Source organism: Streptomyces sp. SN-593 (assembly GCF_016756395.1).
GTDB classification, from domain to species: domain Bacteria; phylum Actinomycetota; class Actinomycetes; order Streptomycetales; family Streptomycetaceae; genus Actinacidiphila; species Actinacidiphila reveromycinica.
In genome coordinates, this window is the sequence record NZ_AP018365.1 from 5,363,635 (window position 1) to 5,420,310 (window position 56,676).

General features: G+C 74.7%; 49 protein-coding genes and 1 pseudogene (2 of these 50 cut by a window edge). 28 read left to right on the forward strand and 22 right to left on the reverse strand.

Going from position 1 to position 56,676, the window contains the following annotated elements; genetic code table 11:
* Positions 1 to 621, reverse strand: the 5' portion of a protein-coding gene (locus RVR_RS22820; RefSeq protein ID WP_272933098.1) for a 2-oxo-4-hydroxy-4-carboxy-5-ureidoimidazoline decarboxylase. 6 nt of this gene lie to the left of the window's left edge; only the first 621 of its 627 coding nucleotides appear in the window; its start codon is at positions 619 to 621; its stop codon lies beyond the left edge, outside the window.
* A 466-nt stretch (positions 622 to 1,087) separates the two neighbouring features.
* Here RVR_RS22820 and RVR_RS22825 point away from each other — a divergent pair, with 466 nt between their 5' ends.
* Together RVR_RS22825 and RVR_RS22830 are read left to right on the forward strand one after the other, a co-directional pair.
* Complete coding sequence (locus RVR_RS22825; protein WP_237404900.1) at positions 1,088 to 1,846, forward strand: RNA polymerase sigma factor; 759 nt, start codon at positions 1,088 to 1,090, stop codon at positions 1,844 to 1,846.
* 222 nt (positions 1,847 to 2,068) lie between these two features.
* Positions 2,069 to 3,040, forward strand: coding sequence for a hypothetical protein (locus tag RVR_RS22830; protein ID WP_202235657.1), 972 nt, complete (start codon positions 2,069 to 2,071; stop codon positions 3,038 to 3,040).
* A gap of 451 nt (positions 3,041 to 3,491) precedes the next feature.
* Here the strand turns inward: RVR_RS22830 and RVR_RS22835 are convergent, their stop codons facing one another.
* From RVR_RS22835 to RVR_RS22850, 4 genes are all read right to left on the reverse strand, one after another.
* Positions 3,492 to 4,181, reverse strand: coding sequence for a TetR/AcrR family transcriptional regulator (locus tag RVR_RS22835; RefSeq protein WP_237404901.1), 690 nt, complete (start codon positions 4,179 to 4,181; stop codon positions 3,492 to 3,494).
* 95 nt (positions 4,182 to 4,276) lie between these two features.
* Positions 4,277 to 5,362, reverse strand: coding sequence for an IS110 family RNA-guided transposase (locus RVR_RS22840; RefSeq protein ID WP_202235658.1), 1,086 nt, complete (start codon positions 5,360 to 5,362; stop codon positions 4,277 to 4,279).
* 229 nt (positions 5,363 to 5,591) lie between these two features.
* Complete coding sequence (locus RVR_RS22845; RefSeq protein WP_202235659.1) at positions 5,592 to 6,962, reverse strand: polysialyltransferase family glycosyltransferase; 1,371 nt, start codon at positions 6,960 to 6,962, stop codon at positions 5,592 to 5,594.
* Positions 6,962 to 7,996: a glycosyltransferase family 2 protein gene (locus tag RVR_RS22850; protein ID WP_202235660.1), complete on the reverse strand. Its 1,035-nt coding sequence runs from the start codon at positions 7,994 to 7,996 to the stop codon at positions 6,962 to 6,964. Before RVR_RS22850 ends, RVR_RS22845 begins: the two co-directional genes overlap by 1 nt.
* 185 nt (positions 7,997 to 8,181) lie before the next feature.
* Between RVR_RS22850 and RVR_RS22855 the strand changes: the two genes are divergently transcribed.
* The 5 genes from RVR_RS22855 to RVR_RS22875 all read left to right on the forward strand — a co-directional run bounded on the left by RVR_RS22855 (position 8,182) and on the right by RVR_RS22875 (position 15,183).
* Positions 8,182 to 9,483 (forward strand): DUF6716 putative glycosyltransferase, encoded by a 1,302-nt coding sequence (locus RVR_RS22855; RefSeq protein WP_202235661.1) that lies wholly within the window; start codon positions 8,182 to 8,184, stop codon positions 9,481 to 9,483.
* A gap of 139 nt (positions 9,484 to 9,622) precedes the next feature.
* On the forward strand, positions 9,623 to 10,945 hold the full coding sequence (locus tag RVR_RS22860; RefSeq protein ID WP_202235662.1) for an acylneuraminate cytidylyltransferase: 1,323 nt from the start codon (positions 9,623 to 9,625) through the stop codon (positions 10,943 to 10,945).
* A 142-nt stretch (positions 10,946 to 11,087) separates the two neighbouring features.
* On the forward strand, positions 11,088 to 12,026 hold the full coding sequence (locus tag RVR_RS22865; protein WP_202235663.1) for an N-acetylneuraminate synthase family protein: 939 nt from the start codon (positions 11,088 to 11,090) through the stop codon (positions 12,024 to 12,026).
* Between the two features lie 238 nt (positions 12,027 to 12,264).
* Positions 12,265 to 13,323, forward strand: a complete 1,059-nt coding sequence (locus tag RVR_RS22870; RefSeq protein ID WP_202235664.1) for a hypothetical protein — start codon at positions 12,265 to 12,267, stop codon at positions 13,321 to 13,323.
* A gap of 354 nt (positions 13,324 to 13,677) precedes the next feature.
* Positions 13,678 to 15,183: a glycosyltransferase gene (locus RVR_RS22875; RefSeq protein WP_202235665.1), complete on the forward strand. Its 1,506-nt coding sequence runs from the start codon at positions 13,678 to 13,680 to the stop codon at positions 15,181 to 15,183.
* Positions 15,184 to 15,213: 30 nt separating this feature from the next.
* On the opposite strand, the gene RVR_RS22880 is transcribed toward RVR_RS22875, so the two are convergent.
* Positions 15,214 to 16,077 (reverse strand): DUF3152 domain-containing protein, encoded by an 864-nt coding sequence (locus tag RVR_RS22880; protein ID WP_202235667.1) that lies wholly within the window; start codon positions 16,075 to 16,077, stop codon positions 15,214 to 15,216.
* 276 nt (positions 16,078 to 16,353) lie between these two features.
* Here RVR_RS22880 and RVR_RS22885 point away from each other — a divergent pair.
* From RVR_RS22885 to RVR_RS22940, 12 genes and pseudogenes are all read left to right on the forward strand, one after another.
* Positions 16,354 to 16,992, forward strand: a pseudogene (locus RVR_RS22885) (response regulator transcription factor); the annotation flags it as partial.
* A 231-nt stretch (positions 16,993 to 17,223) separates the two neighbouring features.
* Entirely contained in the window at positions 17,224 to 18,687 is a 1,464-nt protein-coding gene (locus RVR_RS22890; protein ID WP_202235669.1) for a sensor histidine kinase, read from the forward strand.
* 23 nt (positions 18,688 to 18,710) lie between these two features.
* The gene (locus RVR_RS22895) at positions 18,711 to 19,334 is read left to right on the forward strand and encodes a GerMN domain-containing protein (RefSeq protein ID WP_202235671.1); all 624 of its coding nucleotides are present in this window, start codon (positions 18,711 to 18,713) and stop codon (positions 19,332 to 19,334) included.
* A gap of 273 nt (positions 19,335 to 19,607) precedes the next feature.
* Positions 19,608 to 20,129: a MarR family winged helix-turn-helix transcriptional regulator gene (locus tag RVR_RS22900; protein WP_346731470.1), complete on the forward strand. Its 522-nt coding sequence runs from the start codon at positions 19,608 to 19,610 to the stop codon at positions 20,127 to 20,129.
* Between the two features lie 59 nt (positions 20,130 to 20,188).
* Positions 20,189 to 21,571, forward strand: a complete 1,383-nt coding sequence (locus RVR_RS22905; protein ID WP_202238953.1) for an MFS transporter — start codon at positions 20,189 to 20,191, stop codon at positions 21,569 to 21,571.
* Positions 21,572 to 21,872: 301 nt separating this feature from the next.
* Positions 21,873 to 23,075 (forward strand): M20 family metallopeptidase, encoded by a 1,203-nt coding sequence (locus tag RVR_RS22910; RefSeq protein ID WP_237404902.1) that lies wholly within the window; start codon positions 21,873 to 21,875, stop codon positions 23,073 to 23,075.
* Positions 23,076 to 23,229: 154 nt separating this feature from the next.
* On the forward strand, positions 23,230 to 24,258 hold the full coding sequence (locus RVR_RS22915) for a BMP family lipoprotein (RefSeq protein ID WP_202235675.1): 1,029 nt from the start codon (positions 23,230 to 23,232) through the stop codon (positions 24,256 to 24,258).
* 266 nt (positions 24,259 to 24,524) lie between these two features.
* A complete protein-coding gene (locus RVR_RS22920) occupies positions 24,525 to 26,141 on the forward strand; it encodes an ABC transporter ATP-binding protein (protein ID WP_202238955.1) in 1,617 nt (538 codons plus the stop codon).
* On the forward strand, positions 26,138 to 27,253 hold the full coding sequence (locus RVR_RS22925) for an ABC transporter permease (protein WP_202235677.1): 1,116 nt from the start codon (positions 26,138 to 26,140) through the stop codon (positions 27,251 to 27,253). Before RVR_RS22920 ends, RVR_RS22925 begins: the two co-directional genes overlap by 4 nt.
* The gene (locus RVR_RS22930) at positions 27,250 to 28,542 is read left to right on the forward strand and encodes an ABC transporter permease (RefSeq protein WP_202235678.1); all 1,293 of its coding nucleotides are present in this window, start codon (positions 27,250 to 27,252) and stop codon (positions 28,540 to 28,542) included. The genes RVR_RS22925 and RVR_RS22930 overlap by 4 nt, the downstream gene beginning before the upstream one ends.
* The gene (locus tag RVR_RS22935) at positions 28,539 to 29,021 is read left to right on the forward strand and encodes a cytidine deaminase (RefSeq protein ID WP_202235679.1); all 483 of its coding nucleotides are present in this window, start codon (positions 28,539 to 28,541) and stop codon (positions 29,019 to 29,021) included. The genes RVR_RS22930 and RVR_RS22935 overlap by 4 nt, the downstream gene beginning before the upstream one ends.
* A gap of 13 nt (positions 29,022 to 29,034) precedes the next feature.
* Positions 29,035 to 30,318, forward strand: coding sequence for a thymidine phosphorylase (locus RVR_RS22940; protein ID WP_202235680.1), 1,284 nt, complete (start codon positions 29,035 to 29,037; stop codon positions 30,316 to 30,318).
* Between the two features lie 34 nt (positions 30,319 to 30,352).
* Here the strand turns inward: RVR_RS22940 and RVR_RS22945 are convergent, their stop codons facing one another.
* On the reverse strand, positions 30,353 to 31,099 hold the full coding sequence (locus RVR_RS22945; RefSeq protein ID WP_202235681.1) for a maleylpyruvate isomerase family mycothiol-dependent enzyme: 747 nt from the start codon (positions 31,097 to 31,099) through the stop codon (positions 30,353 to 30,355).
* 59 nt (positions 31,100 to 31,158) lie between these two features.
* Entirely contained in the window at positions 31,159 to 31,770 is a 612-nt protein-coding gene (locus RVR_RS22950; RefSeq protein WP_202235682.1) for a TetR/AcrR family transcriptional regulator, read from the reverse strand.
* A 111-nt stretch (positions 31,771 to 31,881) separates the two neighbouring features.
* On the opposite strand from RVR_RS22950, the gene RVR_RS22955 reads away from it, so the two are divergent.
* Positions 31,882 to 32,610 (forward strand): SDR family oxidoreductase, encoded by a 729-nt coding sequence (locus RVR_RS22955; RefSeq protein WP_202235683.1) that lies wholly within the window; start codon positions 31,882 to 31,884, stop codon positions 32,608 to 32,610.
* Positions 32,611 to 32,702: 92 nt separating this feature from the next.
* Here RVR_RS22955 and RVR_RS22960 read toward each other — a convergent pair whose 3' ends face one another.
* Entirely contained in the window at positions 32,703 to 33,485 is a 783-nt protein-coding gene (locus tag RVR_RS22960; RefSeq protein ID WP_202235684.1) for a dienelactone hydrolase family protein, read from the reverse strand.
* A gap of 100 nt (positions 33,486 to 33,585) precedes the next feature.
* Here RVR_RS22960 and RVR_RS22965 point away from each other — a divergent pair, with 100 nt between their 5' ends.
* Positions 33,586 to 34,749: an adenosine deaminase gene (locus RVR_RS22965; RefSeq protein WP_202235685.1), complete on the forward strand. Its 1,164-nt coding sequence runs from the start codon at positions 33,586 to 33,588 to the stop codon at positions 34,747 to 34,749.
* Positions 34,750 to 34,841: 92 nt separating this feature from the next.
* Positions 34,842 to 35,153, forward strand: a complete 312-nt coding sequence (locus tag RVR_RS22970; RefSeq protein WP_202235686.1) for a hypothetical protein — start codon at positions 34,842 to 34,844, stop codon at positions 35,151 to 35,153.
* 123 nt (positions 35,154 to 35,276) lie between these two features.
* Here RVR_RS22970 and RVR_RS22975 read toward each other — a convergent pair whose 3' ends face one another.
* The 4 genes from RVR_RS22975 to RVR_RS22990 all read right to left on the reverse strand — a co-directional run bounded on the left by RVR_RS22975 (position 35,277) and on the right by RVR_RS22990 (position 38,909).
* Positions 35,277 to 35,777: a VanZ family protein gene (locus tag RVR_RS22975; protein ID WP_237404903.1), complete on the reverse strand. Its 501-nt coding sequence runs from the start codon at positions 35,775 to 35,777 to the stop codon at positions 35,277 to 35,279.
* Between the two features lie 179 nt (positions 35,778 to 35,956).
* Complete coding sequence (locus RVR_RS22980) at positions 35,957 to 36,646, reverse strand: hypothetical protein (protein WP_202235688.1); 690 nt, start codon at positions 36,644 to 36,646, stop codon at positions 35,957 to 35,959.
* Complete coding sequence (locus RVR_RS22985; RefSeq protein ID WP_237404904.1) at positions 36,643 to 38,235, reverse strand: sensor histidine kinase; 1,593 nt, start codon at positions 38,233 to 38,235, stop codon at positions 36,643 to 36,645. The genes RVR_RS22980 and RVR_RS22985 overlap by 4 nt, the downstream gene beginning before the upstream one ends.
* Positions 38,232 to 38,909 carry a response regulator transcription factor gene (locus RVR_RS22990; RefSeq protein ID WP_202235690.1) on the reverse strand — a complete coding sequence of 226 codons (678 nt, stop codon included), beginning with the start codon at positions 38,907 to 38,909 and terminating at the stop codon, positions 38,232 to 38,234. The genes RVR_RS22985 and RVR_RS22990 overlap by 4 nt, the downstream gene beginning before the upstream one ends.
* 293 nt (positions 38,910 to 39,202) lie before the next feature.
* Here RVR_RS22990 and RVR_RS22995 point away from each other — a divergent pair, with 293 nt between their 5' ends.
* Complete coding sequence (locus RVR_RS22995) at positions 39,203 to 39,991, forward strand: SigE family RNA polymerase sigma factor (RefSeq protein ID WP_202238962.1); 789 nt, start codon at positions 39,203 to 39,205, stop codon at positions 39,989 to 39,991.
* A gap of 147 nt (positions 39,992 to 40,138) precedes the next feature.
* Here RVR_RS22995 and RVR_RS23000 read toward each other — a convergent pair whose 3' ends face one another.
* Positions 40,139 to 40,801: an ATP-binding protein gene (locus RVR_RS23000; RefSeq protein WP_202235692.1), complete on the reverse strand. Its 663-nt coding sequence runs from the start codon at positions 40,799 to 40,801 to the stop codon at positions 40,139 to 40,141.
* A gap of 114 nt (positions 40,802 to 40,915) precedes the next feature.
* Here RVR_RS23000 and RVR_RS23005 point away from each other — a divergent pair, with 114 nt between their 5' ends.
* A complete protein-coding gene (locus RVR_RS23005) occupies positions 40,916 to 41,308 on the forward strand; it encodes a hypothetical protein (RefSeq protein WP_202235694.1) in 393 nt (130 codons plus the stop codon).
* 138 nt (positions 41,309 to 41,446) lie between these two features.
* Here the strand turns inward: RVR_RS23005 and RVR_RS23010 are convergent, their stop codons facing one another.
* From RVR_RS23010 to deoC, 3 genes are read right to left on the reverse strand one after another with little or no spacing between them, the layout of a single operon-like run.
* Positions 41,447 to 42,406, reverse strand: coding sequence for an aldehyde dehydrogenase family protein (locus RVR_RS23010; protein WP_202235696.1), 960 nt, complete (start codon positions 42,404 to 42,406; stop codon positions 41,447 to 41,449).
* Positions 42,403 to 43,893 (reverse strand): aldehyde dehydrogenase family protein, encoded by a 1,491-nt coding sequence (locus RVR_RS23015; RefSeq protein ID WP_202235698.1) that lies wholly within the window; start codon positions 43,891 to 43,893, stop codon positions 42,403 to 42,405. The genes RVR_RS23010 and RVR_RS23015 overlap by 4 nt, the downstream gene beginning before the upstream one ends.
* A gap of 6 nt (positions 43,894 to 43,899) precedes the next feature.
* Positions 43,900 to 44,889, reverse strand: coding sequence for a deoxyribose-phosphate aldolase (deoC, locus tag RVR_RS23020; protein WP_202238964.1), 990 nt, complete (start codon positions 44,887 to 44,889; stop codon positions 43,900 to 43,902).
* Between the two features lie 391 nt (positions 44,890 to 45,280).
* Between deoC and RVR_RS23025 the strand changes: the two genes are divergently transcribed.
* The gene (locus RVR_RS23025) at positions 45,281 to 45,964 is read left to right on the forward strand and encodes a PH domain-containing protein (RefSeq protein WP_202235699.1); all 684 of its coding nucleotides are present in this window, start codon (positions 45,281 to 45,283) and stop codon (positions 45,962 to 45,964) included.
* Positions 45,965 to 46,477: 513 nt separating this feature from the next.
* Here RVR_RS23025 and RVR_RS23030 read toward each other — a convergent pair.
* The 3 genes from RVR_RS23030 to RVR_RS23040 all read right to left on the reverse strand — a co-directional run bounded on the left by RVR_RS23030 (position 46,478) and on the right by RVR_RS23040 (position 49,686).
* Positions 46,478 to 48,160 carry a phospho-sugar mutase gene (locus tag RVR_RS23030; RefSeq protein ID WP_202235700.1) on the reverse strand — a complete coding sequence of 561 codons (1,683 nt, stop codon included), beginning with the start codon at positions 48,158 to 48,160 and terminating at the stop codon, positions 46,478 to 46,480.
* A 119-nt stretch (positions 48,161 to 48,279) separates the two neighbouring features.
* Positions 48,280 to 49,089, reverse strand: a complete 810-nt coding sequence (locus RVR_RS23035) for a purine-nucleoside phosphorylase (protein ID WP_202235701.1) — start codon at positions 49,087 to 49,089, stop codon at positions 48,280 to 48,282.
* A 159-nt stretch (positions 49,090 to 49,248) separates the two neighbouring features.
* Complete coding sequence (locus RVR_RS23040) at positions 49,249 to 49,686, reverse strand: gamma-glutamylcyclotransferase family protein (RefSeq protein ID WP_202235702.1); 438 nt, start codon at positions 49,684 to 49,686, stop codon at positions 49,249 to 49,251.
* Positions 49,687 to 49,855: 169 nt separating this feature from the next.
* Here RVR_RS23040 and RVR_RS23045 point away from each other — a divergent pair, with 169 nt between their 5' ends.
* Entirely contained in the window at positions 49,856 to 51,304 is a 1,449-nt protein-coding gene (locus RVR_RS23045; RefSeq protein ID WP_202235703.1) for an NAD(P)H-quinone dehydrogenase, read from the forward strand.
* Positions 51,305 to 51,507: 203 nt separating this feature from the next.
* Positions 51,508 to 52,413, forward strand: coding sequence for a DeoR/GlpR family DNA-binding transcription regulator (locus RVR_RS23050; RefSeq protein ID WP_237405378.1), 906 nt, complete (start codon positions 51,508 to 51,510; stop codon positions 52,411 to 52,413).
* Between the two features lie 200 nt (positions 52,414 to 52,613).
* On the opposite strand, the gene RVR_RS23055 is transcribed toward RVR_RS23050, so the two are convergent.
* Positions 52,614 to 53,240, reverse strand: coding sequence for a TetR/AcrR family transcriptional regulator (locus RVR_RS23055; RefSeq protein WP_202238966.1), 627 nt, complete (start codon positions 53,238 to 53,240; stop codon positions 52,614 to 52,616).
* 120 nt (positions 53,241 to 53,360) lie between these two features.
* On the opposite strand from RVR_RS23055, the gene RVR_RS23060 reads away from it, so the two are divergent.
* Positions 53,361 to 54,848 carry an MFS transporter gene (locus RVR_RS23060; RefSeq protein WP_202235705.1) on the forward strand — a complete coding sequence of 496 codons (1,488 nt, stop codon included), beginning with the start codon at positions 53,361 to 53,363 and terminating at the stop codon, positions 54,846 to 54,848.
* A gap of 109 nt (positions 54,849 to 54,957) precedes the next feature.
* Here RVR_RS23060 and RVR_RS23065 read toward each other — a convergent pair whose 3' ends face one another.
* A protein-coding gene (locus RVR_RS23065; protein WP_202235706.1) for an acetyl/propionyl/methylcrotonyl-CoA carboxylase subunit alpha crosses the window boundary here: on the reverse strand, positions 54,958 to 56,676 show its 3' portion. The gene runs 42 nt beyond the window's last position; only the last 1,719 of its 1,761 coding nucleotides appear in the window; the start codon falls outside the window, past its right edge; the stop codon is at positions 54,958 to 54,960.

Genomic DNA, 56,676 nt, shown 5'->3' on the forward strand with positions numbered 1-56,676 from the left:
AGTGTGCGCGTCCGCCAGCGCGCACCCGCGCGGATCACCCGGGCGGGCCGCGAGCCGCAGCAGCCGGACCCGGGTGATCCGCCGCAACTGCTCGGCGGTGACGGCCGATTCGCGCTCCTCGTCGTGGTCGAGCCGGGCGCGCAGGCTGGCCAGCGTCTGGTCGAGGGCGGCGGCCGGGTCGTCCGCCAGGGCGATGACGAAGACGTGCCCGAACTTCGCCTCGTAGGCGGCGTGTGCGGCGCGCAGCGCGGTGTGCGCGGCGAGGGTGCCGCGGTCCGGCAGCGGGGTGGTGTCCTCGCGCTGGAGCGCCTCGGCGACGTCGGCGGGCGCCAGGTCGTACGCCGCCTCGTCGGCCGCGGCGAGCAGCGCGTCCACCGTCGGGTAGGGGCGGTGGGCGGCCATCCGCCGGGCCCAGCGCAGCGCGCCGCAGCAGGTCAGCAGGGCGGCCTCGGCCTCGGCGGCCGGCGCGCGGTTGAGCAGGCACAGCCCCTCGGGCGGCGTGTCGCTGGACAGCGGGGCTCCTGGATCGCGGTGCGGGCGCGCCGGCCCGGCGGCGGGGGGCGCGGCGCGCGGTGCGGGACGCGGCGGGAGACCGGGGGCGGGGCGCGGTACGGGGGGCACGGCAACTGTAGACGCGGCGGCGGCCCGATCGGTTGGCCCCGGTCCGCGATTTCACCCGTACGGGCGGTGGGCGGTGGGAGGCCGGGCCGGGCGCGTCGCGGAAGGGCGGGGCGGGGTCCACCGCGCGAGGCGGGGCTCATCGGCGCGGGTTCGGCGCGGTTCGGCGCGGTTCGGCGCGGGTCGGCACGGAGGAGGCGCGGCGGGTGCGGAACCGGTCACCCAACGGTCGGTTCCGCGGGGCGGTTCGGGCAGGGCGCCGACGCGCTCCGGGCAGCCGCCCGCGCGGCCGCCGCGGCGTGAAGACGGCCGGGGTCCGCCTCCCCCCACAGGAGCGTCCCCGGCCGCCGACTTGTACGGCGTACGCCGGACCGAAAGTGTCACCGGCCGGAATGCGGCAGGATAGTGCCCGTTCTCGGGGGACGAGGGGGTCGAGGGGGCGGGGCCGGGCGTGGATCTGGAGACCGCGGTGAGCGCGGCGCAAGGCGGTGACGAGACCGCGTTCAGGGTCCTGTACCGCGCGGTGCAACCGCAGTTGTTGCGGTACGTACGCAGCCTGGTCGGTCCGGGCGACGCGGAGGACGTCGCCTCGGAGGCGTGGTTGCAGATAGCCCGGGACCTGCCGAGCTTCCGCGGCGGCGGGACCGGGATCAAGGGCTGGGCGGCGCGGATAGCCCGCAACCGGGCACTGGACCACATCCGGGCGCGCAGCCGCCGCCCGGTCGCCGGGGCGGGGGTGGAGGAACTCGTCGCGCTGCCCGGTCGGGCGGACACCGCGGGGGAGGCGCTGGAGTCGGTCGCCACCGACCGCGCGCTGGCCGCGATAGCGGCGCTGCCGCGCGAGCAGGCCGAGGCGGTGCTGCTGCGGGTGGTGATGGGACTGGACTCCACCAGCGCGGCCCAGGTGCTGGGCCGGCGGGCCGGATCGGTGCGGATGGCCACGCACCGGGGGTTGCGCAGACTGGCGGAGCAGCTCGCGGCGGAGCAGGTCCCCGCCGGGAGGCTCGCGGGCGAGCAGCAGACGGCACAGCCGGCACACCCGGCGCACCCGGCGCGTCCCGAGCGGCCCGTGCCGCGGCTGTCCGGGGAGCCGGTGTCCGGCGACCGCGGCGAGAGGGAGGATGGGGGCCGCGCCGCGGCGGACGGGGAGGCGGACGGGGGACCGGCGGTGCGGGCCGGCACGACGTACTCCGCGCCGCAGGCGTACCGGTTGGACGTTCGTGGATGAGAGCCGTGCATGGGGTCCGTGAACGAGGTCAGTGGGTGGAGTGGGTCGAGCGGAGGAGCGGAGCGGTGGCGGATGGAGTCGGCGGACGGTGGTCGCACGGCGGCCGCGCGCGTCCGGCGTCCCGCGTCGCCCCGCGTCCCGGCGCCACCCCTTTGCACCTCGGCGGCCCGCGTCGCCTCGCGGCTCCGGACGGCAGGCCCCAGGGCCCGGTGAGGATGTGGCATGAGTGACGACGGACGGCCGGCGGGGGTCCCGCACCCGCGACGCCCCGAGCAGGTGCCGCGCCCGGGCGGATATCCCGGCGGTACGAGCCTGCCGCGCGGGACGTGCGACGCCGGCGACCCGCAGGCCGCGGGCGGCCGTGACGGCGTGCCCGGTGCTTCCTGCGGCGGGCCGCGCTGGCTGACCGGCGACGCCGCGGAGGCGCTGCTGTCGGGCCGCCAGGTGCCGCTGGCCGACGGGCGGGAGGAGGGCGAGGCGCGCCGGCTGGCGCGGCTGCTGCGGGCGGCGGCGGCCGAGCAGGCCGCGCTCCGGTCACTGGACCCGGCCCGCGAGGAGGAGGCGCTGGCGGCGTTCCGCGCGGCGCGGGTGGTGGAGCCCGGGGCGGCCGTGGGTGCCGGTGGCGGGTCGGCCGGGGGCGCTGGTGGCGCTGCCGGGTCGGCGGTCGGTGTGGGTGCGGGTGCCGGTGACGAGGCCGGGGTGGCCGACACGCTTCCCGAGCCGGTCATGGTCGGCGGCCGCGCCGCGGCGTCCCCGCGGTCCGCGCGCCTCCTGGTGGTGCGGCGGACGAGGAGCGGCCGGTCCGCCCGGATGGTGCTGGCCGCGGCGGCGTCGGTGGTCGCGCTGGGCGGGGTCGCGGTCGGCGTGGCGGCCACCGCGGAAGGCACCGGCGGGCGGGAGCCGGCCCGGCCGGCCGGCAGCAGCAGCGTGCCCGCGCCGCTCGCCTCGGAGGGCTCCGCATCGGCCGGCGCCGGGGCCACCGGCCGGCGCGCGGTGATCCCCGGGAAGACGCCCCGTCCGACCTCCACCGGCGCCGCACCGCCCGCGTACGGCACCACGTCGCCGCCCGGCGGCGACCAGCCGGCCCCGGCGGCACCGGGCCACGCCGACAACGGCCACGGCAACGGCGCGGCGAACCGCCTGAACCACGGCCGCCACCTCGGCTGGGGCCGCGGCCACACCCCGTCCCACTGACCCGCGGCGCCGTGCGGCGCCCCGCGGGAGGCACGGCGGATGGCTTCGCGGCCGCGCGCGGGGCGGTGGAACCCGGGGCCGGGTGCCGCGGTGGTGGGGCGGCGCGAGGGGAGCCGGCCCTGCACGGAGGCGGTGTCATGGGCACGGCGGGCAGGCGGGTCGTGCGCCCGGGTGGTGCCGGGTGACACTTCCGGGGCCCGCGCCGCCGTTAACAAGTGGGTCGACTGGTCATCGGCCCGGTGGGCGCCGGCTCTCCCCGTGCCGGTGCCCACGACACAGAGCGCGGCCGGGTGCGTTTTCCCCCTGCCCGGCCGCGCTCGCTCCGGGCCGGTGGCCGGGGCGGCCGACGGCCGGGGCGGCGAACGGGGCGGCCAACGGCGTGACGCGCCCGCCCGTCAGGCGGACCGCGCCCGCGCGGACCGGCGCCGCGGACCCGCGTCGGCGATCCGCGTCAGCGCGTGGCGTAGGAGAGGACTCGCTCGCCGAGGAGCGACTCGACGGAGTCGAGCAGCGTGAGGGCGCCCTCGGCCACGGTGCCCGGGGGACAGCCGGCCCTCGACCGCTCCCCGATCTCGCGGAACAACTGCTCCTGCGCCCAGCCCAGTTGGGAGGCGATCAGGCGCGGCATGGGGTCGCCCGGTACCGCGCCGGTCTCGGTGGCGAGCGTCTCGGCGAGCGCGTCGACCATCTCGCGGTTGGTCGCGTCGAGCCGGGCGGACAGCGTGGGCTCGGCCCGGACCATCTCCAGGAAGCGGCCGAAACCCTGGGTGAGGCCGACCATGCGGTCGCCGTGCCGCAGCTCGCCGCGCAGCGCGGCGAGGACGGCGCCGGCCGCGGACTGGCCGGGCGCGCGGTCCCTGACCATCTGCACCATCCGCTGCGCGGACGCCTCCTCCGGGTAGAAGACCAGGTCCTCCTTGGAGGGGAAGTACGTGTAGACGGTGTTCACGGAGACTTCGGCGGTGCGGGCCACCTCGGCGATGGTCACCCGGGCGAAGCCGTGTTCGAGGAACAGTCCGGTGGCCACCTCCGCGATGTGCCGCCGGGTCTGCCGTCTCTTCTCGTCACGCAGCCCGGCCGCGAGGATCGCCTCGGCGCGTGTCGGCTGTTCGCGCAGACTCCCACGGGTGATGTCGCTCACCGTTCCATCGTAGGGCAGGGCGTATGAGCTCCCGTGTCCGTTAATCGGGGCACCCGGCCGCCGGGGGCCGGGTGCCCGGGATGCTCCTATGCTTGTCAAGCGGCCGGTGCGAGGTTGGTTTGAGTGATTCGTTCCGTTGGTGTGGTGGTCAGGGCGCGGTAGACCTCGCGGGCGACGAATCGCTTGAGGCAGCGCATGATGTCCTTCTTGTTCAGCCCTTCCTTGGTGCGTCGTTCGACGTAGGCGCGGGTGCGTTCGTCGAAGCGCATGCGGGTCAGGACGATGGTGTGCAGGGCGTTGTTGGCGGCCCTGTCGCCGCCGCGGTTGAGTCGGTGGCGGTGTGTGCGGCCGGAGGACGCCGGGATCGGTGCGACTCCTGCCAGGTGGGCGAACGCGGCCTGCGACCGCATTCGTTCGGGGTTGTCCCCGGCGGAGGCGAGCAGTTGGCCGGCGGTCTCGGGCCCGACCCCGAACAGCTCCAGCAGCTGCGGGGCGGCCTGCTTGACCAGCGGGCCGATCTCCGCGTCCAGCTCGGTGATCTCGGTGTCCAGTGCCTGGAGACGGCGGGCGAGGCGCCGCAACGATCCCCGGGTCGCCGCCAGCGGCCGCGAGAGGTCCTCGCCGGGTCGCAGCCGGGCCAGGGTGCGTATCAGCGCGGCCCGGTCCAGACCGGCGACCTGCTCGCGCAGCATCGCGGGGGCCGACACCAGCAGGCCGCGGATCTGGTTCATCGCCTGGGTGCGGGCCTTGACCGCGCTGCGGCGGGCGAGTCGCAGGACCCGCACGGCCTCGACCACGCCGTCCCGGCTCTTGGGGATGCCGGCGGCTCGGCCCGAGAGCACGGCCGTTGCGGCGGCATAGGCGTCGATCGGGTCGGACTTGCCCTTCATCCGCCGTGTCTTGCGGTCTGGCCGGTCTACGTCGAAGACGGTGACCCCGGCGGCGGTCAGCACGCGGGCGAGCTCGGCGCCGTAGGCACCGGTGCCCTCGACGCCGACCGCGACCAGGTCGCCGTGCGAGCGCATCCAGTCCAGCAGGTACCGGTAGCCGCGGATGGTGGCCTCGAACTCGCGATCGGCCAGGTGCCGGCCGATGGAGTCGATCACGGCCGCGTGGTGGGTCAGGCCGTGGGTGTCGACTCCGCCGGTGATCCGCGGCCCGTCGTGCGTCATGCTGGTCATGTCCGTCCTTGCGTATCCGTACCGACGAGGGCGGCACGCGCCGGTCGGGCGGGTGGACAAGACAGTGACGGGGCTTATGCGACAAGCTCCTATGAAGTCACAAGCGCCCGTCCGGCCGCGTGCGTGGTGACGCCCGGATGGGCCGACAAATCCCAAACAGGACAGTCGAGACGTCAGTCAGCCGAGGGGTCAGACCCACCAGCAGCGTCACCACGTCACATCCTCACTGTCAGCCGAGCGCCGCCTTCTTCAGCGCGCGGGCGCCGCGCGCCACCTGGCGGACGGCGCGCACCCGCGGCACCAGCGACCGCTTGGCCGGGAGCGCGCCGGGCAGGCCGAGCGAGGTCAGCCGGCGGCGCTTGAAGTACGGCCGCGCGCCGGACCCGAGGTGGGCCTCCAGCCAGGCCACGGTCTCCGCCCGAAGGTGCGGGTACGCCTCGGACTGCATGCAGTAGCCGACGGCGTGCAGCAGCGGGGTGAGGTCGGCGGCCACCTGCTCCGGCGAGGGCGCGGTCCAGGCGCGTACGGCGGCCGCGTCGGACACGTCGGGCAGCAGCGCGTGCACCAGGGTCACCGGCACCCGGTTGCTGTTCTGGTACGGCGAGAGCCGGTCGAGCAGCAGCTTGGTGCCGCTGCGGGCGACGGGGATGCCGTAGAGCGCGGACGCGGTCAGCAGCGCGGTGGAGAAGCAGCCGGCCACCAGGGCCGGGCGGGCGCGCTGGTAGACCACCTCGGCGAGCACGGGGCTGTCCAGCACGGTCAGTTCGGCGCCGAGCGCCCGCGCCTCCTCCCGCAGCGGCTCCAACCAGTGCGAGGGCGCGGTCGGGTGCGGCTTGAAGACGAGCCGGCGGTGGCCGAGCGCGACCGCGCCGCGCACCAGCGACAGGTGCAGCCGCTCCTCCTCCTCGACGGTGAGGATGCCCAGCGCCGACAGGTACTGGCCGAGCAGCAGGGCCGCGTCCCGCGGCAGTCCGTCCACCGGGTCCGGTGCGGCGCCGTATCCGAGGGTGGCGTCGGCGACCTCGGTGAGCACCTTCGTGAACGCGGCGCTCGGCACCACCCGCGAGGGCACCTGGAACTCGCTGAGCAGCAGGGGCTCCAGGCCGGGCACCAGGTCGAGGTGGAGCAGTGCGTCGATCCGGGTGTCCACGAGCAGCCCGAGCTTGTTGCGGGTCGGGCCGTAGGACATCAGGCCGTCGGCGTAGACGGTGATCGGGGCGCCGGTGAAGACCTGGGCGAAGGAGAGGGCGGGCGCGACCTGGATGGACTCCACCACCAGGTCCAGGTCGTCGTCGCCGAGCCGCCACAGCGTCCGGAAGTACCGGTCCCACAGGGGGACCTCGTCGGTCCGGGGCGACCAGCCGCCCGGGTGCAGCGGCCGGATCGCCTCGTTCCAGGACACGACCCGGTCGAAGCGGGAGCGCAGCGGCTCGAAGCCGGGCGCCAGGTCCGGCGCGTCGTGGGTCTCGGGCACGCCGGCGTTGTTGCTGACCACGAGGACGCGGCGGTCGGCCGGCGGCAGCGCGCCGGCGTCGGCTGCCGCGGCGAGCGTGGCGATCCCGTACAGGGTCGAGGCGAGGAGGAGTTGGGTGCGGGCCATCACGCCACCGCCGATCCGCCGGCGGCGTTGTCGCGCACGTCGGCCTCGCCGTCGGCACCGGGTCCGCCGCCGGTTCTGGCCGCCGTCCGGCCGCGCAACCGCCGTACGCGGGCACTGCGTTCGTCGTCCATCGAGTCGAGGGCCGCGGCGAGCAGGTCCGCGGGCAGCCGGCCGAGCGCGGCGGCGGACAGCGCCTTCAACCGCCGGGCCAGCGCGGGTTCGAACCGGTCGATGTTGTCCAGGTGGTGGGCGATGATCGCGCAGTAGTTGCGGATCGCCTTGGGCAGGAAGCGCTCCTCGTCGGGGTCGCCGGCGAGTTCGGCGATCACCTGGTCGAAGGAGCGGACGAAGTCGAGCTGGCGTTCGTCGCCGATCTGGGTCAGCGAGGTGGTCACCCCGCGCCGGTAGTGCACGCCGAGCAGGCCGACCACCGCGCAGGACCGGGCCTCCCGGTGCAGCCGCCAGATCCAGGGCCGGTCCTCGGCGGTGCGCAGGTGCTCGGGCATGTGCACCAGGCCCTGTTCGACGATCCGCCGGTGGTAGGCGCCGGCCCAGGAGTACGGGTAGTCCACGAGGGTGGGGCGGTCGGCGGGCAGGATCGCCGAGCGCGGGTCGATCCGGGCGTTGCGCCGGCCGTGCGGGGCGCGGATCACGTTGCGGCTGGAGCCGGTGCACTGCACGTGGTCGGTGCGCAGGAAGTCGACGTCCAACGCGTCCATGGCCGCGACCAGTTGCGGCAGGTAGCCGGGGGCGAGCCAGTCGTCCCCGTCCATGAAGGTGAGGTACTCGCCCCGGGCCGCGTCGATGCCCGCGTTGCGCAGCGCCGCGACACCGGTGTGGTCGCGGCGGATGATCCGGGCACCCGGCAGCGAACCGGCGCCCTCCTCCAGGAGTTCCGGAGTCCGGTCGGTCGACCCGTCGTCCATCAACAGGAACTCGAAGTCCTCGCGGGCATTGGCCCGCAGGCTTCGCAGCGCGTCGGGGACGAATGGCTGCACATTGAAAAACGGCACGATGACGGAGAGCTTGACCACCCGATTACCTTAGGTCCCCGTCCGGCCCGGTACTTGGCCGTGCGCGTACTTCCAGGTAAACGGAGAATGTCGGACGGGTGTGCCCTCTGCGACGGAATGCGGCTCGCGAAGTAGCGGCATTCTGTTTACCTTCCGTTGGCCTTCGATTAGTCCGTTCCACCCACCCGCTTCCTACTGTCTGCGATGTGCCAGAACGTACGTCAGGGCCCCTGCGGGTCACGGTGATCGCCGATTCGGACACCCGGTGGAAGTGGGGTGCGCTGACCGCGCGCCGGATCGCGCCGGACGCGCGGATCGACGCCCGGTTCCTGCGCGGCCGTGCCACCCCCACACCGCGCCAGCTCGCCGAACTCGGCATCACCGCCGACTCGATGACCGAGCAGACCGCCGCGGAGATCCTCGCCGAGGTGAGCGCCGACGGCTGCGACGTGCTCGTCGTGTCCTGCGTGGGCGGCACCATCCAGTGCTTCCTGCACGGCTTCGACCGCGCCTGGCGCGGCCACCCGCGCCGCCCGGTGGTGGTCACCGGCTACGTCGGCGTGGTCTACGAGAAGCTCGCCGACGGCCTGCTGCTGCGGGCCGGCGCCGACGTGGTCCTCGCCAACAGCACCGACGACGCCCTGCGCTTCCGCTCCGTGTACGAAGGGGTCGGCTTCCCGACCGGCGCGATCGTGGAGACGGCGCTGCCGTTCCTGGACGGCGCACCGTACCGGCGCGATCCCGGTACGCCGTTCACCGTCACCTTCGCGGTGCAGCCGTCCGCGCCGGCCGAGCGCCCGGACCGGCTCTACCTGCTGCGCCGGGCCGTCGAGCACGCCCGCCGGCACCCCGAGCGCGAGGTGCTGGTGAAGCTGCGCAGCATGCCCGGCGAGCAGACCACGCACGTCGAGGAGCACCCCTACCAGCACCTGATGCAGGCGCTGGAGCCGCCGGAGAACGTCTCGCTGGTCTACGGGGCGATGGGCGAGGTCCTCGACCGCACCGACCTGCTGGTCACGGTCAGTTCCACCGCCGCGCTGGAGTCGCTGTACCGCGGCATACCCACCGCCGTCCTCACCGACCTGGGCATCCGCGAGCCGCTCGGCAACCACCACTTCCTCGGCTCGGGCTGCCTCGCCTCCTGGGACCAGCTCGACGACGGCGAGCTGCCCCGGGCCGACCCCGCCTGGACCGCCGCCCACGGCGTGGCCCCCGGCGATCCGTACGCCGATCTGCGCGCCCGCGTACAGGGCCTGCTCGCCGCCGGCCGGCTGCCGCGGCTGGCGCCGTACTACACGCTGCGCACCGCGCCCGGCTACCTGCCCGGCATCCTCGCCCGGCAGGGCCTGGACCCGGAGGGCCTGCCCGCGGTGCGGGCCGCCGCCGGCGGCAACGGCAACCGGGTGCGCAAGGCCGCCCGCCGGGTGCTGCGCAAGTCCGCGCGCACCGCCTACCGCCAGGGCGTGCAGCGCGTCGCCCCGGCCATCCGCCGCTGGGGCCAGCTGTGAGCCGGCCGCGCACCGCGGGCCCCGGGCGCGGTGGGACGCCGCCCCGGACCCCGCACACGGCCACGTGCCCCCGCCGCGCCCGAGCGGCGCACCCTGCCGCGCCCGCGGCCCGTACCGCCCCCACGACAGGAGCCGCACGATGACCCAGACGATCACGCCCGCGGGGGAGCCGTCCCGCGCCCCGGCCGGCGAGGCCCGGGTCCTCGCCGTCATCCCGGCCCGCGGCGGCTCCAAGGGCGTGCCGGGCAAGAACGTCGCGACGGTCGGCGGGGTGCCGCTGGTGGCCCGCGCGGTCCGCGCCTGCGCCGCCGCCCGCCGGATCGGCGTGACGGTGGTGTCCACCGACGACCCGGCGATCGCCGAGGTGGCGCGGTCGGCCGGTGCCGAGGTGGTGCTGCGGCCGGCGGCGATCGCCGGCGACACCGCGACCAGCGAGGCCGCGGTGCTGCACGCCATGGACGCGTACGAGGCGATGAGCGGCGCCGCCGCCGACGTGGTGCTGCTCGTCCAGTGCACCAGCCCGTTCGTCACCGGCGGGGAACTCGACGGCGTGGTCGAGGCGATCACCGTGGGCGGGGCGGACACCGCGCACACGGTGGCGCCCTTCCACGGCTTCGTCTGGCGGGCCGGCGGCCCGCACGGCGCGGACGAGGAGGCCGGTGCGCGGGGCGAGGCCGGTGCGGGCGGCACGCAGGGTGCGGGCGGCGCGCACGGCGCGGGCGCGGACTTCCGCGGCAGCGGCGTGGGCGTCAACCATGACAAGTCCACCCGCCCGCGCCGCCAGGACCGTCCGCAGGACCTGCTGGAGACCGGTGCCGCCTACGGGTTCCGCGCCGACGGCTTCCGCGCCGCCCGGCACCGCTTCTTCGGCCGTACCAGCCTGGTGTGGACCGACCCGGCCCGGGTGCTGGAGATCGACGAGCCGGCCGACCTGGAACGGGCCCGCGCGCTCGCCCCGCTGCTGGACGCCGGCGCCGGCACCCCGCGCCGCGACGACGTGGACGCGGTCGTCCTCGACTTCGACGGCACCCAGACCGACGACCGGGTGCTGATCGACTCCGACGGCCACGAGACGGTCGCGGTGCACCGGGGCGACGGCCTCGGCATCGCGGCGCTGCGCCGCGCGGGCGTGCCCGTGCTGATCCTGTCCACCGAGACCAACCCGGTCGTGGCCGCCCGCGCCCGCAAGCTCAAGGTGCCGGTGCTGCACGGCATCGACCGCAAGGACCTCGCGCTCAAGCAGTGGTGCGAGGAGCAGGGCATCGCGCCCGAGCGGGTGCTGTACGCGGGCAACGACGTCAACGACCTGCCGTGCTTCGGCCTCGTCGGCTGGCCGGTCGCCGTGGCCGGCGCCCACGACGTGGTGCGCGCCGCGGCGCGCGCGGTGACCACCCGGGAGGGCGGGGACGGCGCGATCCGCGAGATCGCCGCCTGGCTGCTCGGCCCCTCGCTCGCCCGCTGAGCCCACCGCCGAGTCCACCGCCGAGCCCGCCCGCCGGTCCCCGGCCCGGCCCCTTCCCAGCCATCCCGGTCCTCGCCTCCCCAGGGCCCCGCGGCCCGCGCCAACCCCCTGTCCCAACCCCCGTAGTGAAGGAACACACGCCGTGACCACGACCCTCCCCGCCAACCTCCGCGCCGTCGGCTCCCGCCACATCGGCAACGGCCAGCCCGTGTACATCACCGGCGAGATCGGCATCAACCACAACGGCGACCTGGAGAACGCGTTCGCCCTCGTCGACGCGGCCGTGGCCGCCGGCTGCGACGCGGTCAAGTTCCAGAAGCGCACCCCGGAGATCTGCACCCCGCGCGACCAGTGGGAGATCGAGCGCGACACCCCCTGGGGCCGGATGACCTACATCGACTACCGGCACCGCGTCGAGTTCGACGAGGACGGCTACCGCGCCATCGACGAGTACTGCCGCAAGCGGGGCATCGACTGGTTCGCCTCCCCGTGGGACGTGCCCTCGGTGGAGTTCCTGGAGAAGTTCGACGTGCCGGTGCACAAGGTCGCCTCGGCCTGCCTCACCGACGACGAGCTGCTGCGCGCGCTGCGCGGCACCGGCCGCACCGTGGTGCTGTCCACCGGCATGTCGACGCCGAAGCAGATCCGGCACGCGGTCGAGGTGCTGGGCAGCGACAACATCGTGCTCTGCCACGCCACGTCGACCTACCCGGCGAAGCACGAGGAGCTGAACCTGCGCATGATCAACACCCTCCAGGCCGAGTTCCCGAACGTCCCGGTCGGCTACTCCGGCCACGAGGTCGGCCTGCAGACCACGCTCGCCGCGGTCGCCCTCGGCGCGGTCTTCGTCGAACGGCACATCACCCTCGACCGCGCCATGTGGGGCTCGGACCAGGCCGCGTCCGTCGAGACCCAGGGCCTGGAGCGGCTGGTCCGCGACATCCGCATCATCGAGACCTCGCTGGGCGACGGCGTGAAGAAGGTCTACGAGGGCGAGCTGGGCCCGATGAAGAAGCTGCGCCGGGTGCCCGGCGTGGTGGCCGAGTCCGAGGCCGAGCAGCCGGCCGAGGCGACCGTCTGAACCGTCCGTCCGTCCGTTCTTCCGGGCGGACCGGTCCGGTCGGTTCGCCGGGCCCGGCGGACGCCCGTTCCCGCCTGCCCGCGCCTCGCCGCCCGGGCAGCGCTCCCCTCGGCGAGACCGGGGGGAGTCCCCCAGCGCCCGCGCCCGGCGTGCGGCTCCTTCCGCGGAGGGACGGCACGCGGGGCGCGGGTCGGAGTCGAGGGCGGACGCGTACGGCCGCCCACCGAAAGGAACCCCCATGGCCGACCGGCCCGCCCCACCGGGTGCCGTCGCGCTCGTCGAGTCGCCCGTGCAGCTGCTCAACGTGCTGGAGTGGGCCCACGTCCGGCCGCCCGCCGCCCCCGGTGAGCGGGCGGAACCCCTCACCGTCGTGGTGCTCTCGCCCGCGGACCCGACCAGCCGCGGCCAACTGCGGCGGATGGCCGAACTCGCCCGCGACGAGGGTGCGCTGGTGCGCTGGTACGAGGCGCGCGGCGGTCGCGGCGGGCTGCTGCGGACCGCGTTCGCCCTGGCGCCGACGCTGATACGGGTGCGCCGGCTGGTGATCGGCGACCCGTTCTCGCGGCTGGTGCAGGTGCTGCTGCCGCTGTGCCGGGCGAGGGACATCACGGTGGTCGACGACGGCACCGCGACCATGGAGTTCACCGAGATCCTCGCGCGGCGCGGGAAGCTGGTGCGCTGGCACCGCAGCGGGAAGCGCCGCTCCCCGGCCGACGTGGCCTTCGGCGCCTTCGCCCGCGGTGCGCGCCGGCGGCTGACCCCCGGCCGGCGCTGCCGGATCGAGCTGTTCAGCGCGATGCCGGCCACACCGCCGCCCGGGATGGCGCTGCGGGCCAACCGGTTCGCCTGGACCCGGGGGCGGTTCGGGCCGCCGCGGACGCTGGCCGGTACCGACCTGATCGGCACCTCGCTGGTCGAGACGGGGGTCGTCGATCCCGAGCGGTACCTCGCGGTGGTCCGCGGGCTCGCCGAACGCCACGGCGCCCGGCGGTACTTCGCGCACCGCCGGGAGGCGCCGGCGAAGCTGCACCGGCTCGCCGCGGAGACCGGGCTGGAGATCGTGCGGCCGGACCTGCCGCTGGAACTGGTGGCCCGGCGCGGGCCGATCGGGCGGGCCGTGCTGTCCTTCCCCTCGACGGTCGTCCACACGTTGCCGCTGGCGCTGGCCGGGACCGGGGTGGCGATCACCGTCTGCGACATCGACGAGGAGTGGCTCACCAACGCGGCGTCCCCGCGGGCGCACACGTTCCTCACCGACATCACCGACAAGGCGCGCACCCTCCACAACCTCACGTAGCAGGGCGCCCCCGTCCCCCCGGGGTGCCCCGTCCCGTCCGTCCCGGGACCACCCGCCGGCGGGGGCTGGCCGCGCCGTTCCCCGCGCCCCCGGGCAGGTGCGGGTCCTTCCGCGGACGACGGGTGCGCCCCGCAGGGGGGCGGGGAACTGCGCGGCCGGCCGCAGGGGACCGCAAGGCTCCGGAACCCGCGGGACGGGGAACTCTGGAGAGAACCGTCCACCGGGAGGTGGTCCGGAACCCGCGGGACGGGGATGCCCGGAGGGGACCGTCCACCGGGAGGTGGTCCCGGAACCGACAACTGCGGGCCACCCGGGGGGTCACGCACGTTCACCTCCGTGGGATCGGATGCGGGAATGGCGGAGCCCTCACCCCGGCCGGCGCTGCGCGTCGTGATCGTGACGGACGGCGCACTGGACGGCGACTCCCGGGCCGTGCGCGTGGCCTCGGCCGCGGACACCGCGGGGTACGCGGTGACGCTGGTCGGAACGGGGCCGGCGAGATCGGCCCCGCCCTCCGTCACCGTGCGGGACGTCACCGTGGAGACCGCGCTCGGCGGCCACCGCGAGCGCCGCCCCCGCCCCGGCCTGCGCTGGCCGCTCGCCTACCGCGGCGCGGAGGCGTACGAGCGCCGCACCGCGCTCCTGGCCGCGTACCGCTCGCTGCTGGCCACCCGCGCCGCCGAACTCGACGTGATGCACCGCCCGTTGCCGCTCCAGGCGTTCGCCCGCGCCGGCCACGGCCTGACGTTGGCCGGGCTGGCGGTGCGGGCCGGCTGGACCGGGCTGCGCGCCGCCCAGCACCGCGCCGCGGTGGAGCGCCGGCGCACCCCGGACACGCGGCTCGACGACCTCGCCGCGGAACTCGCCCGCCTGGCGTTCGGCCGCCGGGCGTGGCGGCGGCTGGACCCGGCCCTGCTGGACCAGGAGGTCGCCTACGGACCGGTGCTCGACGCGGTCCGCCCGCACCTGATCCACGCGCTCGGCCACCGCGCGCTGGCCCTGGCGATCCGGGCCGCGCTGCGCGCGGAGGGCGCCGGGCACCGGATCGAGGTGGTGTGGGACGCGCCGCCGCACGTCCCCGCCGCCACCCGGCGGGCCGCCGTCGTGGACGACGCGCTGCTGCGCTCCTACGCCCGGGAGGCCGACGGGGTGGTCACCGTCGGCGACCGCCTCGCCGGCGAACTGCTGGTCCGGCACGGCCTGTCCACGCTCCCCACGGTGGCCCGCAACACCCCGCCGGCGACCCGGGTGACCGGCCGCCGCGACGCCGGGGTACGCGCCCGCTGCCGGCTCGGCCCGGACGTCCCGCTGCTGGTGCACACCGGCCCGGTCACCCCCGACCGCGGCGCGTCCACCGTCGTGGAGGCGCTGCCGAAGCTCTACGACCTGCACGCCGCGTTCGTGGTGCCCGACCCGGACGACCCGTACCTGGCGGAGCTGCGCGACCGCGCCTCCCGGATCGGCGTGCACGCCCGGCTGCACGTGGTGCGGTACGTGCCGGTGCCCGAGATCCCGGCGTTCCTGTCCTCGGCCGACATCGGCGTGCTGCCGGTGCACCAGCTCCCGCACCACCAGACCGTCCTGGCCACCCGCTACTACGAATACGCCCACGCCCGGCTGCCGGTCGTGGTCTCGGACGTGCGGGCGATGGCCGCGGCCACCCTGGAGGCCGGCAACGGCGAGGTGTTCCGGGCCCGCGACACCGCCGACTTCGTGCGGGCGGTCGGCGCGGTGCTCACCAACCCGCGCCGCTACCGCAAGGCGTACGACCGGGTGGAACTGCTGCGGCAGTGGTCCTGGCAGACCGAGTCCGCGCCGCTGCTCGACCTGTACGCCCGGCTGCTCGGCCCGCTGCGCTGACCTTCCGCCCGCGCGGGTCCGGCCGGGTGGTCAGGCGACCGGCGGACCCTGGATGTAACGGCCGTCGGCGTCGTACGGCCAGGCGTTCGCCTTGCAGCCGTGCAACCCGTCGATCTGCTGCATCATCACCGGTGCGAGCCTGCCGGCGCCGGGGCAGCCCTCGTGGCCGTGGCCGATGCGGTGGCCCACCTCGTGGTTGATGATCAGCGCCCGGTAGTCGTCGATCGGTCCGGGGAACTGCGGCGAACCGAGCAGCCAGCGCTTGAGGTTGACCACGACGGTCGCGCCGACGTCGCAGTTGACCTCGCCGTGGGTGTGCAGCCCGGCGGCGCCGCAGATGGCGTCCACCGTGTCCGGGGTGGCGATCTTGACGACGAAGTCGGCGGGGCCGGAGGAGACGAGCTGGAAGCCGTCGCGGCCGTCGTCGGTCCAGCCGCGCGGGTCGGCGAGGATGCCCTGGATCTCCTTCGCCGCGGCCTGGGCCGCCACGCCGGTGCCGCCCTCGACCTCCACCTCGTAGCGGCGTATGTCGCCGTGCCCGACCGCCTCCCCGGACGCGTCGGCGGTGGTGAAGGTGCCCGAGCCGTGCGTCGGGACGGTCGGGGTGACCGACGGCCGCGGCGAGCCGGTCGCCGGAGGCGGCGCGGTGCCCGTGGTCGGGCTCGCGGGCGTCGCGGGCGTCGCGGGCGTCGCGTGGCCGCCGGCGGCACGCGCCGGCGCCGTGTCGGCGTGCGCCCGGCTGCCGGAGCGCACCGCGAAGAGCGTCACCCCCAGCAGTGCCAGGAAGGCCAACCCGAGGACCAGGTAGGGGCCTCGGTGCCCGGGCGCCCGCCGGGACGCCCGCCCGTGACCCGTGCGGGGGGCCGCCCTCCGCCTGCGTGCCCTGCTGCCCATTCCACGTCCTCTCCGGTCGACGGCATGACGGCGCACCGGTACGACGGCGGCGGGGGAGGGGGACCGGGCGACCGCGTACGGTGCGTGCTGGCCCCAGGCTCACGCCGGCACATGATGGCTCTTGGCCCGTGAGGTCACGAAGGTGCAACGGCCGGCCGGACGTGCCTGCTGGGGCCGTCGGCGCGGAGCCGGCCCGTGTGACCGTTCTGCAACAGTCGCCCTCCGACGGGCGTCCGGCCCGCCCGCCGGCCGGACGGCGTGCCCATACTGATGCGCGTGTCCCGGGTCCTGCTGATCGAAGACGACCCCGCCGTGCGGCGGGGCATGGAAGTGGCGCTGCGGCACCGCGGGCACACCGTCACGTCCGCGCCCACCGGCGAGGAGGGGCTCGCCCTCCTGCGCACGCGGCGGCCGGACGTCGTGGTGCTCGACCTGATGCTGCCCGGCATGCGCGGACTCGACGTCTGCCGGCGGATACGCGACCGCGACCAGGTCCCGATCATCATCGTGACCGCCCGCGGCGACGACGTGGACGTGGTGGTCGGCCTGGAGGCGGGCGCGGACGACTACGTGGTCAAGCCGGTGCGGGCCGGCGTGCTGGAGGCGCGGATACGCGCGGTGCTGCGCCGTACCGACCCCGGCGCGGCCGGCCGGGCGCGGCCGGTGCCGAGCACCTACGGCGACCTCGTGGTCGACCGCGCGGCCATGGTGGTCACCTACCGCGGCGAGCCGGTGCCGCTCGCCCCCTCCGAACTGCGCCTGCTGCTGGCGCTGTCGGCCTCGCCCGGGCGGGTGCTCAGCCGCCAGCAGTTGCTGGAGCAGGTCTGGGAGCACAGCTACCACGGCGACGTGCGGCTGGTGGACGCGTGCGTGAAGCGGCTGCGGGGCAAGCTCGGCGGGAGCGGCGGCGGTCCGGCGCCAGGTCCCGGCCAGGTGTCGGGCTCGGGCTCCGGTCCGGTGGCGCGCCAGGGTTCCGCGTCCGGTTCGGGCCCGGGTCCGAGTTCGGCGTCCGGCTCCGGCGCGGGTGCTTCCGGCCGTTCCGGCAACTCCACCGCCCACGGCGGGAGTTCCGGCTGCATCGAGACGGTGCGCGGCTTCGGCTACCGCTTCCGCGCGGTGTGAGGGCGGCCGGACGCGATGGTCAGGATGCCCGGAGCCGTACGCAGTCTGCGATTCCGCCTCGTCGCCGGCTTCGGCCTGATCGCGGCGGTGAGCGCCCTCGGCACCGGCGCCCTGACCTTCCGCGAGGCACGCACCGGGGTGCTCCAGCAGAGCCAGGACACCGTCGTCAACCAGTTCCGGGACAGCGTCGACGCGCTGACCCCCGGCATCCCGCCCCAGCCCGGGCAGGCCGAACTGTCCTCCCTGGTGGACGACCTCGCCACCACCCACCGCTCCCAGCACTGGCGGGTGCTGGCCACCTACGGCTCCCTGCGAGCCGGCTCGCAGCCCGGCGACCGCTTCCCCGAGCTGAGCGCGGAACTGCGCCGGTCGGTGCGCACCCGCAAGGTGGCGGTCTTCCAGCGCGTGCACATCGGCGGCGCCTCCTCGCTCGTGGTCGGCCTGCCCGTCGTCCACGGCACCGGGGACGACGAGCGGGTCGGGTCCGGGCTCGCCTTCTACCTCGTGGTGCCGCAGACCACCGAGCAGCGCTACGTCACCGCGCTGGTCGGAGCGGTCGAGCGGGCGGCGCTGCCCGCGCTGTGCCTGGCGGTGCTGCTGGCGCTGTTCGTCTCCCGCGGCGTGCTGCGCCCGGTGCGGGCGCTGCGCCAGGCCACCCGCAGGATGGCCGCGGGCCACCTCGACACCCGGCTCAACGTCAACGGGTCGGACGAACTCGCGGACCTGTCGGCGGCGTTCAACGAGACGGCGGTGGCGCTGGAGCGGTCGGTGTCCGAGCTGCGCCGGATGGAGGCCCAGGCCCGGCGGTTCGCCGCGGACGTCTCGCACGAGCTGCGCACGCCGCTCGCCGCGATGTCGGCGGTCACCGACGTGCTGGACGAGGAGGCGGCGGGCCTGGAGCAGGGCACCGCCGAGGCGGTGCGGCTGATCAGCGAGGAGACCGAGCGGCTGGTGCGGTTGGTGAACGACCTGATGGAGATCTCCCGGTTCGACGCGGGCGCGGCCGAACTCCACCTCGACGAGATCGACCTGGCCGAGTCGGTGCGGCGCACGCTGGCTGCGCGCGGCTGGGGGGAGGGGGTGGAGCTGCGGCTGCCCGGGCCCGGGGACCTGCGGGCGGCGGTGGATCCGCGGCGGTTCGACGTGGTGGTGGCGAACCTCGTCGGCAACGCGCTGCGGCACGGCGCGCCGCCGGTCACGGTGACGCTGGAGCGGGCGGCGGAGCCGCCGGGGGCGCGGCTGGTGGTGGCCGACCACGGGCCCGGGATCGCTCCGGAGGCGCTGTCGCAGGTCTTCGAGCGGTTCTACAAGGCGAGTTCGGCGCGCACCCGGAGCGAGAGCAGCGGGCTCGGGCTGGCGATCACCGCGGAGAACGTGCGGCTGCACGGGGGCACCGTCCGGGCGCGGAACGCGGCGGGGGGCGGCGCCGTCTTCACGGTGGAGCTGCCGGAGCGGCCCGCGGGCGCGCGGTCGGGGGAGGACACGTGAGGGCGCGGCGCGGGGGAGGGGGCGTGAGGGCGCGGCGCGGCGGAGGGGGCGCGAGGGCGTGGCACGCCGGCGCGGCCGGTGCCGCGGGCGCCGCCGCGCTGGTGCTGCTCGCCGGCTGCGGGGTGCCCACCACCGGCGTCATCGACGTGGGGGTGCCCGTGGACGGGCTGCCCAGCGGGCCGGCCGCGCTCCGCGTCGTGCCGGTCTACTTCCTCGACGCCGACGGCCGGCTCCAGGCGGCCGAGCACACGGTGCCGGACGGGTCGGAGCCGGAGGCCGCGGCGGTGGACCTGCTGCTGGCCGGGCCCGCGGCCGCCGGGCGCCCCGACCTCACCACGCACCTGCCCCGGTCCCCGGTGGCCCCCGCGGTGGGCGTGCGGGGCCGTACGGTCACCGTGGCGCTGCCCGCCCCGGTGCCGCGGCTCGACGCGCTCGCGATGGAGCAACTGGCCTGTACCGCCTCGGAGGCGTGGCCCGCGGCAGTCCCCGCCGCCGTGTCCCCCTTCCCGGGCGCGGCATCCCCCGGACCCGGCCGGCAGCCGGTCCGGATCGACGTGACCGCCCCCGGCTGGCACCTCACCCGCACCTCCCCGTCCTGCCCCCGCCCCACCGCGTCCCCCTCCGCCGCCTCCGGAGGTGTGACCTAGCGGCCCGCGGCCCGCGGCCCGCGGCCCGCGGCCCGCGGCCCGCGGCCCGCCGGTCGCCGGTCGCCGGTCGCCGGTCGGAGGTCAGCGTCCGCAGCCCGCAGCCCGCAGCCCGCAGCCCGCAGCCCGCGGCCCGCCGGTCGGAGGTCGGCGTCCGCGGCCCGCCGGCCGACGAGGCGCGGGCGGCCGTCGCGCCCGTGCGCACCGCCCCGACTCCTGACAGGCGCGCCGAAAATGTTTTGACAGTGTTTGTATAAGTGCTGTTGCATCGGCGGAATGGACGGCACGGAGCAGGCGCCCGGGGGCGCCGCGGGGAGCGACCCCACCGAGGAGGGGCTGTGGCGGCCGCTGCGGCTGCTGCTCGCCGAGATGGACGACGACATCGGGCGGATCTACGCCGAGGCGGCGCTCGACGGCATCAGGCCCGCGTACGTGATGGAACTCCTGCGGCTGCACGCGCGCGGCCCGATGACGATCACCGAGCTCGCCGCGTCCGTGCACCGCACCCACTCCGCGGTCAGCCAGAAGGTCGCGGCGATGCGGTCCGCCGGGCTGGTGCGGACCGTGCCGGGGTCGGACGCGCGGACCCGGCAGGTGGTCCTCACCGCGAAGGCGCGCCGGATGGCGGGCCGGCTCGCCGCGGAGTGGCGGGCCACCGAGCGGGCCAGCGCCGAGCTGGAGGCCGAACTGCCCTACCCGCTCAGCCGGGTCGTCGAGGACATGCGCGCCGCCCTCGCCCGGCGCGGCTTCCACGACCGGATCGCCGCGCTGCTCGCGGAGGACCCCGAGTGGGGCTGAGGCCCGTGCGGCGGATCGCGCCGGACGCCGCGAGCCCGGCGGGATCCGCCGGACGGGCCCTGAGGCGCCTGCTCGTCGACACCGCGCCGCTGCGCGTCTCCCCGGCGTTCCGACGGCTGTGGACCGGGCGGGCCGTGTCGGGGTTCGGCGCGCAGATGACGCTCGTCGCCGTCATGTACCAGGTGTGGCAGGCGACCGGCAGCACCGTGTGGAGCGGCGCGGTCGGCCTGGCCCAGGCCCTGCCGGTGGTGGCGCTCGGGCTGCCGGCCGGCGCGGTGGCGGACCGGGTGGACCGGCGCCGGCTGTGCCTGGGGTCGGCCTTCGGCCAGGCGGCGTGCTCGGCGCTGCTCGCCGTACAGGTACTCGGCACCGGCTTCCCGGTGGCCGCCGTGCTCGGCCTGCTCGCGGTGCAGTCGTCGTTCGGCGCCTTCTCCGGTCCGGCGTCCGGCGCGTTCCTGCCGCAACTGCTGCCCAGGGAGTCGCTCGCGGCCGGGCTCGCCCTCAACCGGATCGCGTTCCAGGCCCAGATGCTGCTGGGGCCCGCACTCGGTGGGATCGTCATCGGCGTGTGGGGCGTCGGCGGCTGCTACCTGCTCGACGCGGTCTCCTTCGGCGCCGGGCTCTACGGACTGTTCGGCCTCCCGGCGAAGCCGGTTGCCGCCGCGCCCGCGGAGGAGGCGGCCACCGCGGTGACGACCGCCGGGTCCGCCACGGCCGTCCCGACATCCGCGGCCGTCCCGACACCCCTCGCCGTCCCGACACCCGCGGCCAGCCCGACGGCCGTGGCGGACCCGGCCGCCGAGGAGGCCCCGGCCGTCGACGGGCCGGCCCGGCCCGGGCTGCGCGGTGTCGCCGACGGCCTGGCCTTCCTCGCCCGCACCCCCGCGGTCCGCGGCGCCCTGCTCACCGACCTGGCGGCCACCGTGCTGTCCATGCCGATCAGCCTCTTCCCGCTGGTCGACACCGAGCGGTTCGGCGGCGATCCGCGCACCCTCGGCCTGTTCCTCAGCGCGATCGCGGTCGGCGGGATCGCCGCCTCGGTGCTGTCCGGGTCCTTCACGCGGCTGGCGCGCCCCGGCACGGTCATGCTCGCCGGGTCCGCGCTGTGGGGCGTCGCGCTGGCGTGCTTCGGCCTGTCGACGCGCCCGTGGGCGGCGCTGGGCTGCCTGGTGGTGGCCGGCGCCGCCGACACCGTCGCGGTGGTCTCGCGCGGCACCATCGTGCGGCTGCACACCCCGGACGCGCTGCTCGGACGGGTGGGCGCGGCCGAGCAGATCGTCGGCCAGGCCGGCCCGGACCTGGGCAACATGCGCGGCGGCCTGGTCGCGAGCGCCTGGTCGGGCACGGCCGCGCTGGTCAGCGGCGGCCTCCTGTGCGTGGCGGCGGTGGGGGCGATCGCGTGGGGGTTCCGCGAGCGCTCCCCCCGGGTCGCCCTGCCCTGACGCCTCCGCGGCCGCGCGCTGTCGGGCCACAGGGCCGTAACACCGGCGCCGTAAGGTGAAGGGGGCCCTGAAGGGGCCGCACGCGTGAGGCGCCGCGGGGCGCGCGTTGCCTCGCGTCCGCTCGTTCGTTGAGCGACTATGGATGTGTTCATGCCTGAACCCCAAAAGGGAGGGCATACCCCTGAGGATGACCAGGTATGCGCCGATCGGCCGTTTCTTTGCTCCTCCCGTCAGCACAGAAGAACATCGTTTTTCCCGATCACCCGATGAGGAGCAGGTCGTGGGGCATACCGTGACTTGGGTGAATGACTCACCCGCAGCGCCGTCCGGCGCGCCAGCAGAGGCCGTACTGACCGAAGCGCTGCGCGCCGAACTGATCGCTTTCCGCCGCGACCTGCACCGCCACCCCGAGCTCGGCCGGCAGGAGTTCCGCACCACCGAGCAGGTCAGGGCCCGCCTGGCGCAGGCCGGGCTCTCCCCGCGCGTGCTGCCGGCCGGCACCGGCCTGGTCTGCGACATCGGCTCCGCGGCCGACGGCCGGGGGCGGCTCGCGCTGCGCGCCGACCTCGACGCGCTCCCGGTGCCCGACACCAAGCAGGTCGCGTACCGCTCCACCGTCGAAGGCCGGGCGCACGCCTGCGGCCACGACGCGCACACCACCGTGGTGCTCGGCACCGGGCTGGTGCTCGCCGAGCTGGACCGGCTCGGGCGGCTGCCGCGCCCGGTCCGGCTGGTCTTCCAGCCGGCCGAGGAGGTCATGCCCGGCGGCGCGCTCGACGCGATCAAGGCGGGCGTGCTGGACGGCGTCGAGCGCATCCTCGCGGTGCACTGCGACCCGAAGGTCGAGGTCGGCCGGATCGGGCTGCGGGTCGGTCCGATCACCTCCGCCGCGGACAAGCTGAAGCTGGTGCTGGACGGCCCCGGCGGCCACAGCGCCCGGCCGCACCTGACCACCGACCTGGTGATGGCCGCGGCGAAGCTCGCCACCGAGCTGCCCGCGGTGCTCTCCCGCCGGGTCGACCCGCGCTCGGGCCTGAGCATCGTGTGGGGCCGGATCGAGGCCGGGCACGCGGCGAACGTCATCCCGCAGCACGCCGAACTCGAGGGCACCGTCCGCTGCCTGGAGCTGGGCGCCTGGCACGACGCCCCCGACCTGGTGCACGAGGTGGTCGACCAGATCGCCGCGATGTACCGGGCCAAGTGCGAGATCGCCTACCAGCGCGGGGTGCCGCCGGTGGTCAACGAGGCGACGTCGGTGGAACTGCTGCGCGACGCGATGGCGCGCCGGTTCGGCGCCCACAGCGTGGAGGACACCGAGCAGAGCCTCGGCGGCGAGGACTTCTCCTGGTACCTGGAGCAGGTGCCCGGCGCGCTGGCCCGGTTGGGCGTGCGGGCGGTCGGCGACCACACGGCGCGCGACCTGCACCAGGGCGACTTCGACATCGACGAGGGCGCCATCGCGGTGGGCGTGGAGCTTTTCACCGCCGCTGCCCTGCTGTCCTGACGGGACGTGAGGCCCCGGCTACCGGGGCTTCACCTGGTCGAAATGCGTCGATCCGATAACGGGTCTTCATGCGGTCTTTACCTGGGATCTACGCGCGTTAAGCTCCGGCTTAGCCAGCGCCGGATCGGGCGCTTCCGAACTGAAGGGGACCCTCTTGCGCCGGGTATCCAAGATCGCTGCCGCGGGTGTCGTGTCCGCGGCCCTCGCGCTGACCGCGACCGCGTGCGGAAGCAGTTCCACCGACAGCGGTGGCAAGGACAAGGGCGTCGGCATGGCGTACGACGTCGGCGGTCGTGGCGACCACTCCTTCAACGACTCCGCGGCCCGGGGCATGGACAAGGCCACGAAGGAGTTCAAGCTCGGCGAGAAGGAGCAGACCGCCAGCCAGGACGAGACCGAGTCCGACCGCGAGGAGCGGCTGGACCAGCTTGCCGGAGCAGGCTACAACCCGGTGATCGCGGTGGGCTACACGTACGGCGACGCGGTGACCGCGATAGCCAAGAAGTACCCCAAGACCACCTTCGCGATCGTCGACTCCGTCGTGGACGCGAAGAACGTGGACAGCATGACCTTCTCCACCGAGCAGAGCTCGTACCTGGCGGGCGTCGCGGCCGCGTTGAAGACCAAGACCGGCAAGGTCGGCTTCATCGGCGGCGTGCACAACACCCTGATCGGCACCTTCCAGGCCGGCTTCGACCAGGGCGTCAAGGCCACCAAGCCCTCGGTCCAGGTCACCGACCAGTACCTGTACGAGACCGACTCCAAGGGTTTCGCCGACCCGGCCGCCGCCTCCGGCAAGGCCAAGGGCATGCTCGACAAGGGCATCGACGTCATCTACACCGCGGCCGGCCTGTCCGGCGACGGCTCGATCCAGACGATCGCCGGCAAGCCCGGCACCTGGGCGATAGGCGTCGACTCCGACCAGTACCAGGACCCGGCGCTGACGAAGTACAACAAGCAGATCCTCACCTCGGCCGTGAAGAACGTCGACGTGGCGGTGTACGACCTCATCAAGTCGGTGCACGACGGCACGCCGAAGACCGGCACCAACACGTACAACCTGGCCAACGGCGGTGTCTCGCTGGCGACGTCGGGCGGCTTCATCGGCGACATCCAGTCGCAGCTCGACGCGGCCAAGCAGAAGATCGTGTCGGGGGCGATCAAGGTCAAGTCCACTCCGTGACCCGATCCGGGTGAACCGGTCGTCCACGGCGGGACCGCAGCGCGGAGGCTCGGCAGGGGGGTTGTTCCGGCACCCCCCTGGCCGGGCCTTCCCCGTGCCGTGGCAGCCTGCCTGCGGTGGATCCGTGCGGCGGGTCCCCGTCGCGGAGTCCCGGACGGGAGTTCCGTGCTGTGGATCTCCGCCGCGACGCGCGTAGATTCACCTTCGCGCGATACCTTCACCCCCACGTTCCGCCCGCCCGAGCCTTTCCCCGAGGGGAGTGCGCCATCAACGCGTCCACGAGTCCACCCGCGCCGACCCCGCCGCAACCGCCGCAACCCGGCGGCGCGGCCGCGGTCGAACTGCGCGGTATCACCAAGCGCTTCCCCGGGGTCGTCGCCAACCACGACATCGACATCACCGTGCGCGGCGGCACCGTGCACGCCCTCGTGGGCGAGAACGGCGCCGGCAAGTCCACGTTGATGAAGATCCTCTACGGCATGCAGAAGCCGGACGAGGGCACCATCGCGATCAACGGCGAGCAGGTCTCCTTCGGCGACCCGGGCGCCGCGATCGCCCGCGGCATCGGCATGGTGCACCAGCACTTCATGCTCGCCGACAACCTGACCGTGCTGGAGAACATCGTGCTGGGCAGCGAGAAGCTGCACGGCATCGGCGGCCGGGCCCGGGCGAGGATCACCGAGATATCCGACGCGTACGGCCTCGGGGTGCGCCCGGACGTCCTCGTCGAGGACCTGGGCGTGGCCGACCGCCAGCGGGTGGAGATCCTCAAGGTCCTCTACCGCGGCGCCCGCATCCTCATCCTCGACGAGCCCACCGCGGTCCTGGTGCCGCAGGAGGTCGACGCGCTCTTCGAGAACCTGCGCGGGCTGAAGTCGCAGGGCCTGACGGTCATCTTCATCTCGCACAAGCTCGGCGAGGTGCTCTCGGTCGCCGACGAGATCACCGTCATCCGGCGCGGCACCACCGTGGGCAGCGCCGACCCCGCGCACACCACCGCCAAGCAGCTCGCCGAGTTGATGGTCGGCAGCGAACTGCCCTCGCCCGAGACCCGCGAGTCCACCGTCACCGACGAGCCGATGCTCACCGTGGCCGGCCTGCGGCTGGCCGCGGTCGACCCGGAGGGCGTCGAGCGGATCGTGCTCGACGACGTCGGCTTCACCATCCACAAGGGCGAAGTGCTCGGCATCGCGGGCGTGGAGGGCAACGGCCAGGCCGAACTGGTCGAGGCGATCATGGGCACCCGCCCGCCGGACACCGGCTCGCTGGTGCTGGACGGCCGGGACGTCACCGCCGACCCGACCCGGCGCCGCCGCGAGGACGGCATCGGCTACATCCCCGAGGACCGGCACCGGCACGGCCTGCTGCTGGAAGCCCCGCTGTGGGAGAACCGCATCCTCGGCCACGTCACCGAGCAGCCCAACAGCCGCGGCTTCCTCATCGACCCGGCCGCCGCCCGCCGCGACACCGAGCGGATCGTCCGCGAATACGACGTGCGCACCCCCGGCATCGAGGTCACCGCGGCCTCGCTGTCCGGCGGCAACCAGCAGAAGCTGATCGTCGGCCGCGAGATGAGCCACCTGCCGAAGCTGCTGATCGCCGCGCACCCGACCCGGGGCGTGGACGTCGGCGCGCAGGCGCAGATCTGGGACCAGATACGCGCCGCCCGCCGCGAGGGCCTGGCGGTGCTGCTGATCTCCGCGGACCTCGACGAGCTGATCGGCCTGTCCGACACGCTGCGCGTGATGTACCGCGGCCGGCTGGTCGCGGACGCCGACCCGTCGACCATCACCCCGGAGCAACTGGGCTCGGCGATGACCGGCGCCGCGTCCGGGCACCTCGAACGGCAGATCGGCGAGCAGGCCGGGGGAGAGGACCGATGAGGAAGTTCGACAAGGACCGCGCCCTGCTGGGGGTCGCCGCACCGGTGCTGGCGGTCGTCAGCGCGCTGGTGGTGACCGCGCTGGTGCTGCTGGCCACCGGCAAGGAGCCGTTCCACGCGTTCAACGTGATGCTGACCTACGGCGGCAAGTCCAACAGCCAGGTCTACATCCTCAACAAGGCCACCACGTACTACCTGGCGGGCCTGGCCGTCGCCGTCGGCTTCCGGATGAACCTGTTCAACATCGGTGTCGACGGGCAGTACCGGCTGGCGGCGTTCTTCGCCGCCGTGGTCGGCGGCGCGCTGTCCATCCCCGGCGTCGTCGAGGTGCCGGTCATCATCCTGACCGCGATGGCGGTCGGCGCGGCCTGGGCGGCGATCGCCGGCGTGCTGAAGGTGACCCGCGGGGTCAGCGAGGTCATCTCCACGATCATGCTGAACTCGATCGCGGGCATCGTGATCGGCTACTTCCTCCAGGGCGGCCGGCTCGGCGTGCTCGACAAGGACGCCAACATGGTGTCCACCAAGCCGATCCCGACCTCCAGCCACCTGTTCAGCTTCAAGACCGCCACCGACCCGGTCTTCGGCTTCATCGTCTTCGCGGTGCTGGCCGGCGTCGTCTACTGGTTCCTGCTCTCCCGCACCCGCTTCGGCTTCGACCTGCGCGCCGTCGGCCGCTCGGAGTCCGCGGCCGAGGCGAGCGGCGTCAGCGTCAAGCGGATGGTCATCACCAGCATGCTGATCTCCGGCGCCATGGCCGGCCTGGTCGGCATGCCGACCCTGCTCAACCAGTCCTACGACTACGGCACCGACTTCCCGACCGGCATCGGCTTCACCGGGATCGCGGTCGCCCTGCTCGGCCGGAACAACCCGGTCGGCATCGGGGTCGGCGCGCTGCTGTGGGCGTTCCTCGAACGCTCCTCGGCCGGCCTGGAGTTCCAGGGCTACGACAAGGAGATCGTCGGCGTCATCCAGGGCGTGATCGTGCTCGCCGTGGTCATCGCCTACGAACTGGTGCGCCGTTACGGCCTCACCCGGCAGCAACGCCAGGTCGGCGCGGAACTCGCCGCGGCCGGCGCGGGCACGGACGACAAGCAGGAGGTCGCGGCATGAGTGCCACCACGACTCGGACGCCGCCGCCCGCAGCGCCGCGCGTCAGGCCCGGGGCCAGGGCCGGCGGGCGGGTCAAGCTCACCCTGCCGGTGATCCTGCTGCTCATCGCGGGCGCGCTGATCGCGGTCTCCGCGGTCCGCGCGATCACCGGCGCGGAGGACGTCACCTCCTCCGGGCAGGTCGCGGGCGCGCTGGCCAGCGCGGTGCCGATCGGCCTGGCCGGTCTGGCCGGCCTGTGGTCGGAGCGGGCCGGCGTGGTCAACATCGGCCTTGAGGGCATGATGATCCTCGGCACGTTCTTCGGCGCGTGGGCGGGCTGGCAGACCAACGCGTGGGTCGCGGTGCTGGCCGGCGTCCTCGGCGGCGCGCTGGGCGGGCTGGTGCACGCGATCGTCACCGTCACCTTCGGCGTCGACCACATCGTCGCCGGTGTCGCGATGAACATCCTCGCCGCGGGCGTCACCTCCTACCTCGCCAAGCGCTGGTTCAACGTCGGCGAGGCCGCGCGCAAGGGCGGTACGCCCAAGCAGTCGCCCCAACTGGACAACGCCAAGCAGTTCACCGTGCCCGGCCTGTCGCACTGGCTGGACACCGTGGAGAAGCACCACTGGTTCCTCGTCTCCGACCTGGCCGGGATCGTCGGCGGCCTGGTCACCAACATCTCGGCGATCACGCTGCTGGCCATCGTGCTGTTCGTGGCCACGTTCTTCATCCTGTGGCGCACGCCGTTCGGGCTGCGGCTGCGCTCCTGCGGCGAGAACCCGGTGGCGGCCGAGTCGCTGGGCGTCAACGTCTACACGTACAAGTACGCCGCGGTGATCATCTCCGGCGCGCTCGCCGGACTCGGCGGGGTCTTCCTCGCCATCAGCACCCACTTCTACCTGGAGGGCCAGACCGGCGGCCGCGGCTACATCGGCCTGGCCGCGATGATCTTCGGCAACTGGCGGCCGGGCGGCCTGGCCATGGGCGCCGGGCTCTTCGGCTACGCCGACAGCCTCCAACTGCGCAACGGCGGCCCGTCCGTGCACGCGCTGCTGCTGCTCATCGCGGTGCTGCTGCTGGCCATGGCGGTGTGGAAGTTCTACCGCGGGGCGCGGATCGCCGCGGTCGTGGCGCTGGGCTTCGCGGTGCTGCTGGCAGTCTGGTACATGCTGACCGACTCGGTGCCCGACGAGATCGTGGAGGGCACGCCGTACGTCGTGACGCTGCTGGTCATGGGCCTGTCCGCGCAACGGCTGCGGATGCCGAAGGCGGACGGCCTCCCGTACCGGAAGGGGCAGAGCGGATGACGGACGACACCGGGGGCGCGGGCGGTCGCGGGTCCGGCGGCGCGGGGCCGCTGCCGGGGCCCGGTCCGGCCCCGGTGGCCGCGCCCGGGCCCGACGTGGACTGGAAGGCGCTGCGCGGCGCCGCCCGGGAGGCCATGGAGCGGGCCTACGCGCCCTACTCCGGCTTCCCGGTCGGCGCGGCCGCGCTCACCGACGACGGGCGCACCGTGGTCGGCTGCAACGTGGAGAACGCCGCCTACGGTGTCGCGCTGTGCGCCGAGTGCGGGCTCGTCTCGGCGCTGCACGCCTCCGGTGGGGGCCGCCTGGTCGCCTTCTCCTGCTCCGACCTGCGCGGCGACCCGTTGATGCCGTGCGGGCGCTGCCGCCAACTGCTGTGGGAGCACGGCGGCCCCGACCTGCTCGTCGACACCCCGCGCGGGGTGCGGCCGATGAGCGACGTGCTGCCCGACGCCTTCGGGCCCGAAGACCTCGACCGCTAGGACACCCCGTTTCATGGACGCCATTTCCGTCATCCGCACCAAGCGCGACCGCGGTCGGCTCGACGACGGGCAGATCGACTGGGTGATCGACGCCTACACCCGCGGCGAGGTCGCCGACGAGCAGATGTCGGCGCTGGCCATGGCGATCCTGCTGAACGGCATGGACCGGGCCGAGATCGCCCGCTGGACCGCCGCGATGATCGCCTCCGGCGAGCGGATGGACTTCTCCGGGCTGGCCCGGCCCACCGCCGACAAGCACTCCACCGGCGGGGTCGGCGACAAGATCACGCTGCCGCTGGCCCCGCTGGTCGCCGCGTGCGGCGCGGCCGTACCGCAGTTGTCCGGGCGGGGGCTGGGCCACACCGGCGGCACCCTCGACAAGCTGGAGTCCGTCCCGGGCTGGCGCGCCTCGCTCGGCAACGACGAGATGCTCGCCGTGCTCGCGGACGTCGGCGCGGTGGTCTGCGCGGCCGGGGACGGGCTCGCGCCGGCCGACAAGAAGCTCTACGCGCTGCGGGACGTGACCGGGACCGTCGAGTCGATCCCGCTGATCGCCTCCTCGATCATGTCCAAGAAGATCGCCGAGGGCACCGGCGCGCTCGTGCTCGACGTCAAGGTCGGCTCCGGCGCGTTCATGAAGACCCTCCAGGACGCGCGGGAACTGGCGGCCACCATGGTCGGGCTCGGCACCGACCACCAGGTGCGCACGGTGGCGCTGCTCACCGACATGTCCACCCCGCTCGGGCTGACCGCGGGCAACGCGCTCGAAGTGCGCGAGTCCGTCGAGGTGCTGGCCGGCGGCGGGCCCGCCGACGTCGTGGAGCTCACCCTCGCCCTCGCCCGCGAGATGCTCGACGCCGCCGGACTGCCCGACGCCGACCCCGCCAAGGCGCTCGCGGACGGCTCCGCGATGGACGCGTGGCGCCGGATGATCCGCGCGCAGGGCGGCGACCCCGACGCGGCACTCCCCGTGGCGCGCGAGCGGCACGTCGTGGCCGTCCCCGCGTCCGGCGTGCTCACCGCGCTCGACGCCTACGGCGTCGGCGTCGCCGCCTGGCGGCTGGGCGCGGGCCGGGCCCGCAAGGAGGACGCCGTCCAGGCGGGCGCCGGCATCGAACTCCACGCCAAACCGGGGGACACGGTGGTGGCGGGTGCCCCGCTCCTGACGCTCCACACCGACACCCCCGAGAAGTTCGAGGGCGCTCTGGAAGCCCTCGAAGGGGCCTTCACCGTCGGCCCCGCCGGCACCCCCTTCACCCCGCCCCCGGTCGTCCTGGACCGCGTCGGCCCCGCCTGAGCCGCCGGGCGGGCCGCGCCCCGGGCGAACGGCCTCAGGTGATCGCCGAGGACGCGCGCCACACCCCCGCGAGGTCGCGGTCGCCGGTGACGGCGACCGCGTCGAGCGGCAGCCGGTTCCACAGCAGCAGGTAGAGGTCCCGCGCCGGGCCCGACAGTTCGCAGTCGGCCGGGCCCGCCGCGGTCCGTTCGGCGCGCGGCTGCGCGTCGGGGGAGAGCCGTACGGTCCACACCGCGTCCGTGTCGTCCGGGCGTACGCGCAGCACGCGGGGACGCCCGGTGCGTACCCGGCTGCTCCGGCGGGCGTGGAAGCCGGACAGCAGTTCGTCGATGCCGTCGGCGGCGAACCCCGCGTCCAGCGGGGAGAGGGCGCCGCCGCGCGCCGACTCGGCGTCCACCCGGTGCACGGCCGTCTCGTGGGCCTGCCGCCGGGCCCAGAACGCCAGGGGTGACGGCGCGCCGGGCAGGAAGGCCCAGCAGTCCAGTCCGGGGTCGGCCGCGCGCAGCGTCCGCACCAGGGCGCCGTGCCCCTCACGGAACCAGGGCAGCAGCTCCGCGCCGGTCGGCTCCCGCGGCATCGGGTCCTCCGGCACGGGTCCCGGCAGCGCCTCGGCGACGATGCGCGCCGCCCAGCGGTGGAAGGTGCCCGTGTGCCGGACCAGGTCGCCCGTCGTCCAGCCCGGGCAGGTCGGGACGGGAACGTCCGCACCGGTCCGCTCCGCGGCGTCGGCGAGCAGGCCGCCCTCGCGCCGCAGGGTGTCGATGTACTCCGTCGTCTGCATGCGCCGGATTCTGCCCCGCCGGGACCGGACGCGTCACGGGCGGTGCGGTGCGGTGCCCGTCACGGGCGGGGCGGGGCGTGGGACGGGCTGGGTGGGGCGGTGAAGTCCACCGCGCCCATGCCGGCGGCGAGTTCGGCGGCGGTCTCCCGCACGCGGGCCGACAGCTCCCCGGCGTCCGGATCGTCGGTCCAGCGGTCGAGCGCGGTGCGGAAGACGGCGACGCCGACCTGCGCGAGCAGGGCAGCCTCCGACACCGGGGCGCCCCGGTCCCGCAGCGCGTCGGCCACCGCGTCGGTCACGGCGGCGAACTTCGTCCGGCCCCGTTCCTGGAGCTCCGGGCTGGCCTCGACGACCGCCTGCCGCTGCGCGGTGAGCGGGGCCTGCCCCTCGAACGCCCCGGCGACGTCCACGAGACCGGCCAGGAGCGCCTCGAAGGGCGGCGCGGCGCCGTCGGCGTGCCGGACAGCCCGCGCGAGGACGTCCGGCAGCTCGTCGGAGCCGGCGAACAGCACGTCCCGCTTGTCGGCGAAGTAGCGGGAGAACGAGCGCCGGGTCAGCCCGGCCCGCTCGGTGATCTGCGTGACGGTGACGTTCTCGTACCCGTGCTCCAGGAACAGCGCCAACGCTGCCTCGCGGAGCCGGTCCTCGGCGTGCGGGTCCCATCGCGGCATGGACGCCAGCATACCAGTGACGACACAGTGGGCCGTCACTGGTGCTATGATGACGTCTCAGTGAGTCGTCACTGTTCGTGACGAGGGATGAGAGACACAGGAGTGGTCACCATGGCACTTTCGGGGCAGCGCGTCGTCGTCATCGGCGGCAGTTCGGGGATGGGGCTGGCCACGGCGCGGGCCGCGGCGCGGGCCGGGGCGGAGGTCACCATCGCGTCGAGCGACGAGGGGCGGGTGGCGGCCGCGCTCGCCGAACTGCCGGACGCCTGCGAGGGCGCCGTCGTCGACACCCGCGACGAGGAGGCCGTGGCCGCCCTGTTCGCCCGTGTCGGCGAGCTCGACCACGTGGTGTTCACGGCCGGGGACGCGGTGCGCCCGCAGCCGCTGGCGGACCTGTCGCTGGAGGCGGCCCGGCAGTTGCTGGAGGTCCGCTTCTGGGGCACCGTCGCCACGGTCAAGTACGCGGCGCCGCGGATACGGCCGGGCGGGTCGATCGCGCTGACCTCCGGGACGGTCTCCGTCCGCCCCGTGGCCGGCGCGGCACTCGCGTCCGGCGCGGCGTCCGCCACGGAGGGCCTGGCGCGGGGACTCGCCGTCGAGTTGGCCCCGATCCGCGTCAACGCGGTCCGGCCCGGGGCGATCCGGACGCCGCTGTGGGACCCGGTCCCGGAGCCGCAGCGCGCTGCGCTGTTCTCCGCCCTCGCCGACCAGACGCTCACCCGGTCGATCGGCGAGGCGGAGCAGATCGCCGCGGCGCACCTGTACCTGATGGAGAACGCCTTCGTCACCGGCACCGTGCTCACCGTGGACGGAGGTGCCCTCCTCGCCGGGAGCCGGTGAGTCCGGCCGCCCCCGGGTCCGCGGACGTCCCCCGCGAGGCGGCGGCTCCAAGCCGCCGCCGGACGGGCCCGTCGGGCAGGGCGGGAGGGGCCTCAGTCGCGCAAGGAGCGGCCGAAGCCGGCGGCCAGCGGCATCCGCAGGCCCAGCGGCGGCGGCGCCGCGAGCGCGTCGGCGACCGGCCGGGAGAAGGGCCGGTCGAGGAGCGAGCCGAGCACGAAGTCCGCGGCCAGCGCGGACACCTCGTGCCGGTGCTGGTGCAACCCGTGCCCGTCGGAGTGCACTTCGAACCGGCACACCTCGCGGTTGCCCTTCTTCGCCCGCTCGGCCACCTCGTACGACAGCTCCGGGTCGGTGGTGGTGTCGTCCGTGCCGTGCACGATCAGCACGTGCCGCCCGTTGAGCTGCTTCACCGGCTCCGGCTCGTCGCCCTCCGGCAGCCAGGGCGCGAGCGCGACGACGGACCGCACCGCGGGGTGCCCGCCCGCGTGCAGCGCCGCCCGCCCGCCCATGTCGACACCGAGCAGGCACACCGGCACGTCGCCGTAGCGCCGTACGGCCTCGCCGACCGCCCACTCCGCGTCCTCCGCGGGGTGCGCGTGGCCGCCGTTCCAGCCGCGGAAGCGGTAGTGCACCACGTGCGCCGCCACCCCGTCGGCCGCGCCGGCCCGTACCAGTTGCCGGGCCAGCGGCCAGATCGCGGCGGCGGCCATCGGCGAACGCCGGCGGGTGCTCAGTGCGTTGCCGCCCGGCAGCGCGAGCACCACCGCGCGCACGGTCGGCACCTCGACGTGCTGCCCGCGCTGCCGGGGCGCGAGCCCGGGTGCCACCTGCCGCCCGAGTCGCGCGCCACGCGCCGGTAATGCTTGCGAAGCCATGGCGCAACGATGGCAGACAGGAGGGTGTGCGTTCGATGGCCAGGCGGAAAATAGTGGGCCCGGACGCGATATCTACGCGCGTAGGGGCTATCGTTCGGGAATGGAGAACGTCACGCCCCACCTCCCCGCGGGGGAGCAGATCCGCCGTGCCCCGAAAGTCCTGCTCCACGACCACCTCGACGGCGGGCTGCGCCCCGGCACGATCGTGGACATCGCACGGGAGACCGGATACGAAGGGCTGCCCGAGACGGACCCGGACGCGCTCGGCCGGTGGTTCCGCGAGGCGGCCGACTCCGGCTCGCTGGAACGCTACCTGGAGACCTTCACGCACACCTGCGCGGTGATGCAGACCCGCGACGCGCTGGTCCGGGTCGCCGCCGAGTGCGCCGAGGACCTGGCGGCCGACGGGGTGGTCTACGCGGAGGTGCGCTACGCCCCCGAACAGCACCTGGAGGGCGGGCTCTCGCTGGAGGAGGTCGTCGAGGCGGTCAACGAGGGCTTCCGCGAGGGGGAGCGGCGGGCCCTGGCCGCGGGCGGCCGGATCAGGATCGGCGCCCTGCTCACCGCGATGCGGCACGCCGCCCGCTCCCAGGAGATCGCCGAACTCGCCAACCGCTACCGGGACCTGGGCGTCGTCGGTTTCGACATCGCGGGCGCCGAGGCGGGCTTCCCGCCCACCCGGCACCTCGACGCGTTCGACTACCTCAAGCGGGAGAACAACCACTTCACCATCCACGCGGGCGAGGCGTTCGGCCTGCCGTCGATCTGGCAGGCCCTCCAGTGGTGCGGCGCCGACCGGCTCGGCCACGGGGTGCGGATCATCGACGACATCACCGTCGACGGCGACGGCGTGCACCTGGGCCGGCTCGCCTCCTACGTCCGCGACAAGCGGGTGCCGCTGGAGATGTGCCCCACCTCCAACCTCCAGACCGGCGCCGCGTCCTCCTACCGGGAGCACCCGATCGGGCTGCTGCGGCGGCTGCACTTCCGGGTCACCGTCAACACCGACAACCGGCTGATGTCCGGGACCAGCATGAGCGAGGAGTTCGCCCACCTGGTCGAGGCGTTCGGCTACACGCTCGACGACATGCAGTGGTTCACCGTCAACGCGATGAAGTCCGCGTTCATCCCTTTTGACGAACGACTCGCCATGATCAACGAGGTGATCAAGCCCGGTTACGCGGCGCTGAAGGCCGAGTGGCTCTTCGCCGCGGGTGCCGTCGTACCGTCCGTGGCCAGCGGTTCCGCCGGCGAACGGGGCTGACCGGGGCCGCGCCGCGGCGCGGCCGGCGGCGGGTTCCGGGCCGCGCCACGCCGGTTGCACCCGGTGCTGCCGCGTGGCTACGTTCTGTGGTCATGCAGACCCTCACCAAGAAGACCCTCACGACCGCCGTCCTCGGCCTGGCCGTCACCGCCGCGGCCGCGGGCACCGCTTCCGCCGCCGGCCTGGCGCAGTCGAGCGACGCCCTCGCGCCGGTCGGCTCGGCCGCCAACCTGCTGCCCGGTGCCACCTCCACGGTGTCCGGCGCGCAGACCGCGCTCAGCAACGGGACGTCCGCGCTGCCGACCGGCGCGGCCAGCAGCCTGCTGCCCTCGGACAACCACGTCTCCGGCAACTCCCTGGGCCCGGCCACGGGCCTGCTCGGCGGTCTCCCCATCGGAGCCTGATCCCGTCGGGGCGCCCTGACCCCACAGGGCGTCCCGGTCCGCCGGTTCCCGGGACCACCCGCCGGCGGGCGGTCGCTCGCGAGGTTCCCCGCACCCGTCGACGGGTGCGGGGAACCTCGCGTCTCACGGCACGCTGGCCGGGACGGGCTCGTGGGCCGCGGGGGGAGCCGGCCGCGCCTCGCGCAGGAGGCGGCGCCGGGCGGCGGGGACGACCAGGAGGTGGGCGGCGGCGACGCCCACCGTGTTGAGGATCAGGGCGTCCACGTCGAAGATCTGCCCGGGCACCATGGTCTGGGTGAACTCGACCAGCATCGACACCATCAGCCCGGCGAAGACCGTGCGGACGAAGGACGCGAGGCCCGACGCCTCCGCCCGTCCGCCGGCCATCGGCAGCAGGAATCCGAGCGGCGCCAGCAGCCCCAGCCCGGCACCGAGCCGCCGGGCGGCCTCCAGCGGACTCCGCGACAGGTCGTCGCGGATCGTGTCCAGCGGCCGGAGGTTGGGGGCGGCCACCCACGCCACGTCGTGCGGCCGCAGCAGCAGCCACCCGACCCACGCGAGGTAGGCGGCGGTGAGCAGCAGCCCGGCCGCGCGCACCCTGAAGACGAAACCGTCGTACCGCACGCTCTCGATGACGTCCGGGCCGCGCGCGCCGGTTCCCGTTCCGCCACCGCGACACGCCTGCCACCTGCGTGATCCCCATCACAAGCGCCGAACGGAGCCCGCCGGTCCGCTCCGCCGGTCCGTACCCGGGCGGCGCGTTCCGGGAGTTCGGGCGAGGCGCGCCCGCGTCCCCCGGAGAGTCAGCCGACGGGCGTGCCGGCGGAGTCCGCGGAGTCGGAGCGGGTGCGCAGGTCCGACGTGCAGGTGTACGCGCGCAGCTTGCCGTCCGGTTCGGGGCCGCCGAGGACCACCGAGTGGTCGGGCGAGACCAGCGAGTCGGCGGTCAGCGTGCAGACGAGCTGCGCGAGCGCGAACGACGGCAGGTCCTGCGGGCGGTCGTTGAGCAGCAGGGCGTCCTCGGGGCCGCCCGGGCCGGCCGCGACGATCTGCAGGGTGCCGGGCACGGCCGTGGAGAAGCCGGCCTTCGTCTCCGCGGTGCGCGGGCTGATCTGGAGCTGGGCGAGCAGCGTCCGCACCTCGCCGATCCGGTCGATCCGGCCGTCGCGCACGTCGACGGCCCGCCGGACCGGGGTGACCTGGGTGTTGCAGACCAGGTAGATCCTGTCGACCATCGAGTCCTGGTCCGTCGAGGAGGGGGTGCCGGGCGGCGCGCAGGCCACCCGGGACGGCGCGGGCCCGTCGTCCACCGGCACCGTGGTGCTGCGGATGCCGCATCCGGCCAGGAGGGCCGCCAGCGCCGCGCAGCAGGCCGCCAGGGCGGACGTGGAGCCGCGTGCGGCGCGTCGGGCGCGGCTCCGCCCGCCGCCGGTGCCGGGCGCCTGCGGCCCGCTGGGCCGGGCGGGGTTCGCCGGCGCGCTTCCCGGGGTCATCGCGCGCCCCCCGCAGGCCCGCCGGCGCCGCCGGCGCCGCCGGTGCCCTTCCCGCCGGCCGTGCCGCCGTCGCCGGAGCCGGGGGCGGCGCCGGAACCGCTGTCCTCGCCGTCCTCGCCCTCGTCCGCGCGCGGCCGTACCGGCATCCGCAGGGTGAACACCGCGCCGCCGTCGGGGCTGTTGGCGGCGGTGATGTCACCGCCGTGGATGTGCGCGTTCTCCATGGCGATGGACAGGCCCAGGCCGCTGCCCTCGGAGCGGGCCCGGGAGGCGTCGGCCTTGTAGAAGCGGTCGAAGACGTGCGGCAGCACGTCCTCGGGGATGCCCGGGCCGCGGTCGGAGACCACGATCACGATCTCGCCGTCCGCCCCGCCCTCCCGGCGCAGGCTCACCCGCACCGGCGAGCCGCCGTGCTTGAGCGCGTTGCCGATCAGGTTCGCCATGATCACGTCGAGGCGGCGCGGGTCGATCGTCGCCAGCAGCCCGCGCGGCGCGTCCAGCTCGACCGAGTCCAGCCAGGCCCGCGCGTCCATGCACGCCATGATCATGTCGGCGACGTCGACCTCGTCCACCCTGAGCTTCGCGGTCCCGGCGTCGAACCGGGTGACCTCCATCAACGTCTCCACCAGTTCGTTCAGTCGCCGGGTCTCGCTGACCACCAGGCGGACCGCCGGGGCGATCATCGGGTCCAGCGCGTCCGCCTCGTCCTCCAGCACGTCCGTGACCGCGGTGATCGCGGTGAGCGGGGTGCGCAGCTCGTGCGACATGTCGGCCACGAAGCGGCGGCTGGCCGCCTCACGGGCGCGCAACTCCTCCACCCGGCCTTCCAGTTGCTCGGCCGCGTTGTTGAAGGTCCGCGACATCTCGGCGAGTTCGTCGGTGCCGGACACCTTCAGCCGCGTGTCCAACTGCCCTTCGCCGAGCCGCTTCGCGGCCTCGCCGAGCCTGCGCACCGGGCGCAGCACCGCGGAGCCGGCCGCCTGGGCCAGCAGCGCCGCGCCGATCAGGGCCAGCAGCGTGGCGATGCCCAGCGACCAGGCCAGCGAGTTGAGGTCCTTGCGCTCGGCGTCCAGCGACTTGAGCATGTAGCCGGTCGGGCCGTCGTCGTTGATCCGCGCGCCCGCCACCAGGTACGGGTGGCCCTCCAGGGATATCCGCTCCCAGTGCAGGTGGTAGCGGTCGTCGTCCTTCGTGTGCCGGGTGTTCACCGCCCGCACCAGGGAGGCCGGCACGTCGTCCATGGAGAACGTGCTGTTCTCCGACCGCTGCGCGCACGTCCCGTCGTCCGTGGCGTCGATCAGGATGACCTGGTACGTGTCCGGTCCGCCGATGCGGTCCGCCGCCGTGCCCAGCGACTGGCAGGTCGGCTGCACCGGCAGCGAGGCGGCGTTGCGCTGCAACGAGTCGCGGAAGTCGTCGAGCGCGCTGTTCTGCGCCCGCGTCAGCACCGCGTCGCGGTTGAGCCAGTACGCGATCCCCGACACCGACACCGCGGCGGTGAGCGCGACGAGTGCGAACACCCCGATCAGCCGCAGCCGCAGGCTGGTCCAGCGCAGCAGCCAGAAGTGGCCGCCCTCGGCACGCCTCACTGAGGCGTGTCCAGGCGGTAGCCGACGCCGCGGACGGTACGGATCAGGGTGGGTGACGACGGCACGTCCTCGATCTTCGCGCGTAGCCGCTGCACGCAGGCGTCCACCAGCCGCGAGTCGCCCAGGTAGTCGTGCTCCCACACCAGCCGGAGCAACTGCTGCCGGGACAGCGCCTGGCCGGGCCGCCGGCTCAGCTCCAGCAGCAGCCGCAGCTCGGTCGGCGTGAGCTGGAGGTCCTGGCCGTCCTTCGTGACGGTCATCGCGCTGCGGTCGATCACGATCGAGCCGAAGGCCGCGGAGTCGGTGCTGTCGCGCTCGCCGCGCCGCAGTACCGCGCGGATGCGCGCGTCCAGCACGCGCGGCTGCACCGGCTTGATCACGTAGTCGTCGGCGCCGGACTCCAGACCCACCACCACGTCGATGTCGTCGCTGCGGGCGGTCAGCAGGATGATCGGAAGCTGGTCGGTGCGCCGGATGCGGCGGCACACCTCGAAGCCGTCGATCCCCGGGAGCATCACGTCCAGCACGATCAGGTCGGGGCGCTGCTCCTTGAGCAGCCGCAGCCCGTCCTCGCCCGTCGCGGCGGCCACCACGCGGTGACCCTGCCGGGACAGGCCGAGCTCGAGACCCGTACGGATGGCGTCGTCATCCTCGATCAGCAACAGGAAAGGCACGGGCGCCATTGTTGCCTACCCGGCCAGGTCGGCGGGAAGGGGTCTCGCCGTCTTTCCTCCCCGGCCGGCCCCGCCGTCGGACCCCGGTGACGGGGAGAAGGCGCACGGGTGGCCGCACCGGACGGCGTCGGCGGGCCCTCGCACCCCGAAAGGCACTGTGACGGCTCTGTGACACTCGCCGGACAGCCCGATGAAACTGGCCCGGCAGTCTTGTGCCCATCGAAGAACGCGACACCGCAAAGGCTTCGACGCCGAAGACCACGCGGCAGGTTCCACTTGACGGGGGCGCGATGATGAACGCACTGCACAGCACCACCACCACCGCAGTTCACGCCGCGCACGCACGCCCCGGGTTCCGGCCCACGGAGATGTCCGGTGCCGCGAGCGGACGGGGGTACGGTCGCGGCACCGGACGTGCGGCCGGCCACCAGCCGACCCGCCCGCGCCCCGCGCACATCGCCCCGGTCGACCCGGCGGCGACCGCTGGGACCGCCGGGACCGCCGCGGAGCGGGTGCCCGAGCAGGCCGCCAAGGAGCGCTCCCCGGAGCACTCCGCCGAGGCGGAGGCCGCGTTCACCGCGTACGTCCAGGAGCGCAGGGCCTCGCTCTACGCCACCGCCTACCACCTCACCGGCGACCGCTTCGCGGCCGAGGACCTGCTCCAGAGCGCGCTGTTCTCCACCTACCGCGCCTGGGACCGGATCAGCGACAAGGCGGCCGTCGGCGGGTACCTGCGGCGGACCATGACCAACCTGCACATCAGCGCGTGGCGGCGGCGCAAGCTCAACGAGTACCCGACGGAGGAGCTGCCCGAGACGGTCGGCGACACCGACGAGATGGGCGGCACCGAACTGCGGGCGGTGCTGTGGCAGGCGCTGGCCCGCCTGCCCGAGCAGCAGCGCACGATGCTCGTGCTGCGCTACTACGAGGGCCGGACCGACCCGGAGATCGCCGACATACTCAACATCAGCGTCGGCACCGTGAAGAGCAGCATCTGGCGCTCGCTGCGCCGGATGCGCGAGGACGAGGCGCTGAGCTTCGGGCGCGACGAGGAAGACGCCTTCGGCGAGCTCGTCGCGTAGGACGGGGGACACGGGGGGAATCGGGGGAGACCGGGGGGACACGGGGGAAACCGGGGGAGCGGGGCCGGGCGGCGCGGAGGGGTGCCGTCCGGCCCTCGCGCGTGCGGCGGCGGTGGTGCGGGGCCGGGGTGCCGTGCGCTCAGCCGGTCACCGGCCGCCGGCCGGGGAGACGGCCGGGACGCCGGCGGGACCCGCGGCGGGAGCCGGCTCGGCGGCGCCGAGGGCGGCGAGCCGGGAGAGCGCCTCGCGCTGGTCGCACGGCGCGCAGCCGAAGCCGACCTGCCGGGTCACGATCGCGCGCTCCGCGCGGAAGAGCGCCCAGCCGCGCCGCAGCAGGAACCGTACGGACTTGCGGCCCTCGCGCAGGTCGCGCACGAAGCGGCGGCGCGCGGTCGTCGCGGGGCTGCCGCGCAGGCAGATCGCGTCGGCGAGCAGCCCGAGGTCACGGCAGCGCGCGACGATCTCGGCGGCGAAGATGCCCTCGGCGACGAAGTGGGGCGCCCCGGCGAGGTCGAGCCGGCTCCACCCGCTGATCGCGCTGGCCGAGATGTCGTAGCGCGGGGTCCGCGCGCTGCCGTGCGCGCACAGCGCGGCGATCGCGGCGACCGCGGCGTCCGCGTGCCAGGAGGCGGGGGCGTCCCAGTCGACCGCGTCGCCCCCGGGCAGCAGCGGGAGCGTCGGGTCGCCGTCCTCCTTGTAGAAGTCGTCGAGCGCGAGCACCGGCAGCCCGGTGCGGGCGGCGAGCGAGGACTTGCCCGAGCCGGACGGCCCGGCGAGCAGGATCACACGGGAGCGGGAAGGTGGACTCACGGACGACCATTCTCCCGTAACACCGTCCGGGGGACGCCCCGCGGTATGACAACTACCGTCCGCGGTCATTGCGTTACGCTGCGACGCACACGTTCTGTCGACAGGAGCCGTTCCATGCCCTCGCTGCGCACCGCCCTCGCCCTCACGCTGACCGCCGCCGCGGCCGCGGTCGCCCTCCCCGCGGCCGCCGCCGTCGCCGCGGACGCCCCGGCCGGGCTGCCCGACATCCAGGGCGCGACCGACGCGCTGCCCACCTCGGGGATCACCTCGATGCTGCCCACCCAGTCCGTGACCGGTGCCCTCGGCGCCGGCATCGCCCCGGTCCGCGACCTGAAGCTCGACCCGCTCAACAACACCACGGTCGACCCGCTCACCAACGGGGTCGGCTCCCAGATCGCCGACTTCCGCCCCATCTCCACCACGGACGCCACCGCCCCCCTCACCGACGGCGGCTCCCTGGGCACCCTCCCCCTGATCGGCCCCCTGACGGGCGTGCTCCCGCACTGACGTACGGGAGCGCCCGCGGCGGGCGGCGATCACCGCGACCAGCGCGTCCACCGCGTCCGGCCGCTCCTCGACGGGGAGGGCGGCCCTCGCCGCGCGGCACCGGCCACCCCAAGACGACCGACCAGCGCGACGGCGGGGTCAGACGCCCATGGGATGCCAGACCGTCTTGGTCTCCAGCCAGGCGGTCAGACGGGAGGTGCCGGGGGTCGCCGTCCAGCTCTCGGCGGGCGCGGGGCGGCGGACCCGCTTGAGGTTGTCGGCCGCGGCGGCCTCCAGCTCGGCGGCCAGTTCGGGCGACGCGCCGGTGAGGTCGATCGCGTTGACGTCCTGGTGCGCCGCCAGCGGCGCCGCGATCTCGGCGGTGCGGCCGGAGAGGATGTTGACGACCCCCGCCGGGACGTCCGAGCTCGCCAGCACCTCGCCGAAGGAGAGCGCGGGCAGCGGCGCGCGCTCGGCGGCCACCACCACCGCGGTGTTCCCGGTGGCGATCACCGGCGCGAGCACCGAGACCAGCCCCAGCAGCGACGACTCCTGCGGCGCGAGCACGGCCACCACCCCGGTCGGCTCGGGCGTCGACAGGTTGAAGTACGGCCCGGCGACCGGGTTGGCGCCCCCCGCCACCTGCGCGATCTTGTCCGTCCAGCCGGCGTACCAGACCCAGCGGTCCACCGCCGCGTCCACCGCCGCGGCCGCCTTCGCCCGGGACAGCCCCTCCGCCTCGCCGACCTCGCGGACGTACTGGTCCCGCCGCCCCTCCAGCATCTCGGCGACGCGGTACAGCACCTGTCCGCGGTTGTACGCGGTCGCGCCCGACCAGCCCGCGAACGCCTTGCGCGCGGCCACCACCGCGTCCCGCGCGTCCTTGCGGGAGGCGAGCGGCGCGTTCGCCAGCCACGCCCCGCCGGCGTCCCCCGCGCCACCGCGGCCGCCCTTCCCGGCCTTCCCGGTCCTGCCGCCGCGGCCGCTCCTGGACTCCGACTCCGTCACCTCGTACACCCGGCCGCTCTCGGAGCGGGGGAACTTGCCCCCGACGTACAGCTTGTAGGTCTTGAGGACGCTCAGCCGCGCCGCGCCCTCAGAACGCTCGGACACCGTCATCGGTCGAGCTCCCCTTCTCCCTCGCCACGGCCGCCGGCCGCTTCGCCCGGCTCGGCGAGGTACGCCGCCAGGCCGTGCCGGCCGCCCTCCCGGCCGTAGCCGGACTCCTTGTACCCGCCGAACGGCGAGGTCGGGTCGAACTTGTTGAACGTGTTCGCCCACACCACCCCGGCCCGCAGCCTGCTCGCCACCGCCAGGATGCGCGAGCCCTTCTCCGTCCAGATCCCCGCGGACAGCCCGTACGGGGTGTTGTTCGCCTTCTCCACCGCCTCGGCCGGGGTGCGGAAGGTCAGCACCGACAGCACCGGGCCGAAGATCTCCTCCCGGGCGATCCGGTGCGCCTGCGTCACCCCGGTGAACAGGGTCGGCGCGAACCAGTAGCCGGAACGCGGCAGTTCGCACGGCGGGGCCCACCGCTCGGCGCCCTCCGCCTCGCCGGCCTCGGCGAGCGCGGTGATCCGGGCCAGTTGCTCGGCGGAGTTGATCGCGCCGATGTCGGTGTTCTTGTCCAGCGGGTCGCCGACCCGCAGGGTGGCCATCCGCCGCTTCAGCGCGTCCAGCACCTCCTCCTGCACCGACTCCTGGACCAGCAGCCGCGACCCCGCGCAGCACACATGGCCCTGGTTGAAGAAGATGCCGTTCACGATGCCCTCGACGGCCTGGTCGACCGGGGCGTCGTCGAAGACGATGTTCGCCGCCTTGCCGCCCAGCTCCAGCGTCACCTTCTTGCGGCTGCCCGCGACCGTGCGGGCGATGGCCTTGCCGACCTCGGTCGACCCGGTGAACGCGACCTTGTCCACGCCCTCGTGCGCGACCAGCGCGGCGCCCGCGTCGCCGTAGCCGGTGAGGATGTTGACGACCCCGCGCGGCAGGCCGGCCTGGCGGCACACGTCCGCGAAGAACAGCGCGCTCAGCGGGGTGGTCTCGGCCGGCTTGAGCACCACGGTGTTGCCCGCGGCCAGCGCCGGCGCGACCTTCCACGCCAGCATCAGCAGCGGGAAGTTCCACGGGATGACCTGCCCGGCCACGCCCAGCGGCCGCGGGTTTGGGCCGCAGCCGGCGTACTCCAGCTTGTCCGCCCAGCCCGCGTAGTAGAAGAAGTGCGCCGCGACCAGCGGCAGGTCCACGTCCCGGGTCTCCCGGATCGGCTTGCCGTTGTCCAGCGACTCCAGCACCGCCAGTTCCCGCGCGCGCTCCTGGAGGACGCGGGCGATCCGGAACAGGTACTTGCCGCGCTCGGCGCCCGGCAGCGCCGACCACTTCGTGAACGCCTTGCGTGCCGCCCGCACCGCGCGGTCGACGTCCGCCTCGCCGGCCCGCGCGACCTCGGCGAGCACCTCCTCGCTGGAGGGGGAGACGGACTTGAAGACCCGGCCGTCGGCGGCCTCGGCGAACTCGCCGTCGATGAACAGCCCGTACGAGGGCGCGAGTTCCACGACCGCCCGGGACTCCGGCGCGGGCGCGTACGCGAACTTCTGGTGTGCCATGAGGGATCAGTCCACCGTGACGTAGTCGGGACCGGAGTACCGGCCGGTGCTGAGCTTCTGCCGCTGCATCAGCAGGTCGTTGAGGAGGCTGGAGGCGCCGAACCGGAACCACTGCGGCGACAGCCAGTCGTCGCCCAGCGTCTCGTTCACCATCACCAGGTACTTCACCGCGTCCTTCGCGGTACGGATGCCGCCGGCCGGCTTCACCCCGACCTGGACGCCGGTCGCCCGGCGGAAGTCGCGCACCGCCTCCAGCATCACCAGGGTGTTCGCCGGGGTCGCGTTCACCCCGACCTTGCCGGTCGAGGTCTTGATGAAGTCCGCGCCCGCGAGCATCGCCAGCCATGAGCAGCGGCGGATGTTGTCGTACGTGGACAGCTCGCCGTTCTCGAAGATCACCTTCAGGTGGGCGCGGCTGCCGTCGGGGCGCCCGCACGCCGCCTTCACCGCCTGGATCTCCTCGAAGACGTCCAGGTAGCGGCCGGACAGGAACGCGCCGCGGTCGATCACCATGTCGATCTCGTCCGCGCCCGCGGCGACCGCCTCCGCGGTGTCGGCGAGCTTCACGGCACGCGCGGCGCGGCCGGAGGGGAAGGCGGTGGCCACCGCGGCGACGTGCACCTCGGGGCCGCCGGCGGCGGCCAGCGCCTCCTTCGCGGTGGCGACCATGTCGCCGTACACGCAGATGGCGGCGACCCGGGGGGCGGTGCGGTCGGTGGGGTCGGGGCGGACCCCCTTCGCGCACAGGGCGCGGACCTTTCCGGCGGTGTCCGCGCCTTCCAGGGTGGTCAGGTCGATCATGGCGATCGCCAGGTCGATCGCGTACGCCTTCGCGGTCGTCTTGACCGACCGGGTACCCAGGGCTGCCGCCCGCGCCTCCAGGCCGACGGCGTCCACGCCGGGCAGGCCGTGCAGGTAGCTGCGCAGGGCCTGGGCGGAGGAGGTGACGTCGGGTACGGGTACGGCCGGAGGGGGTGGGAGAACTTCGGAGGACATGGTCACCACATCACCATATCTACGCGCGTCAACCCCCGCCAGTCCCTGCGGGCGGCCTGGGCGGACCTCCGGGGGGCGGAACCTTCGTGGGTGGGCGTGGTGTCCCTCCGGGGGGAGGGGCGGGGGCTGTTCAGGGATCTTCGGGTGGTGGTGGGCTGGTCGCGCAGTTCCCCGCGCCCCTTCGGAGCGCCAGCTCCTTCCGCGGAGAGGGCCGAGCACGTCCAGGGGCGCGGGGAACTGCGCGACCAGCCACCGCGGACCGCAAGGTCCCGTGGAATCGCGGACGGGGCGACCCGGGGGGACAGGGCCACCCTCCCTCCGCAAGGTCCCGTGGAATCGCGGACGGGGCGACCCGGGGGGTCCGGCACGCCGTGAGGCAGAATCGGGGGTTATGACGAGCTCCAGGAACGACCGCCCGGGAACGGCCCCCGCCGGGAACGGGCAGCCGAAGTACGCCGACCGCGCCTACCGCTCCATCGCGGGGGTCGTCGGCGGTGTGCTGCTCCTCGTCCTCGCCGGCTGGCTCGGCGGCGACGCGGTCGCACGCGGCACCGGCCACACCCCCTGGCTGGCGCTGGCCGCCATGCTCTGCGCGGTCCCGCTGATCATCGCCTTCACCCTGCGCCCGGTGGTCTACGCGAACGACGACCGCATCCGGGTGCGCAACCCGTTCCGCACGATCACGGTGCCGTGGTCCGGCGTCGAGAGCATCCGCGCCGCGTACTCGACGGAGATGCTGGCGGGGGGCCGCAAGTTCCAGCTCTGGGCCATCCCGGTGTCGGTGCGCGCCCGCAAGAGCGCGGCGCGGCAGACCGAGCGGGCCCAGTCCGGCGGCGGCCGCCGCGACCCGTTCGCCGCCGTGCCGCGCCGCCGGCCCGGGCAGGCCGATGCCGACGGCACCGTCCGGGCGCCGTCCGACCGCGCGGTGAACGAACTGCGCGAGCTGGCCGACCGCCACCGGCTGGAGGCGGAGGCCGCCGACCGCCCGAACCCGGTGATCCGCTGGTGCTACGAGGTCATCGCGCCCTCGGCCGCCGGCGCCGTCGTCCTCATCGTCCTGGCCGCGACCGGCTGACCCCCGGCCCTCCGGTTGTCGTCCGGACCCGCCCGGTGCGGCCCCGGCGGCGGAGCCGCGGGTCGGGCCTGCCCGGCGGACGCCGCGACCGGCTTCTGACGCCGCCCGGCCACCGGCCGGGGTTCCCCCCGCGGCCGGGAGCGCCCGGGGACGGCCGTCCACGGGGTGGAACGGCGGCCCGGGGCTGTCCGCCGGATCGTGCCGGGCTCGTGGCGCCCGGCATCGTACCTGTCGGCGTCGGTGAGCCCTTCACGGACGGCTCGGGACGAGGTCGGTTGGCCGTCCCGTGACGCATCGCGGCGGGCGTCGAGAACCCGACCGGCCGGGGTCCGCGGGGCAGCCTCTAGCCAGGGCCTGTCCGGCGGATCGTGCCGGGCTTGCGGCGCCCGGCACCGTACCTGTCGGCGTCGGTGAACCCTTCACGGACGAGTCGGGACGAGGTCGGTTGCCCGTCCCGTGACGCATCGCGGCGGGCGTCGAGAACCCGACCGGCCGGGGTCCGCGGGGCGGCTCTCAGATGCCGGCCGCGGCCGCGAGGTCGCGTTTGAGGGCGGTGAGCAGCGCGGCCGCGGCAGTGCGGGCGGCGGGCAGGGCCTCGGGCCCGGCCGCGGGCACCACCACCTCCAGGTAGCACTTGAGCTTGGGCTCGGTCCCGCTGGGCCGGACCACGACCCGGGCGCCGTTCACCCCGGGGCCGGCCAGGTGGTAGCGCAGGCCGTCGGTGGGCGGCAGTCCCTGCGCCCCCGCGGCGAGGTCGTCCACGCGGGCGACGGTGAGGCCGGCGAGGCCGGTCGGGGGGTGCGCCCGCAGGCGTTCCATGGCCGCGCCGATCAGCGACAGGTCCGCGACCCGCGCGGAGAGCTGGTCGGTGGCGTGCAGCCCGTGCGCGAGGGCGAGCTCGTCCAGCAGGTCGCCGAGCGTGCGCGACTCCCGCGCCAGGTCCGCCGCCAGCTCGGCGACCAGCAGCGCGGCGGTGATCCCGTCCTTGTCGCGTACCCCCGCCGGGTCGACGCAGTAGCCGAGCGCCTCCTCGTAGCCGTAGCGCAGGCCCGGCACGCGGGAGATCCACTTGAAGCCGGTGAGCGTGTCGGCGTAGCCGAGGCCGGCGGCCGCGGCGATCTTCGACAGCAGGGAGGAGGAGACGATGCTCGCCGCGAAGGTGTCCCGGCCGGGGACGGCCGCGCCGCGCCGCACCAGGTGGACGGCGAGCAGCGCGCCCAACTCGTCGCCGCGCAGCATCCGCCAGCCGCCGGGCGCGGCCGCGTCGGGTACGGCCGCCGCGCAGCGGTCCGCGTCGGGGTCGTTGGCGATCACCAGGTCGGGGCGGTGCGCGCGGGCGGCCTCGAAGGCCAGGTCCATCGCGCCGGGCTCCTCCGGGTTCGGGAACGCCACGGTGGGGAAGTCCGGGTCGGGTGCGGCCTGGAGCGGCACCACGGCGGGCGCGGGGAAGCCGGCCCGCCCGAACGCGGCGAGGAGCGTCTCCAGGCCCACCCCGTGCAGCGGCGTGTAGACGGTGGACACGTCGCGCGGGCCGCCGGGCGCGACGACGTCCGCCGCGCGGTCGAGGTAGGCGGTGACGACGTCCTCACCCAGCACGGTCCAGCCGTCCTCGGGGGTCGGCACCGTCTTCAGCGGGCCGACCGCCGCGATGTGATCGGCGATCCGCGCGTCGGCGGGTGGCACGATCTGCGAGCCGTCGCCGAGGTAGACCTTGTAGCCGTTGTCCTGGGGCGGGTTGTGGCTCGCGGTGACCATCACCCCGGCGGCCGCGCCGAGGTGGCGGATCGCGAACGCCAGCACCGGGGTGGGCAGCGGGCGCGGCAGCACCGCCGCGGGCAGGCCCGCGCCGGTCAGCACGGCGGCGGTGTCGCGGGCGAAGCGCTCCGACCGGTGCCGGGCGTCGTAGCCGATCACGACCAGGCCGCCGCGCGGGTGCTCCGGGAACGCGTCCTTCAGGTACGCGGCCAGGCCGGCCGCGGCGCGCATCACCACGGCGCGGTTCATCCGCATCGGTCCGCCGCCCATCGCGCCGCGCAGGCCGGCGGTGCCGAACTCCAGGGTGCCCCGGAACCGGTCGGCGAGGTCCGCCCGGGCGTCCTCGTCGCCTTCCTCCGCGGCCCGTACGAGGGCTTCGAGTTCGGCCCGCGTCTCGGGGTCGGGGTCCTCGGCGATCCACTGCGTGGGCTCGAACCGCACGTTCGGTTCTCCTTCGTCCGTTGGCCTGCCCTCGATCGCCGGGCGTGCCCCGTCCCTGTGGTCCGGGGCTCACCGGCCCGCCCGGCGATCGAGGGCGACGGGGCGGGCGGGGGGAGGGCTCAGAGGCGGCCGAGCACCTGCTGGAGGAGGGCGCCCATGCGGGTGGCGGAGACGCGGCCGGCCTCCAGGACCTCCTCGTGGTTGAGGGGCGCCCCGGTCATCCCGGCCGCGAGGTTCGTGACGAGGGAGATGCCGAGCACCTCGGCGCCCGCCTCGCGCGCGGCGATCGCCTCCAGGGCGGTGGACATCCCGACGAGGTCGCCCCCTATGGCGCGGACCATGCCGATCTCCGCGGGGGTCTCGTAGTGCGGGCCGGGCAACTGGACGTAGACGCCCTCCTCCAAGGTGGGGTCCACCTCCCGGCACAGGGTGCGCAGCCGCGGCGAGTAGAGGTCGGTGAGGTCGACGAAGCGCGGTCCCAGGAGCGGTGAGGTCGCCGTCAGGTTGATGTGGTCGCTGATCAGGACGGGCTGGCCGGGCCGGAACCCGGGGCGCAGCCCCCCGCAGCCGTTGGTGAGCACGATCGTCTTGCAGCCGGCCGCGACCGCGGTGCGCACGCCGTGCACGACGCTGTCGACGCCGCGCCCCTCGTAGAGATGGGTGCGGCCGAGGTAGACGAGGGCGCGCACCTTGCCGATCCGTACCGACCGGACCAGTCCCGCGTGCCCGGCGACCGCGGGTTCGGGGAAACCGGGCAGGTCGGTGATGGCCGCCTCGTGGTCGGGGGTGCCGAGTTCGTCGGCGGCGGGCACCCAGCCCGAGCCCATGACGAGGGCCACGTCGTGCGTGTCGGCGCCGGTCAGCTCGCGGAGGCGGGCGGCGGCGGCGTCGGCCGCGGCGTAGGGATCGGGTTCTGCGGAAGCGTTCACGCGGATGAGCGTAACCCGTGTTTCCCTACGCGCGTAGACGCCGCGGAGACATGCTGGTCGGAAATCGGATCTTCCGACGGAGGACGAGGCGGGCGGCGCTCGCCCACCCGGGTGGGGGAGCGGGGCCGGGCGGCGGCCGCGGGGGCCGCCCGGCCCGCCTCAGCAGGGCCGCTTGCGCAGCTCCATCACGTAGTCGTACGGCGCCCCGGCCGACTCGGCGGCGTCGGCGAGTTCGCCGAGGTAGCGGGCGGAGGGCAGGCCGCCCTCGTAGTCGTTGAGGACGTACAGCCACGCCGCCGCGTCACCGTCGAGGGTGTGCACGCGCAGGGTCGTCCGCCGGTAGATGCCCAGCGGTACGCCCTCCCACCGGTCCATGGACTCCTCGTCCACCTCGGCGATGTCGTACAGGCCGACGAAGACCTGCTCGCCCGGCGCCTCCACGACCGTGGCCAGCGCGCCCTCCCAGCCCATCTGCTCGCCGCCGAAGGTCAGTCGCCACCCGTCCAGCCACCCGGTGCCGCGCAGCGGGGAGTGCGGGGCGCGGCGCGTCATCAGCCGCGCGTCGAGATTGCTTCCGTAGGCGGCGTAGAGCGACATGGTCATGAGAGTACGGGAGCGGGGTTCGCGCGGCGTAAGGAGCGGACGCCGGTGGGGGCGGGTCGCCCTGGCCCCCCCGGACCCCCCGCCGACCTCGGACGGACCCCCGCCGGGCCCCGTCGCCGGGTCGGCGGGACCCTGGCGGCGGGCGCTTGGCACGTGCGGGACAATGGAGTACGTGACTCGGATCGTGATCATTGGTGGCGGACCCGGCGGCTACGAAGCCGCGCTCGTAGCGGCGCAGCTCGGCGCGGAGGTGACCGTCGTGGACACCGACGGCCTGGGCGGCGCGTCGGTGCTGACCGACTGCGTGCCGTCCAAGACCCTCATCGCCACCGCCGAGGTGATGACGACCTTCGACTCCTCCTACGAGGAGCTGGGCATCATCGTCGGCGACGACACGCCGCCGCTGGAACGTTCCGCCAGGGTGGTGGGGGTGGACCTCGGCAAGGTGAACCGCCGGGTCAAGCGGCTCGCGCTCGCCCAGTCGCACGACATCGCCGCGGCCGTGACCCGGGCCGGCGCCCGGGTGATGCGCGGCCGGGGCCGGCTGGAGGGCTGCCCGACGGCCGAGGGCACCCGCTGCGTCGTGGTCGAGGCCGCCGACGGCAGTTCCGAGCGGCTGACCGCGGACGCGGTGCTGGTCGCGACCGGCGCCCGCCCGCGCGAGCTCCCGGACGCGCTGCCCGACGGCGAGCGCATCCTGAACTGGACCCAGGTCTACAACCTCGACGAGCTGCCCGAGGAACTCGTCGTGGTCGGCTCCGGCGTCACCGGCGCGGAGTTCGCGGGCGCGTACCAGGCGCTCGGCGCGCGCGTCACGCTCGTCTCCTCCCGCGACCGGGTGCTGCCGGGCGAGGACCCGGACGCCGCCGCCGTCCTGGAGGACGTCTTCCGCCGCCGCGGCATGAACGTGATGGCCCGCTCCCGCGCGCAGTCGGTGAAGCGGGTGGGCGACCGGGTCGAGGTCGCGCTCGCCGACGGCCGGGTGATCACCGGCACGCACTGCCTGATGGCGGTCGGCGCGATCCCCAACACCGCCGGGATGGGCCTGGAGGAGGCCGGCGTCAAACTGACGGAGTCCGGGCACATCAGGACCGACAAGGTCTCCCGCACCAGCGCCCCCGGCGTCTACGCGGCCGGCGACGTGACCGGCATCTTCGCGCTCGCCTCGGTCGCCGCGATGCAGGGCCGGATCGCGATGTACCACTTCCTCGGCGACGCGGTGGCGCCGCTGAACCTCAAGACGGTCTCCTCCAACGTCTTCACCGACCCGGAGATCGCCACCGTCGGCTACACCCAGGCCGACGTGGACGCCGAGCGGATCGAGGCGAACGCGGTCAAGCTGCCGCTGCTGCGCAACCCGCGGGCGAAGATGCAGGGCGTGCGGGACGGCTTCGTCAAGCTCTTCTGCCGCCCGGGCACCGGGATCGTGGTCGGCGGTGTGGTGGTCGCCCCCAAGGCGAGCGAGCTGATCCACCCCATCTCGATCGCCGTCGACAACAGCCTCACCGTGGAGCAGATCGCCAACGCGTTCACCGTCTACCCGTCGCTGTCCGGTTCGGTCGCCGAGGTCGCACGCCAGCTCCACACCCGCAAGACCGGCTCCGGCGGCTGACCGGTCCCGGAACCCGGGTGCGCGCAGGGCGGGTTGGGGTCCCGGCGACGGCCGGGAAGGGAACGCACGGTCGAGCTATAGCACTTGACGGTCTGTTTTGTGCACGACTTTCATCAACGGGCGCAAAACGCTGAAACCGTCCGGTCGTTGGCATTACTGTCGGTTCCGTGTTCGCTGCAGAACGTCGTCAGTTGATTCTGGAAATGGTGCGGGCCAACGGAGCGGTGTCGCTCCGGGAGCTCGCCCGGGTCGTCCAGACGTCCGAAGTGACCGTGCGCAGGGACGTACGGGCGCTGGAGGCGGAAGGACTTTTGGACCGCCGGCACGGCGGTGCGGTGCTGCCGGGTGGCTTCACCAGGGAGTCCGGCTTCCCGCAGAAATCCCATCTAGCGACCGCGGAGAAGACGGCCATCGCCGATCTCGCGGCCGGTCTCGTCGGAGAGGGCGAGGCGATCGTGGTCGGTGCGGGCACCACCACGCAGGAACTGGCCAGACGGCTGGCCCGGGTGCCCGGGCTGACCGTGGTCACCAACTCCCTGCTGGTGGCCCAGGCGCTGGCGCACGCCAACCGTGTCGAGGTGGTGATGACCGGGGGCACCCTGCGCGGCTCGAACTACGGGCTGGTCGGCAGCGGCGCCGAGCAGTCGCTGCAGGGACTGCGGGTGTCCCGGGCGTTTCTGTCCGGCGCGGGACTGACCGCCGAGCGCGGGCTGTCCACGTCCAACATGCTCTCCGCGAGCGTGGACCGGGCGCTGGTGCAGGCCGCCGCGGAGGTCGTGGTGCTCGCCGACCACACCAAGCTCGGCACGGACACGATGTTCCAGACCGTGCCGACCGACCAGATCACCCATCTCGTCACGGACGAGCCCGAGCAGGACGACGAGCGGGCCGGCACGGAGTTGCAGGCGCTGGCCGACCGGGGTGTGCAGGTCGCCGTGGCCGCCCTGCCCGGCGCGGGCACCGGCGCGGTGGCCACCACCGCGGACGGGCTCCCCTCCGGGCGCGGTCTGCCGGGGCCGCGGCGGCACCATCCGCTGCGCGGCACCCAGCCGTTGGGGGGCGCCGCGGACAGCCCGGCCGCGCGGCTCGCCGACGTACGCCGCCGCTGACCCTCCCCGCCCCGACGGCACGTGACCGCGGTGGGCGTCGTACCCCGAGCCGTACGGCGTCGCCGGACCTACGGCGGTGGGATCGACGGCACGCGGCCACCGCGGGCCACCGCGGGCCGCCCCGGCCGGCCCGGGGGCGGTCCCGTGGGCGGGTGGGCGGGGCGGAGCCCCGGGCGGCTTCCGGCGGCGCCGACGCGCGCTCAGGCGTGGGCGCCGCGCGCCGCGGAGGCGGCCGTGGCCGTCGCGGGGCGCTCGTCCCGGGGCGCCGCGCGTGTGCCGGGTGCCGGGGTCCGTACCCGGATGCCCTCCATCATCAGGGTCATGAGCCGCCGGAACACCCCCTTCTCCGCGGGGTCCTTCTCCGCCGCCTGCACCACCGCGTAGGTCAGCTTGAGCAGGTCGCCGATCCGGATGTCCTCGCGCACGGCCCCCTCCCGCTGGGCGCGCGCCAGCAGCTTCCCGCCCGCCTCGCGCAGCAGCACCTTGCAGGCGGGCATCTGCGCGTCCGACGCCTCGCCGATGGCGGCGGCCATGCCGCGGTAGAGCGTGGAGTGCGCCGCGATCGCGTACAGCCACGAGGTGAGGGCCTCGGTCGGGTCGGCCGCGGTCGTCAGCTCCTCCGCGCGCGCGGCGAGCGCGTCGATCTCGCGGTGGAAGACCCCGTTCATCAGGCTGTAGCGGTTGGGAAAGTGCCGGTACAGGGTGCCGATGCCGACCCCGGCGTGCCGGGCGATGTCCTCCAGCGCGACATCGGTGCCGTGCACGATGAACGCCTGCCGGGCCTCTTCGAGCAACCGGTCGTAGTTGCGCTGCGCGTCCGCCCGCATCCTGATCACGCCTCCGCTCCGGAATGACCCCCCGTAGGTGATGGTAATTCCGGAGGAAGCCTCCGTATAGTTTCCGGAGGAGACCTCCGTTTGACTCTCCCCGCTGGAGGCTTACTCATCATGCCCACGCCCACCACGCGTGACCCCGACCCCGCGCACCACACGACCCCCGCACACGGCGCCGGCGCCGCCGTCCCGGACCGCTCGACCGCCGCCACCGCGAAGGGCCCGAGCGGCCATCCCTACCTCGTCCTGGGCGCCATCGTCGGCACCCAGCTGATGATCCTGCTCGACGCCACCGTGGTGAACGTCGCGCTCCCCGGCATCGGCTCCCACCTGGGGTTCTCGGCGACCGGCATGTCCTGGGTGCTCAACGTCTACACCCTCGCCTTCGGCGGCCTGCTGCTGCTCGGCAGCCGGATAGGCGACCTGATAGGCCGGCGCGGCGCGATGGTCTGGGGCGTCGCCGCCTTCACGGTCGCCTCGATCGCGGGCGGCCTGGCGAACGACGCCACCACCCTGCTGATCGCCCGCGGACTACAGGGCGCGGCCGCCGCGCTGGCCGCCCCCAGCACCCTGGCCCTGATCGCCACCTCCTTCGCCGAGGGCGCCGAGCGCAACCGCGCGCTGAGCGTCTTCTCCGCGGTCTCCGGGGCGGGCTCCGCGATCGGCCTGACCGCCGGCGGCATCCTCACCGACCTGGGCTCCTGGCGCTGGGTGTTCTTCGTCAACGTGCCGGTGGGCGCGGCGATCCTGCTGCTGGCGCCGCGCTTCATCAAGGAGACCGAGCGCCACCGGGGCGGCCGCTTCGACATCGCGGGCGCGCTCACCGGCACGCTCGGGATGGCCACCCTGGTCTACGGCTTCATCCGGGTCGGCGAGAGCCGGTGGACCGACGGCCGGGCACTCACCTCGTTCGTCATCGCGGTGGCGCTGCTCGGCGCGTTCCTCCTCAACGAGACGCGGGTCGAGCGGCCGCTGGTGGTGCTGCGGCTGTTCGCCGACCGCAACCGCGCCATCGCCTACAGCGTGATGCTGCTGGTGCCGGCCGCGATGTTCGGCGTCTTCTACTTCAGCACCCAGTACCTCCAGACGTACCTGCACTTCAGCCCGTTGCGGACCGGCTTCGCGTTCCTGCCGCTGGCCGGGCTGCTCTTCGTCGCCGCGCGGCTCGCGCCGCGCATGCTCGGCCGGTTCGGCGCGAAGACGGTGGTGGCCATCGGGCTGCCGCTCAACCTGGCGGGCACGGTCTGGATCACCCAGCTCAGCCCGTCCGACGGCTACGCGGCCGGACTGCTCGGCCCGCTGATGCTGGTCGGCTTCGGGGTCGGCTGGACGATGATGCCGCTCAACACCTTCATCCTGTCCGGCGTACGGCCCCAGGAGGCCGGCTCCGCGTCGGGCCTGCTCCAGACGATGCAGCAGGTCGGCGGCAGCCTCGGCCTGTCCGTCCTGGTCACCGTCTTCGGCACCGTCTCCCGGCACGCGCACGGCGACGCGTTCATCAGCGGCGCCACCGCGGCCTTCACCCTGGCGGCGGTCTTCGTCTCCGCCGCGCTGGTGATGGTGCTGCTGCTCAAGGCGCCCCCGAGGCCCGCGCTGCGCTGAGCGCCCGGCGGTCGTGCGCCCCCGGAAGGGGGAAAGCGGGCGGCGGCCGACCAGAGGTCGGCCGCCGCCCGCTGTCGCGCCCGGTGCGCGGTGTGCGGTACGCCCCGCGTCAGTCCTTGATCTCGCAGATGACGGCGCCGGAGGAGACCGAGGAGCCGACCTCCGCCTTCAGGCCGACGATGGTGCCGGAGCGGTGCGCGTTGAGCGGCTGCTCCATCTTCATCGCCTCCAGGACCACGATCAGGTCGCCCTCGGCGACCTTCTGGCCCTCCTCGGCGGCGATCTTCACGATGGTGCCCTGCATGGGCGAGGCCAGGGTGTCGCCGGAGGCCGCCGCGGTCGCCTTCGCCGCGGCCCGGCGCTTGGGCTTGGCGCCCGCGGCCAGCCCGGTGCGGGCCAGCGTCATCCCCAGGTGCGCGGGCAGGGAGACCTCCAGGCGCTTGCCGCCCACCTCGACCACGACGGTCTCGCGGCCGCCGTTCTCCTCCTCGTCCACGGCCGGGCCGGCGAACGGCGGGATCGTGTTCACGAACTCCGTCTCGATCCACCGGGTGTGCACGCGGAACGGGTTCCCGTCCACCGGCGCGAACGCCGGGTCGACCACCACCGCGCGGTGGAACGGGATCGCGGTCGCCATGCCCTCGACGGTGAACTCGCCCAGCGCGCGGGCGGCCCGTTGCAGCGCCTGCTCACGCGTCGCGCCGGAGACCACCAGCTTCGCCAGCAGCGAGTCCCACGCGGGGCCGATCACGCTCCCGGACTCCACGCCCGCGTCCAGCCGCACCCCGGGGCCCGACGGCGGCGTGAACACCGTCACCGTGCCCGGCGCGGGCAGGAAGTTGCGGCCCGGGTCCTCGCCGTTGATCCGGAACTCGAACGAGTGCCCGCGCAGCGGCGGGTCGTCGTAGCCCAGCGCCTCCCCGTCGGCGATGCGGAACATCTCCCGGACCAGGTCGATCCCGGAGACCTCCTCGGTGACCGGGTGCTCGACCTGCAGGCGGGTGTTGACCTCCAGGAAGGAGATCGTGCCGTCCTGGCCGACCAGGAACTCGCAGGTGCCCGCGCCGACGTAGCCGGCCTCCCGCAGGATCGCCTTCGAGGCGCTGTAGAGCTGCGCGTTCTGCTCCTCGGACAGCCACGGCGCCGGGGCCTCCTCCACCAGCTTCTGGTGGCGGCGCTGGAGGGAGCAGTCGCGGGTGGAGACCACCACGACGTTCCCGTGCGTGTCGGCCAGGCACTGCGTCTCTACGTGCCGGGGCCGGTCCAGGTACCGCTCCACGAAGCACTCGCCGCGGCCGAACGCGGCCACCGCCTCGCGGACCGCGGAGTCGTACAGCTCCGGGACCTCCTCCAGGGTGCGCGCGACCTTCAGGCCGCGACCGCCCCCGCCGAACGCGGCCTTGATCGCGATGGGCAGGCCGTGCTCCTTGGCGAAGGCCACGACCTCCTCCGCGCCGGAGACCGGGTCGGACGTCCCCGCGACCAGCGGGGCGCCCGCGCGCTGGGCGATGTGACGGGCCGCCACCTTGTCACCCAGGTCCCGGATCGCGTGCGGCGGCGGGCCGATCCAGGTCAGCCCCGCGTCCAGCACGGCCTGCGCGAACTCGGCGTTCTCCGACAGGAACCCGTAACCGGGATGGACCGCGTCGGCCCCCGACTCGGCTGCCGCCGCCAGCACCTTCCCGATGTCGAGATAGCTGGTCGCCGGGGTGTCACCACCCAACGCGTACGCCTCGTCGGCCACCCGGACGTGGACCGCGTCCCGGTCCGGCTCCGCGTACACCGCGACACTGCCGATGCCGGCATCCCGGCACGCACGAGCGACACG

Excerpts from the sequence above, each read along its gene's own strand:
- RVR_RS22830 (WP_202235657.1), top strand. The coding sequence starts at position 2,069 with ATGAGTGACGACGGACGGCCGGCGGGGGTCCCGCACCCGCGACGCCCC.
- RVR_RS22930 (WP_202235678.1), top strand. The coding sequence starts at position 27,250 with ATGAGTGCCACCACGACTCGGACGCCGCCGCCCGCAGCGCCGCGCGTC.
- RVR_RS22955 (WP_202235683.1), top strand. The coding sequence starts at position 31,882 with ATGGCACTTTCGGGGCAGCGCGTCGTCGTCATCGGCGGCAGTTCGGGG.
- RVR_RS23045 (WP_202235703.1), top strand. The coding sequence starts at position 49,856 with ATGGAGTACGTGACTCGGATCGTGATCATTGGTGGCGGACCCGGCGGC.
- RVR_RS22940 (WP_202235680.1), top strand. The coding sequence starts at position 29,035 with ATGGACGCCATTTCCGTCATCCGCACCAAGCGCGACCGCGGTCGGCTC.
- RVR_RS22845 (WP_202235659.1), bottom strand. The coding sequence starts at position 6,962 with ATGGCCCGCACCCAACTCCTCCTCGCCTCGACCCTGTACGGGATCGCC.
- RVR_RS23025 (WP_202235699.1), top strand. The coding sequence starts at position 45,281 with ATGACGAGCTCCAGGAACGACCGCCCGGGAACGGCCCCCGCCGGGAAC.
- RVR_RS22880 (WP_202235667.1), bottom strand. The coding sequence starts at position 16,077 with ATGGGCAGCAGGGCACGCAGGCGGAGGGCGGCCCCCCGCACGGGTCAC.
- RVR_RS22870 (WP_202235664.1), top strand. The coding sequence starts at position 12,265 with ATGGCCGACCGGCCCGCCCCACCGGGTGCCGTCGCGCTCGTCGAGTCG.
- RVR_RS22945 (WP_202235681.1), bottom strand. The coding sequence starts at position 31,099 with ATGCAGACGACGGAGTACATCGACACCCTGCGGCGCGAGGGCGGCCTG.
- RVR_RS22950 (WP_202235682.1), bottom strand. The coding sequence starts at position 31,770 with ATGCCGCGATGGGACCCGCACGCCGAGGACCGGCTCCGCGAGGCAGCG.
- RVR_RS23005 (WP_202235694.1), top strand. The coding sequence starts at position 40,916 with ATGCCCTCGCTGCGCACCGCCCTCGCCCTCACGCTGACCGCCGCCGCG.
- RVR_RS23055 (WP_202238966.1), bottom strand. The coding sequence starts at position 53,240 with ATGCGGGCGGACGCGCAGCGCAACTACGACCGGTTGCTCGAAGAGGCC.
- RVR_RS22875 (WP_202235665.1), top strand. The coding sequence starts at position 13,678 with ATGGCGGAGCCCTCACCCCGGCCGGCGCTGCGCGTCGTGATCGTGACG.
- RVR_RS22900 (WP_346731470.1), top strand. The coding sequence starts at position 19,608 with ATGGACGGCACGGAGCAGGCGCCCGGGGGCGCCGCGGGGAGCGACCCC.
- deoC (WP_202238964.1), bottom strand. The coding sequence starts at position 44,889 with ATGTCCTCCGAAGTTCTCCCACCCCCTCCGGCCGTACCCGTACCCGAC.
- RVR_RS23060 (WP_202235705.1), top strand. The coding sequence starts at position 53,361 with ATGCCCACGCCCACCACGCGTGACCCCGACCCCGCGCACCACACGACC.
- RVR_RS22925 (WP_202235677.1), top strand. The coding sequence starts at position 26,138 with ATGAGGAAGTTCGACAAGGACCGCGCCCTGCTGGGGGTCGCCGCACCG.
- RVR_RS22970 (WP_202235686.1), top strand. The coding sequence starts at position 34,842 with ATGCAGACCCTCACCAAGAAGACCCTCACGACCGCCGTCCTCGGCCTG.
- RVR_RS23010 (WP_202235696.1), bottom strand. The coding sequence starts at position 42,406 with ATGACGGTGTCCGAGCGTTCTGAGGGCGCGGCGCGGCTGAGCGTCCTC.
- RVR_RS23015 (WP_202235698.1), bottom strand. The coding sequence starts at position 43,893 with ATGGCACACCAGAAGTTCGCGTACGCGCCCGCGCCGGAGTCCCGGGCG.
- RVR_RS22840 (WP_202235658.1), bottom strand. The coding sequence starts at position 5,362 with ATGACCAGCATGACGCACGACGGGCCGCGGATCACCGGCGGAGTCGAC.
- RVR_RS23050 (WP_237405378.1), top strand. The coding sequence starts at position 51,508 with ATGGTGCGGGCCAACGGAGCGGTGTCGCTCCGGGAGCTCGCCCGGGTC.
- RVR_RS22935 (WP_202235679.1), top strand. The coding sequence starts at position 28,539 with ATGACGGACGACACCGGGGGCGCGGGCGGTCGCGGGTCCGGCGGCGCG.
- RVR_RS22995 (WP_202238962.1), top strand. The coding sequence starts at position 39,203 with ATGAACGCACTGCACAGCACCACCACCACCGCAGTTCACGCCGCGCAC.
- RVR_RS22965 (WP_202235685.1), top strand. The coding sequence starts at position 33,586 with ATGGAGAACGTCACGCCCCACCTCCCCGCGGGGGAGCAGATCCGCCGT.
- RVR_RS22890 (WP_202235669.1), top strand. The coding sequence starts at position 17,224 with ATGCCCGGAGCCGTACGCAGTCTGCGATTCCGCCTCGTCGCCGGCTTC.
- RVR_RS22960 (WP_202235684.1), bottom strand. The coding sequence starts at position 33,485 with ATGGCTTCGCAAGCATTACCGGCGCGTGGCGCGCGACTCGGGCGGCAG.
- RVR_RS22980 (WP_202235688.1), bottom strand. The coding sequence starts at position 36,646 with ATGACCCCGGGAAGCGCGCCGGCGAACCCCGCCCGGCCCAGCGGGCCG.
- RVR_RS22860 (WP_202235662.1), top strand. The coding sequence starts at position 9,623 with ATGACCCAGACGATCACGCCCGCGGGGGAGCCGTCCCGCGCCCCGGCC.
- RVR_RS23040 (WP_202235702.1), bottom strand. The coding sequence starts at position 49,686 with ATGTCGCTCTACGCCGCCTACGGAAGCAATCTCGACGCGCGGCTGATG.